55 protein-coding genes, 2 tRNA genes and 2 pseudogenes (1 of these 59 running past the window's edge) are annotated in these 56005 nt (G+C 64.2%); 34 read left to right on the top strand and 25 right to left on the bottom strand.

Annotation, left to right across the window (positions count from 1 at the left end; genetic code table 11):
* The 5 genes from F7D01_RS14795 to F7D01_RS14775 all read left to right on the top strand — a co-directional run.
* Positions 1 to 578 carry the 3' end of a pyruvate dehydrogenase complex dihydrolipoamide acetyltransferase gene (locus tag F7D01_RS14795; RefSeq protein WP_215228197.1) on the top strand. The gene continues 769 nt to the left of window position 1, outside the view, so 578 of the gene's 1347 nt are visible here — the last part of the coding sequence; its start codon lies beyond the left edge, outside the window; the stop codon is at positions 576 to 578.
* Positions 575 to 1018, top strand: a complete 444-nt coding sequence (locus tag F7D01_RS14790; RefSeq protein ID WP_215228196.1) for a hypothetical protein — start codon at positions 575 to 577, stop codon at positions 1016 to 1018. Before F7D01_RS14795 ends, F7D01_RS14790 begins: the two co-directional genes overlap by 4 nt.
* The gene (locus F7D01_RS14785; protein ID WP_215228195.1) at positions 1011 to 1412 is read left to right on the top strand and encodes an acyl-CoA thioesterase; all 402 of its coding nucleotides are present in this window, start codon (positions 1011 to 1013) and stop codon (positions 1410 to 1412) included. The genes F7D01_RS14790 and F7D01_RS14785 overlap by 8 nt, the downstream gene beginning before the upstream one ends.
* Before the next feature lie 315 nt (positions 1413 to 1727).
* Entirely contained in the window at positions 1728 to 3140 is a 1413-nt protein-coding gene (gene lpdA / locus F7D01_RS14780; protein WP_215228194.1) for a dihydrolipoyl dehydrogenase, read from the top strand.
* 77 nt (positions 3141 to 3217) lie between these two features.
* Positions 3218 to 3409 carry a hypothetical protein gene (locus F7D01_RS14775; protein ID WP_215228193.1) on the top strand — a complete coding sequence of 64 codons (192 nt, stop codon included), beginning with the start codon at positions 3218 to 3220 and terminating at the stop codon, positions 3407 to 3409.
* A 7-nt stretch (positions 3410 to 3416) separates the two neighbouring features.
* On the opposite strand, the gene F7D01_RS14770 is transcribed toward F7D01_RS14775, so the two are convergent.
* Positions 3417 to 3506, bottom strand: a tRNA-Ser gene (locus tag F7D01_RS14770).
* A 103-nt stretch (positions 3507 to 3609) separates the two neighbouring features.
* Between F7D01_RS14770 and F7D01_RS14765 the strand changes: the two genes are divergently transcribed.
* The 10 genes and pseudogenes from F7D01_RS14765 (at position 3610) to mazG (ending at position 11798) form a co-directional block, all read left to right on the top strand.
* On the top strand, positions 3610 to 4626 hold the full coding sequence (locus tag F7D01_RS14765; RefSeq protein ID WP_215228192.1) for a lytic transglycosylase domain-containing protein: 1017 nt from the start codon (positions 3610 to 3612) through the stop codon (positions 4624 to 4626).
* Positions 4627 to 4641: 15 nt separating this feature from the next.
* Positions 4642 to 4863 (top strand): SPOR domain-containing protein, encoded by a 222-nt coding sequence (locus F7D01_RS14760; RefSeq protein ID WP_215228191.1) that lies wholly within the window; start codon positions 4642 to 4644, stop codon positions 4861 to 4863.
* Between the two features lie 32 nt (positions 4864 to 4895).
* Positions 4896 to 6059 carry a D-alanyl-D-alanine carboxypeptidase family protein gene (locus F7D01_RS14755; RefSeq protein WP_215228190.1) on the top strand — a complete coding sequence of 388 codons (1164 nt, stop codon included), beginning with the start codon at positions 4896 to 4898 and terminating at the stop codon, positions 6057 to 6059.
* Positions 6056 to 6694 (top strand): dTMP kinase, encoded by a 639-nt coding sequence (tmk, locus tag F7D01_RS14750; RefSeq protein WP_215228189.1) that lies wholly within the window; start codon positions 6056 to 6058, stop codon positions 6692 to 6694. Before F7D01_RS14755 ends, tmk begins: the two co-directional genes overlap by 4 nt.
* The gene (locus tag F7D01_RS14745; protein WP_251566940.1) at positions 6691 to 7641 is read left to right on the top strand and encodes a DNA polymerase III subunit delta'; all 951 of its coding nucleotides are present in this window, start codon (positions 6691 to 6693) and stop codon (positions 7639 to 7641) included. The genes tmk and F7D01_RS14745 overlap by 4 nt, the downstream gene beginning before the upstream one ends.
* Complete coding sequence (gene metG / locus F7D01_RS14740) at positions 7634 to 9193, top strand: methionine--tRNA ligase (RefSeq protein WP_215228187.1); 1560 nt, start codon at positions 7634 to 7636, stop codon at positions 9191 to 9193. Before F7D01_RS14745 ends, metG begins: the two co-directional genes overlap by 8 nt.
* Positions 9193 to 9969, top strand: coding sequence for a TatD family hydrolase (locus F7D01_RS14735; protein WP_215228186.1), 777 nt, complete (start codon positions 9193 to 9195; stop codon positions 9967 to 9969). Before metG ends, F7D01_RS14735 begins: the two co-directional genes overlap by 1 nt.
* Positions 9966 to 10732: pseudogene (locus F7D01_RS14730) on the top strand (MBL fold metallo-hydrolase). The gene F7D01_RS14735 and the pseudogene F7D01_RS14730 overlap by 4 nt, the downstream one beginning before the upstream one ends.
* Positions 10732 to 10896: a hypothetical protein gene (locus F7D01_RS14725; RefSeq protein ID WP_215228185.1), complete on the top strand. Its 165-nt coding sequence runs from the start codon at positions 10732 to 10734 to the stop codon at positions 10894 to 10896. Before F7D01_RS14730 ends, F7D01_RS14725 begins: the two are co-directional and overlap by 1 nt.
* A 134-nt stretch (positions 10897 to 11030) precedes the next feature.
* Entirely contained in the window at positions 11031 to 11798 is a 768-nt protein-coding gene (gene mazG / locus F7D01_RS14720) for a nucleoside triphosphate pyrophosphohydrolase (protein WP_215228184.1), read from the top strand.
* Between the two features lie 27 nt (positions 11799 to 11825).
* Here mazG and hflX read toward each other — a convergent pair whose 3' ends face one another.
* The 7 genes from hflX to dusB form a co-directional block, all read right to left on the bottom strand.
* Positions 11826 to 13181, bottom strand: a complete 1356-nt coding sequence (gene hflX, locus F7D01_RS14715; RefSeq protein ID WP_215228183.1) for a GTPase HflX — start codon at positions 13179 to 13181, stop codon at positions 11826 to 11828.
* Positions 13168 to 13731: an RNA chaperone Hfq gene (hfq, locus tag F7D01_RS14710; protein ID WP_215228182.1), complete on the bottom strand. Its 564-nt coding sequence runs from the start codon at positions 13729 to 13731 to the stop codon at positions 13168 to 13170. Before hfq ends, hflX begins: the two co-directional genes overlap by 14 nt.
* A gap of 152 nt (positions 13732 to 13883) precedes the next feature.
* The gene (locus F7D01_RS14705; protein WP_215228181.1) at positions 13884 to 15257 is read right to left on the bottom strand and encodes a sigma-54 dependent transcriptional regulator; all 1374 of its coding nucleotides are present in this window, start codon (positions 15255 to 15257) and stop codon (positions 13884 to 13886) included.
* A 31-nt stretch (positions 15258 to 15288) separates the two neighbouring features.
* Positions 15289 to 17451: an ATP-binding protein gene (locus F7D01_RS14700; RefSeq protein WP_215228180.1), complete on the bottom strand. Its 2163-nt coding sequence runs from the start codon at positions 17449 to 17451 to the stop codon at positions 15289 to 15291.
* Positions 17452 to 17574: 123 nt separating this feature from the next.
* A complete protein-coding gene (locus tag F7D01_RS14695) occupies positions 17575 to 18987 on the bottom strand; it encodes a sigma-54 dependent transcriptional regulator (RefSeq protein WP_215228179.1) in 1413 nt (470 codons plus the stop codon).
* On the bottom strand, positions 18984 to 20075 hold the full coding sequence (locus tag F7D01_RS14690; RefSeq protein ID WP_306300148.1) for a nitrogen regulation protein NR(II): 1092 nt from the start codon (positions 20073 to 20075) through the stop codon (positions 18984 to 18986). Before F7D01_RS14690 ends, F7D01_RS14695 begins: the two co-directional genes overlap by 4 nt.
* A complete protein-coding gene (gene dusB / locus F7D01_RS14685; RefSeq protein ID WP_215228178.1) occupies positions 20072 to 21085 on the bottom strand; it encodes a tRNA dihydrouridine synthase DusB in 1014 nt (337 codons plus the stop codon). Before dusB ends, F7D01_RS14690 begins: the two co-directional genes overlap by 4 nt.
* Before the next feature lie 84 nt (positions 21086 to 21169).
* Between dusB and F7D01_RS14680 the strand changes: the two genes are divergently transcribed.
* Genes F7D01_RS14680 through F7D01_RS14670 form a run of 3 tightly spaced genes read left to right on the top strand, consistent with a single transcriptional unit; the run spans position 21170 to position 23401 of the window.
* Positions 21170 to 22318, top strand: coding sequence for a bifunctional 2-C-methyl-D-erythritol 4-phosphate cytidylyltransferase/2-C-methyl-D-erythritol 2,4-cyclodiphosphate synthase (locus F7D01_RS14680; protein ID WP_215228177.1), 1149 nt, complete (start codon positions 21170 to 21172; stop codon positions 22316 to 22318).
* 13 nt (positions 22319 to 22331) lie between these two features.
* Positions 22332 to 22886 (top strand): hypothetical protein, encoded by a 555-nt coding sequence (locus tag F7D01_RS14675; protein ID WP_215228176.1) that lies wholly within the window; start codon positions 22332 to 22334, stop codon positions 22884 to 22886.
* 5 nt (positions 22887 to 22891) lie between these two features.
* Positions 22892 to 23401, top strand: a complete 510-nt coding sequence (locus tag F7D01_RS14670; RefSeq protein ID WP_215228175.1) for a CinA family protein — start codon at positions 22892 to 22894, stop codon at positions 23399 to 23401.
* Here the strand turns inward: F7D01_RS14670 and F7D01_RS14665 are convergent.
* Positions 23362 to 23823 carry a type II toxin-antitoxin system RatA family toxin gene (locus F7D01_RS14665; RefSeq protein ID WP_215228174.1) on the bottom strand — a complete coding sequence of 154 codons (462 nt, stop codon included), beginning with the start codon at positions 23821 to 23823 and terminating at the stop codon, positions 23362 to 23364. The genes F7D01_RS14670 and F7D01_RS14665 overlap by 40 nt on opposite strands.
* Positions 23823 to 24782 (bottom strand): lipoyl synthase, encoded by a 960-nt coding sequence (gene lipA / locus F7D01_RS14660; protein ID WP_215228173.1) that lies wholly within the window; start codon positions 24780 to 24782, stop codon positions 23823 to 23825. The genes F7D01_RS14665 and lipA overlap by 1 nt, the downstream gene beginning before the upstream one ends.
* Before the next feature lie 59 nt (positions 24783 to 24841).
* On the opposite strand from lipA, the gene F7D01_RS14655 reads away from it, so the two are divergent.
* Both F7D01_RS14655 and F7D01_RS14650 read left to right on the top strand, forming a co-directional pair.
* A complete protein-coding gene (locus F7D01_RS14655) occupies positions 24842 to 25495 on the top strand; it encodes a carbonic anhydrase (RefSeq protein WP_215228172.1) in 654 nt (217 codons plus the stop codon).
* 27 nt (positions 25496 to 25522) lie between these two features.
* Positions 25523 to 26242 (top strand): NYN domain-containing protein, encoded by a 720-nt coding sequence (locus F7D01_RS14650; protein WP_215228171.1) that lies wholly within the window; start codon positions 25523 to 25525, stop codon positions 26240 to 26242.
* Between the two features lie 79 nt (positions 26243 to 26321).
* On the opposite strand, the gene F7D01_RS14645 is transcribed toward F7D01_RS14650, so the two are convergent.
* Complete coding sequence (locus F7D01_RS14645) at positions 26322 to 27686, bottom strand: hypothetical protein (protein WP_215228170.1); 1365 nt, start codon at positions 27684 to 27686, stop codon at positions 26322 to 26324.
* 260 nt (positions 27687 to 27946) lie between these two features.
* Here F7D01_RS14645 and gyrA point away from each other — a divergent pair, with 260 nt between their 5' ends.
* Positions 27947 to 30739, top strand: a complete 2793-nt coding sequence (gyrA, locus tag F7D01_RS14640; protein WP_215228169.1) for a DNA gyrase subunit A — start codon at positions 27947 to 27949, stop codon at positions 30737 to 30739.
* Here the strand turns inward: gyrA and F7D01_RS14635 are convergent.
* A complete protein-coding gene (locus F7D01_RS14635) occupies positions 30736 to 31404 on the bottom strand; it encodes a lysoplasmalogenase (protein WP_215228168.1) in 669 nt (222 codons plus the stop codon). The two genes, gyrA and F7D01_RS14635, sit on opposite strands and share 4 nt — an antisense overlap.
* A gap of 65 nt (positions 31405 to 31469) precedes the next feature.
* Between F7D01_RS14635 and trmFO the strand changes: the two genes are divergently transcribed.
* Entirely contained in the window at positions 31470 to 32843 is a 1374-nt protein-coding gene (gene trmFO, locus F7D01_RS14630; protein WP_215228167.1) for a methylenetetrahydrofolate--tRNA-(uracil(54)-C(5))-methyltransferase (FADH(2)-oxidizing) TrmFO, read from the top strand.
* Here trmFO and F7D01_RS14625 read toward each other — a convergent pair.
* The 5 genes from F7D01_RS14625 to F7D01_RS14605 all read right to left on the bottom strand — a co-directional run bounded on the left by F7D01_RS14625 (position 32840) and on the right by F7D01_RS14605 (position 36891).
* Positions 32840 to 33307 (bottom strand): hypothetical protein, encoded by a 468-nt coding sequence (locus F7D01_RS14625; RefSeq protein ID WP_215228166.1) that lies wholly within the window; start codon positions 33305 to 33307, stop codon positions 32840 to 32842. The genes trmFO and F7D01_RS14625 overlap by 4 nt on opposite strands.
* Before the next feature lie 29 nt (positions 33308 to 33336).
* The gene (locus F7D01_RS14620; RefSeq protein ID WP_251566937.1) at positions 33337 to 33846 is read right to left on the bottom strand and encodes a hypothetical protein; all 510 of its coding nucleotides are present in this window, start codon (positions 33844 to 33846) and stop codon (positions 33337 to 33339) included.
* A gap of 124 nt (positions 33847 to 33970) precedes the next feature.
* Positions 33971 to 35368 (bottom strand): pyruvate dehydrogenase complex E1 component subunit beta, encoded by a 1398-nt coding sequence (locus tag F7D01_RS14615; RefSeq protein ID WP_215228165.1) that lies wholly within the window; start codon positions 35366 to 35368, stop codon positions 33971 to 33973.
* Between the two features lie 3 nt (positions 35369 to 35371).
* On the bottom strand, positions 35372 to 36457 hold the full coding sequence (pdhA, locus tag F7D01_RS14610) for a pyruvate dehydrogenase (acetyl-transferring) E1 component subunit alpha (RefSeq protein WP_215228164.1): 1086 nt from the start codon (positions 36455 to 36457) through the stop codon (positions 35372 to 35374).
* 116 nt (positions 36458 to 36573) lie between these two features.
* A complete protein-coding gene (locus F7D01_RS14605; protein WP_215228163.1) occupies positions 36574 to 36891 on the bottom strand; it encodes a septum formation initiator family protein in 318 nt (105 codons plus the stop codon).
* Between the two features lie 202 nt (positions 36892 to 37093).
* On the opposite strand from F7D01_RS14605, the gene hppD reads away from it, so the two are divergent.
* The 4 genes from hppD to F7D01_RS14585 all read left to right on the top strand — a co-directional run bounded on the left by hppD (position 37094) and on the right by F7D01_RS14585 (position 40767).
* The gene (hppD, locus tag F7D01_RS14600; RefSeq protein ID WP_215228162.1) at positions 37094 to 38218 is read left to right on the top strand and encodes a 4-hydroxyphenylpyruvate dioxygenase; all 1125 of its coding nucleotides are present in this window, start codon (positions 37094 to 37096) and stop codon (positions 38216 to 38218) included.
* The gene (locus F7D01_RS14595) at positions 38215 to 38796 is read left to right on the top strand and encodes a VOC family protein (protein ID WP_215228161.1); all 582 of its coding nucleotides are present in this window, start codon (positions 38215 to 38217) and stop codon (positions 38794 to 38796) included. Before hppD ends, F7D01_RS14595 begins: the two co-directional genes overlap by 4 nt.
* Before the next feature lie 71 nt (positions 38797 to 38867).
* Complete coding sequence (locus F7D01_RS14590; protein ID WP_215228160.1) at positions 38868 to 39785, top strand: mechanosensitive ion channel family protein; 918 nt, start codon at positions 38868 to 38870, stop codon at positions 39783 to 39785.
* 103 nt (positions 39786 to 39888) lie between these two features.
* The gene (locus tag F7D01_RS14585) at positions 39889 to 40767 is read left to right on the top strand and encodes a mechanosensitive ion channel family protein (RefSeq protein WP_215228159.1); all 879 of its coding nucleotides are present in this window, start codon (positions 39889 to 39891) and stop codon (positions 40765 to 40767) included.
* A 59-nt stretch (positions 40768 to 40826) separates the two neighbouring features.
* On the opposite strand, the gene F7D01_RS14580 is transcribed toward F7D01_RS14585, so the two are convergent.
* A complete protein-coding gene (locus tag F7D01_RS14580) occupies positions 40827 to 41300 on the bottom strand; it encodes an AtaL-like protein (RefSeq protein ID WP_215228158.1) in 474 nt (157 codons plus the stop codon).
* 35 nt (positions 41301 to 41335) lie between these two features.
* A complete protein-coding gene (locus tag F7D01_RS14575; RefSeq protein WP_215228157.1) occupies positions 41336 to 42199 on the bottom strand; it encodes an SDR family oxidoreductase in 864 nt (287 codons plus the stop codon).
* A 107-nt stretch (positions 42200 to 42306) separates the two neighbouring features.
* Between F7D01_RS14575 and F7D01_RS14570 the strand changes: the two genes are divergently transcribed.
* Positions 42307 to 42675: a LysR family transcriptional regulator gene (locus tag F7D01_RS14570; protein WP_251566935.1), complete on the top strand. Its 369-nt coding sequence runs from the start codon at positions 42307 to 42309 to the stop codon at positions 42673 to 42675.
* A 22-nt stretch (positions 42676 to 42697) separates the two neighbouring features.
* Here the strand turns inward: F7D01_RS14570 and F7D01_RS14565 are convergent.
* Positions 42698 to 43608, bottom strand: a pseudogene (locus F7D01_RS14565) (TorF family putative porin).
* A gap of 232 nt (positions 43609 to 43840) precedes the next feature.
* Between F7D01_RS14565 and kdpF the strand changes: the two are divergent.
* Genes kdpF through F7D01_RS14535 form a run of 6 tightly spaced genes read left to right on the top strand, consistent with a single transcriptional unit; the run spans position 43841 to position 51528 of the window.
* Positions 43841 to 43930, top strand: coding sequence for a K(+)-transporting ATPase subunit F (gene kdpF, locus F7D01_RS14560; protein ID WP_215228156.1), 90 nt, complete (start codon positions 43841 to 43843; stop codon positions 43928 to 43930).
* Positions 43930 to 45939 (top strand): potassium-transporting ATPase subunit KdpB, encoded by a 2010-nt coding sequence (gene kdpB / locus F7D01_RS14555; RefSeq protein ID WP_215228155.1) that lies wholly within the window; start codon positions 43930 to 43932, stop codon positions 45937 to 45939. Before kdpF ends, kdpB begins: the two co-directional genes overlap by 1 nt.
* A gap of 18 nt (positions 45940 to 45957) precedes the next feature.
* A complete protein-coding gene (kdpA, locus tag F7D01_RS14550; RefSeq protein ID WP_215228154.1) occupies positions 45958 to 47616 on the top strand; it encodes a potassium-transporting ATPase subunit KdpA in 1659 nt (552 codons plus the stop codon).
* Positions 47617 to 47642: 26 nt separating this feature from the next.
* A complete protein-coding gene (gene kdpC, locus F7D01_RS14545) occupies positions 47643 to 48197 on the top strand; it encodes a potassium-transporting ATPase subunit KdpC (protein WP_215228153.1) in 555 nt (184 codons plus the stop codon).
* 15 nt (positions 48198 to 48212) lie between these two features.
* A complete protein-coding gene (locus F7D01_RS14540) occupies positions 48213 to 50852 on the top strand; it encodes a sensor histidine kinase KdpD (RefSeq protein ID WP_215228152.1) in 2640 nt (879 codons plus the stop codon).
* Positions 50845 to 51528, top strand: a complete 684-nt coding sequence (locus F7D01_RS14535; RefSeq protein WP_215228151.1) for a response regulator transcription factor — start codon at positions 50845 to 50847, stop codon at positions 51526 to 51528. The genes F7D01_RS14540 and F7D01_RS14535 overlap by 8 nt, the downstream gene beginning before the upstream one ends.
* A 112-nt stretch (positions 51529 to 51640) precedes the next feature.
* Here the strand turns inward: F7D01_RS14535 and F7D01_RS14530 are convergent.
* From F7D01_RS14530 to grxC, 4 genes are all read right to left on the bottom strand, one after another.
* A tRNA-Arg gene (locus tag F7D01_RS14530) sits at positions 51641 to 51717 on the bottom strand.
* A gap of 50 nt (positions 51718 to 51767) precedes the next feature.
* Complete coding sequence (locus F7D01_RS14525) at positions 51768 to 52247, bottom strand: DUF1178 family protein (RefSeq protein WP_215228150.1); 480 nt, start codon at positions 52245 to 52247, stop codon at positions 51768 to 51770.
* The gene (locus tag F7D01_RS14520) at positions 52244 to 53074 is read right to left on the bottom strand and encodes a carbon-nitrogen hydrolase family protein (protein ID WP_215228149.1); all 831 of its coding nucleotides are present in this window, start codon (positions 53072 to 53074) and stop codon (positions 52244 to 52246) included. Before F7D01_RS14520 ends, F7D01_RS14525 begins: the two co-directional genes overlap by 4 nt.
* On the bottom strand, positions 53075 to 53338 hold the full coding sequence (gene grxC, locus F7D01_RS14515; RefSeq protein WP_215228148.1) for a glutaredoxin 3: 264 nt from the start codon (positions 53336 to 53338) through the stop codon (positions 53075 to 53077).
* Positions 53339 to 53505: 167 nt separating this feature from the next.
* Here grxC and F7D01_RS14510 point away from each other — a divergent pair, with 167 nt between their 5' ends.
* Complete coding sequence (locus F7D01_RS14510; protein WP_215228147.1) at positions 53506 to 53982, top strand: Hsp20 family protein; 477 nt, start codon at positions 53506 to 53508, stop codon at positions 53980 to 53982.
* A gap of 373 nt (positions 53983 to 54355) precedes the next feature.
* Here the strand turns inward: F7D01_RS14510 and F7D01_RS14505 are convergent, their stop codons facing one another.
* On the bottom strand, positions 54356 to 55990 hold the full coding sequence (locus F7D01_RS14505; RefSeq protein ID WP_215228146.1) for a CTP synthase: 1635 nt from the start codon (positions 55988 to 55990) through the stop codon (positions 54356 to 54358).
* Positions 55991 to 56005: the final 15 nt, after the last annotated feature.

Raw genomic sequence — 56005 nt, 5'->3', positions numbered from 1 at the left:
ACCCGCTGCTGGACCTCAGGAAGCAGCTCAATGCCGGGCTGGAAGCGGACGGGGTGAAGCTGTCGGTCAATGACCTGCTGATCAAGGCGCTGGCCCGCGCGCTGATGCGCGTGCCCGATTGCAATGTCAGCTATCAGGGCGACACGCTCCACCGCTACAGCCGCGCGGATGTTTCCGTGGCGGTCGCCGCGCCCAGCGGTCTCATCACCCCGATCATCACCGAGGCGGACAGCAAGGGGCTGGCGAAGATCAGCACCCAGATGAAGGAGCTGGCGGGCAAGGCGCGCGACGGGAAGCTGCAACCGCACGAATACCAGGGTGGCACCGCCAGCCTCTCCAATCTCGGCATGTTCGGGATCAAGCAGTTCGACGCGGTAATCAATCCGCCGCAGGCAATGATCATGGCCGTCGGCGCGGGCGAGCAGCGCCCCTATGTGGTCGACGGCGCGCTGGCGGTCGCCACCGTGATGACCGCATCGGGCAGCTTCGACCACCGCGCCATCGACGGCGCCACCGGCGCGCAGCTGATGGAGGCGTTCAAGAGCCTCGTGGAGAACCCGATGGGGCTGGTGGTTTGACTTCCGACCGCGACAAAAGGGCATTTTTGATTGCGATCCCTGTCGCTTCTATTCTTGCGGCTTTTTCTTTTGCCATGTTCGGCATGCTAGGCCGGGACCAGTTCGTAACTCAGAGTGAAATTATCGAACTTGCTGCGATCGTAGGAGCCTACTCGGTCGTCATGCTTCCTTTTGTAGCGTTTGGCGGTGTTCTTGTTGGATTGCCGATAGCGATGCTCCTTCGAAGCTGTGGTATCAAACATGTTGCATTCTGGTCCCTCGTCGGGATGGTAACCGGTGGTGGCGTAAGCCTCGCAATTTTGGGATCGTTCGCGATAACCTTGACGCCTGATGTTGCCACTTGGGCTTTTTCTATCGGCGTGATCCCAGGTTTTGCAGCTGCATTGATTTGGTGGCGAACAACCGAGCGATTTGATGCAGTAGGACGTTCATATGCCTGACCCCAGCCCCCTCATCCGCGTCACCGCGATGCCGACCGACATGAACCCCTATGGCGGGGTGTTCGGCGGGTGGTTGATGAGCCAGATGGCGCTTGGCGCGGGCAGTCTTGCCAGCCGGATCGGCGAGGGCCGGGCAAATGTCGTCGCGGCCACCGATTTCGGCTTTCCCGCCGCGATGGCGCTGGGCGACGAGCTGTCGGTCTATTGCGAGGTCGAGCGCGAGGGCAACACCTCCATCACCATCGCCGCCGAGGGGATCGCGCGCGAGCGCCATGGCGAGGCGACCAAGCTGGTGTGCAAAGGCACCTTCGTGTTCGTCCTGACCCATGACGACGGCACCCCTCGCCCGGTGCGCGCGGCAGGCGCGGCGGCGCTGGACGGGGCGAACGATTGAGTACCTACACCATCCCCCCTTCCGCTCACCCCAAGCTTGTCGGAAGCGAAGCTGATGAGAAGCATCAACGGTCGCACTTGTCTTCGGGTGCCGCACCGGAAGTAAGGACGGTCCTTCGACAGGCTCAGGACCAGCGGAGTGGGGTGATAGACTGTCCTACAGTCGCCATTGCGGGGCATATTCGACGCATGCTTCGCAGCCCGCTTCTTCTCTCAAACCGTATTCCGAAAGCCCCGCGAACCGGTGCTTTTTCTCGACCCAGGACACTGTTCCAGGTGTTCCATCCTGTAGGACTTCAAGAAGGCAATCTCTCCCATGGCTGACCAATACGACGTCATCGTTCTCGGCTCCGGACCCGGTGGCTATGTCGCCGCGATCCGCTGTGCGCAGCTGGGGCTGAAGACCGCGATCGTGGAACGCGAACTGCTTGGCGGGATCTGTCTCAACTGGGGCTGCATCCCGACCAAGGCGCTGCTGCGTTCGGCCGAGATCAAGCACTACATGGATCACGCCAAGGATTACGGCCTGAAGGTCGCAGGCGAGATCGAGGCCGATCTGGAAGCTGTGGTGAAGCGCAGCCGCGGCGTCGCCAAGCAGCTCAACCAGGGTGTCACGCACCTGATGAAGAAGAACAAGATCGCGGTCCACATGGGCGAGGGCACGCTGACCGGCCCGACCTCTCTCACCGTCAAGGGCGAGAAGAGCGAGGAGAAGCTGACCGCCAAGCACATCATCGTCGCCACCGGCGCGCGGGCGCGCGACCTGCCCTTCGCCAAGGCGGACGGCAAGCGCGTGTGGACCTATCGCCACGCGATGACGCCGCCCGAAATGCCCAAGAAGCTGCTGGTGATCGGCAGCGGTGCGATCGGAATCGAGTTCGCGAGCTTCTACAACGACATGGGCGCGGATGTGACCGTGGTCGAGATGCTCGACCGCATCGTCCCGGTGGAGGACAAGGACGTCTCGACCTTCCTCGAAAAGAGCCTGACCAAGCAGGGCATGACGATCATGACCGGCGCGGGCGTGGAGGAGATCAAGGTTTCGGGCAGCGGCGTGAAGGCGAAGATCAAGGCGAAGGACGGCAAGGTTTCGGAAACCGAGTTCTCCCACTGCATCGTCGCCATCGGCATCGTGCCGAATACCGAGAACATCGGGGCCGAAAAGCTGGTCGAGATGGAGCGCGGCTTCATCCAGATCGACGATTACGGGCGCACCAAGTCCAAGGGGTTGTGGGCGATCGGCGACTGCACGCCCGGCCCGTGGCTGGCGCACAAGGCGAGCCATGAAGGTGTCACCACGGCGGAGGCGATCGCGCAGGAGCTGGGCAACAAGGACGTTCATCCGCACCCGCTCGACCGGGCGAACATCCCGGGCTGCACCTATTGCCATCCGCAGATCGCCAGCGTCGGCCTCACTGAGGAAAAGGCGAAGGAAGCGGGTTACGAGGTCAAAGCGGGCACCTTCCCCTTCATCGGCAATGGCAAGGCGATCGCGCTGGGCGAGGCGGAAGGCTTCACCAAGACGGTGTTCGATGCAAAGACCGGCGAGCTGCTGGGCGCGCATATGGTCGGTGCGGAAGTGACCGAGATGATCCAGGGCTTCGTGGTCGGCAAGACGCTGGAGACCACGGAAGCCGAGCTGATGGGCACGATCTTCCCGCACCCGACGATCTCGGAATCGATGCACGAAAGCGTCCTCGCTGCATACGGGCGCGCGCTGCATATCTGACGCGCTACGCGCTTCGTCGCTTTTACTGGCACTCCCTCGCGTCCCGCCCGTTGGGTTCGCGAGAGGAGTTCCAACCGATGGAGTATGAAATCACCGACGATCCGCAAGGCCAGGACGGCGAGCCCGACACCCCCGATTACAACGACGAGAGCGAAGTGATCGACAAGCACCGTGCGCTCGAGAACCAGAGCAGCACGACGCCCGAGCATTACCCGAAGGGGCAACGCGAGGACCAGTCGCTGGTGCAGAAGGACAAGAAACGGAAATAGGGATTGCTGGCGGACAGGGTGGGATTCGAACCCACGAAGGGCTTGCACCCTTGCCGGTTTTCAAGACCGGTGCATTCAACCGCTCTGCCACCTGTCCGCGCTGGCGAGGTCGCTAGGCAAAAGTTTCGCGAATGTCACCCCGGCACGTGGCGTTAGCATTGGGCCATTGGCTGTTAAGGGATGATGTGAGAGTAGGGGCCATGTCACTGTCGCGTCTGATCTTTTCCGCCCTTGTCTTCGCCCTGTCGGTTCCGGTGCCGGCACATGCGCAGGACATGCCGTTCGACGCCTATCTCCAGCTGCTGATCGCGAGGGCGCGGGGCGAGGGGGTGAGCGAGGCGACCATTCGCCGAATGACCGAAGGGCTGACCGCGAACCCACGCGTCATCGAGCTCGACCAGGACCAGCCTGGGAGCTCGCGCGGTTCGGGCTTTCCGGCGCTTGCGCCTTATATCGCGCGGCATGTCGACAATGCACGCATCTCGCGCGGGCGCGAGGTGTCGAGCCAGACGCGCAGCCTCCAGCAGCAGGTCGAGGGTCGCTATGGCGTGCCGGGCGAGATACTCCTCGCGATCTGGGGACACGAGACCAATTACGGCGGCTACAAGGGCGATTTCGACCTCGCGCGTTCGCTCGCGACCCTTGCCTGGGAGGGGCGTCGCCGCGACCTGTTCGCGACCGAATTCGTGGATGTGCTGAAGATCGCGGACAAGGGCTATCCGCGCTCCGAGCTCGTCGGCAGCTGGGCCGGGGCGTTCGGCAATCCGCAATTCCTGCCGAGCGTCTATCTGCGCCTCGCGACCGACGGCGATGGCGATGGGCGCGCGGATATTTTCAACAACCGTGCCGACACGCTGGCGTCGGTCGCGCGCTATTTCGTCGATGCGGGCTGGCGGACCGGCCAGCCCTGGGGCGTGCGCGCCTATGTGCCCGACGGTTTCGACGTCTCGCGCTATGCGACGAAGCTCGACGCGCCGGTCTGCGACCGGGTGCACGGGCGGCATAGCCAGTGGAAGACGGTTCGCGAGTGGCGCGATCTCGGCGTGCAACCGCAGCGCGCGCTGGGCGACGACGTCCTCGCCTCGCTGTTCCAGCCCGACGGAGCGGGTGCGCCGGCCTGGCTCTTGACCTCGAATTACCGGGTTATCCTCGAATATAACTGCTCGAATTACTACGCGATGAGTGTGGGATTGCTTGCAGATGAGATTGCCCGATAATGTCCTGCATGCGGCGTGAGGTGGTTTGCTAACCGCGCTCATGGCCGCCTGCACGAGCGGCGGGTGACGTGGCAAGACGCGCTATCGCCGACCGGATTGACGGCTAAGTGGAAGCAAGCGAGGGGCATCCATCGCGTCCGCACCGGCCCCTACGCAACCCGTGGAAAGGCCGAAGCGGCGCTCGCCAAGGTGCGGGCGGCAGGCTATAGCGACGCCCGCGTGTTTACAGCAGGTTGAACCGCCGGCCCCGCCGGCGGGCGGGAGCTAGGGTGAGTTCGAAACTGAAGAGAGCAATCGTCTCGGTCGTAACGGCTTTTTGCCTGACCGTACCTGCGGTCGCCAAGGACGACGTGCCATCGCTTCCCGATGCAAATGATGCCCCGATAGCGCTGCTGGTCGATGGGGGCAGCGGGCAGGTCCTGTTCTCGCGCAACCCCGACTTGCGCTTCATGCCAGCCTCCATCACCAAGGTGATGACGGTCTACACCGCCTTCCGTCTGGTGAAGCAGGGCAAGCTGTCGCTGGCGCAACATTTTCCCTACACCGATACCGCGTTCGCCGAATGGGATCGCAAGGGCTCCAGCCTGTTCCTTCCGCGCGGAGCGAACCCGAGCGTCGATCTGCTGCTGAGGGGCATCACGACCGTTTCGGCCAATGACGGCGCTGTCGTTCTGGCGGAAGGGGCGGGGGGCTCCGTCGCGGGGTGGACCCGGATGATGAATGCGAATGCGCGTCGACTGGGCATGCGCGATAGCCATTTCAACACGCCCAATGGCTGGCCGGACCAAGGCGGGACCTTCGTGACGGCGCACGATCTGGTGATCCTCGGCCGCGCGATGGTGAACGATTATCCGACGCTGTTTCGCCGCTATGTTGGCAAGCCGGGTATGCGGGCCTTCGGCATCGCGCAGGACAATCACGATCCGATCCTGGGCAAGGTCGAGGGCGCGGACGGGATCAAGACCGGCTTCACCAACCAGGCGGGCTATGGCTTCCTGGGCACGGCGGAGCGCGACGGACGCCGCCTGATGCTGGTCGTGGCGACCAGCGACACCTGGCGTCAGCGCAATGCCGCGGCGCGCGATCTGATGGAGTGGGGTTTCGCCCGCTTCGCCAATCAGAACCTGTTCCCGGCGGGCAAGCCGATCGCGATGGCACGGGTCCAGAACGGTTCGGCCAGCGAGCTGCCGCTCATCGCCCCGCGACCGGTGCGGCTCTCCGTACCTCAAGGCAACACCGGACCGGTAAAGGTCGAACTGCTCTACGACGGGCCGCTGGAGGCCCCGATCGCGAAGGGCGAGGAGGTCGCCCGGCTCAAGCTGACGGCACCGGGTCTCGAACCCTCCACCGTTCCACTGGTCGCGGGTGAGGCGGTCGAGCGGGCCGGTCCGCTGCGCCGCATCGTGAACGGCTTTACCGCTTTCCTGCGATGACGCCCGGACGGTTCATCGCCTTAGAAGGGGGAGAGGGGTCGGGTAAATCGACGCAGGCGAGGCTGCTGGCCGATCGGTTGCAGGATGCGGGCGTCGCCGTCGTCATGACCCGCGAGCCCGGTGGTACGCCGGGTGCGGAGGCCATTCGCACGCTGCTCCTCGATCCACCGGGGAAAGGGTGGGGCGCGCGGGCCGAGGCGCTGCTGTTCGCCGCCGCACGGGCAGACCATGTCGAACGGCTGATCCGCCCATCGCTGGCGGCGGGAAAATGGGTCGTATGCGACCGCTTCATCGATTCGAGCCGTGCCTATCAGGGCGGCGCCGGCGGCCTGGGTGACGCGGCGATAGTCAGTCTCCACGGCTTCGGAAGCGAGGGGCTGCGGCCCGATCTCACCCTACTCCTGCAAGTTTCAGCAGCCAGCGCGACGACGCGCCTGGCGCAGCGGGACGGCGGGCGTTCGGATGCCATCGGCGGGCGCGATGCCGCCTACCATGCTGCCGTCGCCTCGTCCTTCGCCGAGATCGCGGAAATTGAGCCGACCACGACCGTGCAGATCGACGCAGAAGCGGACCCCGCGACTGTGGCCGACCGGATATGGACCGTCGTCGCGCCTCTGACAGAGGGCAGCCGGTGACGCAGCCAGGCCACGAAGCCGCCTGGCGCGAATGGAACGCAGCCCGTTCGGGCGCGCGGATGCATCATGCCTGGATACTCGCGGGCAAGCAGGGGCTCGGGAAGCGAGCCTTTGCGAACGCGGCCGCGCGGTCGCTGGTGGGCGCGGAAGAGGGCACGCAGCATCCCGACATCCTTACGCTCACCCACCCGCCGAAGGACGACAAGGAAGACCGCAAGCGCGCGGACGGCAAGCCTTACGAACGCGCGCGCAGCATTCGCATCGCCCAGATCCGCGAGATGCAGCGGCGGCTGGCGACCCGGCCGACCCTGGGCGAGCGCCGCGCGATCGTGATCGATCCCGCCGACGATCTGGAGCGCAACGCGGCGAACGCCCTGCTCAAGAGCCTGGAGGAACCGCCGCAGGGCACGTTTTTCCTGCTGGTGTCGCATCGCCCGGCGCGGCTCCTTCCCACCATCAGGTCGCGATGCCGTATCCTGCGCTTCGCCCCGGTCGGCGAAGACGCCATACTCGCTTTCCTGGCCGAAGCCGCGCCCCAATCCGACGAAGCGGCGCGGCGGGCGGCGGCGGCCGGTGCGGGCGGCTCCCCCGGCGCGGCGCTTACTTTCATCGAGCAGGAGCTGGCTCCGGTCGAGGAGCTGATGCGCTGCCTGGTGCGCGAGGGCGACCGTGATTTCGCGCTGCGCGGCAGGCTGGTGGACGCGATCGGCAATCGGCCCGACCGCACGCGGCTGCAGGCGATATTCGACCTCTCGCGCAACGTCTTGCGGGACGAGGCCGTCGGCGCGCAGGGTCCGACGCTCGCCGCCGTGGCGGATGCGCACGCCGCCATGGTCGCCCTGGCGGCCCAGGCCCCGACCTACAATTTCGACCCCGGCTTCCTGTCGACCGAAATCGGCGGGTTGCTCGCATCGGCCGCCGGGCATAGGAGCACGGCCGATGTCTGATCCTTACTATATCACCACCGCCATCAGCTATCCTAACGGACCGCCGCATATCGGCCATGCGTACGAGGCGATCGCGGCCGATGTCATCGCGCGTTTCCAGCGGTTCCGCGGGCGCGAGGTGCGGTTCCAGACCGGCACCGACGAACACGGGCTGAAGATGGCGCGCAAGGCGGAGGAGCAAGGCAAGACTCCGCGCGAGCTGGCGGACGAGATGTCCGGCCGGTTCCGCCGCATGTGCGATGCGCTCGACATCTCCTACGATCGCTTCATCCGCACAGTCGATGCTGATCACCACCGCGCCAGCCAGGCGATCTGGCGCGCGATGGAAGCCAAGGGCGACCTCTACCTGGATCGCTACGAGGGCTGGTATTCGGTCCGCGACGAGGCGTTCTACGACGAGAAGGAACTGGTCGACGGGGAAGGGGGCGAGCGTCTTTCCCCGCAAGGGACGCCGGTCGAGTGGACCGTGGAGGAAAGCTGGTTCTTCCGCCTGTCGAGCTATCAGGAGAAGCTGCTGGCGCTGCTGCGCACGCCCGGTTTCCTCGAACCGGAAAGCCGGCGGAACGAGATGATCGCGTTCGTCGAAGGCGGCCTGCGCGATCTTTCGATCAGCCGCACCAGCTTCGACTGGGGCGTGAAGGTGCCGGGCAGCGACGACCACGTCATGTATGTCTGGGTCGATGCGCTGACGAATTACATTACAGGGCTCGGCTACCCAGACGATACCGAATTGTGGCGCAAGTTCTGGCCCGCCGACCTGCACCTGATCGGGAAGGACATCGTTCGCTTTCATACGATCTACTGGCCGGCTTTCCTGATGAGCGCCGATCTGCCGACCCCTAAGAAGGTGTTCGGCCACGGCTTCCTGCTCAATCGCGGGCAGAAGGAATCGAAATCGCTCGGCAATGTCACCGATCCGCTGACCCTTGCGGACAGCTTCGGCGTCGATACGCTGCGCTATTTCCTGCTGCGGGAGGTCGCGTTCGGTCAGGACGGCAGCTATTCGCCGGAGGCGATCGTGACGCGCGCCAATGCAGAACTGGCGAACAGCTTCGGAAATCTCGTACAGCGCACATTATCCATGATTCACAAGAACATGGATGGTGTTCTTGAGGATTTCTCTCCGGATGGTGCCGATCGCAGTCTGCTGACCGTGGTGCAGGATGCCTGTCGTGAGGCTTTGCCGGAGGCTTTCGAGAGGCTGGCGTTCTCGACCGGGCTCGAAGAGTGGATGCGCGCGGTCTTCGCCTGCAACCAGTATGTCGACGAGCAGGCTCCATGGGCTCTGCGCAAGACCGATCCCGAGCGGATGAAGGCCGTCTTGCAGACGCTGCTGATCGCGATCCGCGATCTCGCGCTGGCGGTGCAGCCGGTCATCCCGAACAAGGCGAAGGCCGTGCTCGATGCCGTAGGCTGCGAACCGGAGCGGCGCGGCTTCGCCGATCTCTCGAACGAGGGGTGGTTCGGCGCTCTGGTCGCCAGCGGTCATCGCATCGCCAAGCCGGAGCCGATCTTCCCGCGCCTCGAACTGCCGGAAACGGACGCGGCGTGATGCTGATCGATAGCCATTGCCACCTAGAATACGAAGGTCTGGTCGAGGATCAGGCGGCGGTGCTCGATCGCGCGCGTGCGGCCGGGGTCCACGGCTTTCTGAACATCTCCACACGCCAGTCGGAATGGGACCGGGTGGTCGGTACGGCGCAACGCGAGCCGGATGTATGGGCCAGCGTTGGGATCCACCCGCACGAGGCAGACGCGCACGAGGATCTCGGTCGCGAGGCGCTGCTGGCGGCGACGCAGCAGGATCGCGTCATCGGCATTGGTGAAACCGGGCTCGACTATTATTACGACAAGTCCGACCGCCAAGTGCAACAGGCCCTGTTCCGGATGCACATCGGCGTGGCGCGCGAGACCGGCCTGCCCATCGTCATCCACACGCGCGATGCTGAAGAAGATACCGCCGCGATCCTCTCGCAAGAAATGGAGCAGGGCGCGTTCCCTGCGCTGATCCATTGCTTCACCGCATCGGCGGAGTTCGGACAAAAGGTTCTCGATCTGGGGCTGACGATCTCGCTGTCCGGCATCGTCACATTCAAGAATGCCAAGGATTTGCAGGAAGTGGCCAAGGGCGTGCCCGCCGATCGGCTGCTGGTCGAAACCGACAGCCCGTTTCTCGCGCCCGTACCCAATCGAGGCAAAACTTGCGAACCGGCATTCGTGCGGGACACCGCGACATTTGTCGCCGAGCTTCGGGGCGTCCCGCTGGACGGCCTGGCCGAAACAACCACCGCCAATTTCCACCGTCTGTTCACTCGGGCGAAGGCGTGAAGGTCACGCTGCTCGGTTCGGGCACCTCGACCGGGGTTCCCCGCAGCAACGGCGACTGGGGTGCCTGCGACCCGGACGAGCCACGGAATCATCGGATGCGCGTCTCGATCATGGTCGAGAGCGACGAGGGCAAGCGGATCCTGGTGGACACCTCGCCCGATCTTCGGCGCCAACTGCTCGACAACGACATCGCTTCGATCGACGGCGTATTCTGGACCCACGACCATGCCGACCACTGCCACGGGATCGATGATTTACGGTCGCTCCGTTACGGACGTTCAGGGCCGATTCCGGGCTACGGAACAGAAGAAACGGTCAGGCGGCTGCGCGCGCGCTTCAGCTACGTGTTCGCTGGGGAATATGTTACCCGACCATTGTCGAGCTCGATACGCTTGATCGACTTAGAATCTTCGCAGGCTTCGGGATAGGTTGGTGCCGTATGCCGCACGGTCCAGCGAAGAGCACCGGTTTTCGCTTCGAAAAAGACGGAAAGACAATCGGTTACGCCACAGACTTCAGCGAGATTACAGCTGATATGACTGCGCTATTTAGCGGGGTGGACGTGCTTGTGTGCGATTGTTTGCGGCGCGATCCGCATCCCACGCATGCTCATCTCGCGATGGCGCTGAATTTGGCCAAGCGATGCCGGGTTGGAAAACTCGTCCTGACACATTTGGACAAATCGATGGATTACAGAGCGTTGCAGGCTGAAGTTCCCAAGGGTGTTATCGTCGGCCACGATGGACTGGTGGTGGAAGCATAATGGGCAACGAAGTGCTCCAGATCGTGGTGCTACTTGGCTGGCTTATCCTGGCGCTTGGCGCGTTCGCATCCTTTCGGCTCGACTGGCGCTCCGGTTTGCGCTTGGCGCTGGTCTGGGCCGCGATTTTCACAGGGCTCGCGATTGTCATCTCGATGATTGTCTGAAGGGCAAATCAGGCGCCCGCCCACCCTGGACCAATATTATTTAACATAATATATATTATCACTCTCGGTTTGAGGTGGTGAGAGAGTTCCCCGACATGCTGGCGTACGGCTCCCTCACCGATTAGGCAGCGCACATGACCAACCCGATCGAACGACTGCTCGAAATCATGGCCAGGCTCCGCGATCCGGAGACCGGATGCGACTGGGATCGCGCGCAGACTTTCGCGACCATCGCACCGTACACGATCGAGGAAGCGTACGAAGTCGCCGATGCGATCGAACGCAACGCGCTCGGCGATCTGCGCGAGGAACTGGGCGACCTGCTTTTCCAGGTCGTATTCCATGCTCGCATGGCCGAGGAAGCCGGTGTGTTCTCCTTCGAAGATGTCGCTCGGACGATTTGCGAGAAGATGGAGTCGCGCCATCCACATATTTTCGGAACCGCTTCCGACGGCGCGATGACCGATGAACGTTGGGAGACGCTGAAGGCGACAGAACGCGACAGCAAAGGCGCGACCAGCTCGATGGACGGGGTCGCCGGTGCGTTGCCCGCGCTGCTCAGGGCGGAAAAGCTGCAAAAGCGCGCGGCTCGCGACGGGTTCGACTGGCCGGATGTCGACGGCCCGCGCGCAAAGGTCCTCGAGGAGATGGACGAACTCTCCGAAGCAGCGACGGCCGAGGATCGGGTGGAGGAAGCCGGCGATTTGCTGTTTGCCGCGGTCAACCTTGTCCGAGCCTACGGTGTCCCGGCGGAAGAGGCATTGCGCGCCGCCAATAGGAAGTTCGAGCGGCGCTATCGCGTGATGGAAAACCTGGCCGACGGTTCGTTCGCCGAGCTCGATCTGGACCAGCAGGAAGCGCTTTGGAACCGCGTCAAGAAAACCGCCCAGCGCACCTCGTGATAGCACGCAGGCGGCCCCGCCGCATGTTCACGCGGCGTCGGTAGCGGAGAGGGACCGAAACCGCCCGTATTCCCGCGGCGTCAGGCGGACGCTCAATCGCGCTACCAATCCGCCCTCCTCTTCCGCCTGCGACAGGACATGGCCGTGCTGGTGGAGCCACGCCAGGCGCTTGCCATCGGTCGCCGGCAAAGCCAGCTCGTAGCACCGCGCATCGGCTGTCAGTATCGCGTCGATGCGCGTGCGCAGGTCGTCTATGCCCTCTCCTCTGGCTGCGGAAATGGGCACTACGTTCGGATCGTTCGCGGCCGCCTGGCCGAGCTCCTCGCGTGTTTCCGGATCGAGCAAATCCCACTTGTTCCACGCTTCGACGACCGGCGTCGGTTCGTGCCCGTCGTCACCCTCCCCCACCCCGACGCCGAGGTCGGCGAGCACATCGAGCACCTGCTGCTTCTGCGCCGCGTTTGCCGGATTGGCCATGTCGCGCACATGGACGATGACATCGGCAGCAACGACCTCTTCCAGCGTAGCGCGAAATGCCGCGACGAGTTGTGTCGGCAGGTCCGAAATGAAGCCCACCGTGTCGGACAGGATGACCTTCTCCATCCCCGGCAGCTCGATCGCCCGCATGGTCGGATCGAGCGTGGCGAACAGGAGATCTTCCGCCATAACGTCCGATCCGGTCAGCCGGTTGAAAAGCGTCGATTTACCGGCATTGGTGTAACCGACGATCGCGACCAGAGGCCACGGCGCCCGCTCTCGCCGATCGCGATGCAGGGAACGGGTCTTGCGAACCTGTTCGATATCCCGCCGCAATCGCGCCATGCGCTGGCGGATCATTCGCCGGTCGGCCTCGATCTGCGTTTCGCCCGGCCCGCCCAGGAAGCCGAAGCCACCTCTCTGCCGCTCGAGGTGGGTCCAGCTGCGCACGAGGCGACTGCTCTGGTAATCGAGGTGCGCCAGCTCGACCTGCAAGCGGCCCTCCGCCGTCGCGGCCCGTTCGCCGAAGATTTCCAGGATCAGGCCGGTCCGGTCGATCACCTTGCGCTTGAGCGCGTCTTCCAGATTGCGCTGCTGAATCGCGCTCAACGCGCCATCGATAATGACGAGTTCGATTTCGTGCTGCTCGCACTCGGTGCCGATCCGTTCGACCTGACCGGCGCCAAACAGCGTGTTCGGCCGGACGTCGCGTACCGGAAGCACGTAACTATGGGCGATCTCGATGCCGATGGCGAGCGCGAGCCCGCACGCCTCTTCCAGCCGCTCCTGCGCGCCCAGTTCGTAATCGGCTCCGCGAATATCGGGGCACACGACTAACGCTCGCGCGCCCGAGGTCACCTCTCCCAGCAGGTCGTCGTCCAGGTTCAGCGGCTCAGCCCTCTTCATCGGGGCTGCCGTCGTCGGCGTCCCCTTCCCATTCGGTCAAGTCCACCGGGCTGGCCGGCTGAATGGTCGACACCGCATGCTTGTATGCCAGCTGGACGTAGCCATCGCGCTCCAAAAGCGTGCAGAACAGGTCATAGGCAGCGATCCGGCCCTGGAGCATGACGCCATTCACCAAGAACATGGTCACTTGCACCTCGGCCTCGCGCACCCGGCTCAGGAACACGTCCTGCAATAGGCGCTGCTTCGCGCTGCCGTCCTTACTCCCGAACTGTTCGGCCTCCATCGGTTGGCCCGGCATGATGGTGCTGATCGCGTGTTTGTAGACCAGCTGAGATTGGCCATCCCGACGCAGGAGCAGCGAGAAATTGTCGAACCAGGTGACGATGCCCTGCAGCTTCACGCCCTTGACCAGAAAGACAGTGACCGGCGTCTTTTGACGACGCAGCAGATTGAGGAATGCATCCTGCAGGTTGCCCGGCGCTGGCACGGGTTTGGGCGGCTCCTTCTTCGGCGCTCGCGGCTTGACGGTCAGGGTCTTTCCTTCGGCCACTTGTTCGGCTCCTGTTATGGGCGACCCGTAAGCCGGGCCGCGATCTGGAAGGTTACCGATCAGGTACCTACCGGGAAAATAAGGCGCTGGTGATAAAGAGAACGCCCTTCGTCAAATGTGGATGATGGACGCGGGTTCCGCAAGCCGGCACATCATTCTTCCTTGCGATCGGACATGCCGAGTATTTTCAACTTTCGGTGCAGGGCCGATCGTTCCATCCCGATGAAGGTAGCGGTCTTCGAGATGTTGCCGGAGAAGCGACGGATCTGGATCGTCAGATACTCGCGTTCGAAGGTTTCCCGCGCCTCACGCAAGGGAACGCCCATCAGCGAAGCGAGCCCGGGAGCGCCCCCGATCTTTCCGCTCGTTACCTCGCTGGGGAGCATGTCGGGCTCGATCTTTTCCAGCCGTTCGCGCGGCGACAGGATGATGGTGCGCTCGACCACATTGCGCAGCTGTCGCACATTGCCCGGCCAGTCGTATGCCTGAAGCGCGGCCATCGCTTCTTCGCTGATGGAGGGAGGCGCGATGCCCTGCTCGGCGGCGTACCGGGTGAAGAAATGGTCGGCCAGCGCGGGTATATCGTCCCGGCGTTCGGTCAGCGATGGAACGGTGACCGGCACGACGTTGAGGCGGTAGAACAAATCCTCGCGAAACCGCTTCTCGTCGATCTCCGCCTGGAGATCGCGCGAGGTCGACGAGACGACCCGCATGTCGACGCCGATCTGCCGGGTTCCGCCGACCCTGACGAAGCTCTGTTCCGTCAGAACGCGGAGGATCCGCGCCTGGGTCGACAGCGGCATGTCCGCAACTTCGTCAAGGAACAGGGTTCCACCGTCCGCCAGTTCGAGCAATCCGGCACGAACCAGTTTTCCGTCGGCTTCCTCTCCAAACAATTCCTGCTCGAACCGTTCCGGCGTTATCCGGGCGGAGTTCACTACGACAAAGGCACTTTCGGCCCGCGGGCTCCAATTGTGCAGAAGGCGCGCCGCCACTTCTTTACCTGCTCCCGCCGGGCCGGTGATCAGCACCCGGCTGCCAGTGCCTGCCACGCGCTTCAGGGTAGCGCGAAGCTGGTTCACCACCGCCGAATTGCCGGTAAATTCCTCCCCGCCGGGAGTGTCCTGACGCAGTCGTTCGTTTTCACGGCGAAGCCGATCTGTCTCGGTCGCACGCGCGACGAGGAGCAGCAGGCGCTCCGCCTCGAACGGCTTTTCGATGAAATCCATCGCCCCGCGCGAAACCGCGGATACCGCAGTATCGATATTGCCGTGCCCTGAGAAGACGATCACCGGCAGGTTGGGCTCGCGCAGCTTGATCGCGTCGAGCACTTCGAGACCGTCGAGCTTGCTGCCGTGCAGCCACACATCCAGCAGAACGAGGCTGGGGCGCTTCTCGTCCACCATGTCGAGCGCGGTTTGCCCGTCGGCGGCGGTCCGGCACTCGTACCCCTCGTCACTGAGTACACCCGACACGAGATCGCGAATATCGCGTTCGTCATCCACGACAAGTATTTCGAGCGCCATCAGAGCGTCCTCATTTCAGTTCTCTTGTTGATCATTCGGCGGCTTCCGTTGCCAGGGCGTTCGGGTCCCGCGCGAAGCTGAGCACCACCCGGGTTCCGCCCCCTTCGACCCGGCGGAAAGCCATGTCGCCCCCATGTTCCTCGACGATCTTGTTCACGATCGCGAGGCCCAGCCCGGTGCCCTTCTCGCGCATCGTCACATACGGCTCGACGATCCTTTCCGGTTCGTTGGGCAGGCCGACGCCATTGTCCTCGACAGTAATCGATAGCAGCGTCTCTCCCGCATCGACCGTCACGCCGACTCTGCCCCGATAGTCGGGCTCTGCCCCCCTCGCCCGCGCCTCGACCGCCTCGACCGCGTTCTTGAGCACGTTCGTCATCGCCTGGCCGAACTGGTGGCGATCGCACTCGATCCGCAGATCGTCATCGATCGCCAGCGCCAGGGCGAAATCGACTGCCGGGTGCGCGACCTCCTGCAGGAACAGCGACTGCCGAACCAGGTCGGCCGGATCCTCGCGCCGGAAGACCGGCTTGGGCAGACGCGCGAAGGAGGAAAACTCGTCCACCATGTTCCGCAACGTGCCGACTTGCCGAACGATCGTACTGGTAAGCTCATCGAACAGATCGCCGTCATTGGCGATCTGCTTGCGATAGCGGCGCTTCAGCCGTTCGGTGGCGAGCTGGATCGGGGTCAGCGGATTCTTGATCTCGTGCGCGATCCGGCGGGCGACGTCGGACCAGGCGGCCTGACGCTGGTCGAGCAGCTGGCGCGTGATGTCCTCGAAAGTCACTACATGCCCGGTACTGGAACTGGTCACCCGAACGGCCAGCGTCATGATTTCCTTGTCGCGTTCGTGGGAGACGACCCCACCCTTCGCCCCGCTTTCGACCATCGCGGCGATGGCGGGGCTGATATCCTCCAGCGGCTTGCCCGCAGCCTCGATCTCTTCCTTGCCCAGCAACACCGCGCGGGCTGAGGGATTCATCAACAATATCTCGCCGCTGCCATCGGTGGAGATGATCCCCGACGTGATCGATTCGAGCACCGCTTCGATGAACCCTCGTCGTTCGTCGAGTTGCCGGTTGGCCGACACCAGAGCGTCGGTCTGCTTCTCCAGTTGCGCGGTCATCCGGTTGAACGCACGGTTGAGCAGACCGACTTCGTCGCCGCCGCGGCGTTCCTCGACGCGCATGGCGAAGTTGCCCGCCCCCACCTTGCGGGCCGCGGCGACCAGATCGGTCAACGGCTCCACCTGCCGGTCGGCGAAGCGAAGCGCGAACCACACCGCGAGGCCCACCAGCAGAAGGCTGACGAAGAACAGCGCCAGGTTGAACTGCAATTGTAGGGCGCGCGCCCGCGCGGTCAGCGCGTCGTAGGATGCGACGACCGAGCTCGCCTGCTTCCACTGACTGAAGGACAGCGCCTCAGTATTGCGCGCGTTGTAGAGGTATATTCCGGCTTCGCGATCGATGGGCGTGATCGCCTCGATCCGCGTTGGATCGGCGAAAACGGCCTCCGTCTCTCCGCGCTCGAACAGCGGCAAAGCGCGCTCGCCCGCCTTGGCCGGTTCGTTCCCCTCGGTAAGCCCGATCGCGAGCGCGGTCGTCATTCGGCCGTCGGGAAAAGCCTGCAGAATCGCGGATTCGTTGATATCGCGACCCTGCATCTGGTCGCTGTAACGGCTGAGGAATTCGCGGTCCCCGAGGTCCGGCGACTCCTGCCGTTGCAACAGAAACAGGATGTCGCCCGCCATCGAATAGGTTTCGTTCTTCACCTCGAGCTGGTTCTGCTCGAAATAGCCGCGCGCCAGACGATTGGCCTGTTCCATGACTCCGCGCGACTCTCCCGACATCCAGAAATCGACGCCCGACTGGAACAGGAATGCGGCGAAAGCGGAAACCAGCAAGGTGGGGACCGCAGCGATGATGGAGAACAGGAACACCAGGCGGGTGTGCAACCGCGCCGTACTGCCGGCAGCGCGCCGACGGGCAAGGCGCCGTCCGCCCAGCACCAGCAGCACCATAGTGGGCAGCAGGGTGCCGACCAGCAGGGCCGCCACCTGGCTCGCCATCAGGATATGGTCCGAATCCGACCGACCGCTGAACGCGAGCCAGGTCGTGCCGACCATGATCACGAACGCCACCGACGCCCCGATCTCGAGTACGGTAAAAATGTCCGCCCGACGCATCGACATCAGCTTGCGCTTGGCGAAGGAAGCGCTCGCTGAATTGCGTGGGGGGGTGACGCTTGCCATCGTTGCGCATTAACAACGCGCATGTTGCCTAAATGCAAGCAGCATTTGCGGCGTAGCCGGGCGTCAGGCGCTCGCGGAGAACGCCTCGGCGGAAATTTCCAGATCGCTCAACCGTTTGCGCAACGTGTTGCGATTGATCCCGAGCATTTCGGCAGCGCGGAGCTGATTTCCCCCCGTCTTTCGCAGCGCATATTCGAACAGGGGCCGTTCGAAGGCCGCGAGCGCGGCGCGATACAACGTCCCGTCGGCGGGCGTGGTTCGAGCCATCCAGTCGTCGAGCGCGCGCGCGATGGGCAATCCGTCCGCCCTTTCGTCGGCGGGCCGTTCTGTTCCCAAAACTTCGTCGATTACCGAAACGTCGATCGTCTCGTCGCGCGCCATCAGAGCCAGGCGATAGACCACGTTGCGCAGTTCGCGCACATTGCCGCGCCAACGGCGCTGGGCGAGCCGCTCGATCGCCTCATCTTTCATGCGCCGGTTCGGCAGGCCCTCCTCCGCCGCCCGACCGAGGAAATGACGGACGAGCAGCGGAACGTCGTCCCGGCGCGTCCGCAGCGGAGGCAATTCGATCGGCACGACATTAAGCCTGTAGTACAGGTCCTCGCGAAACGATCCTTCCGCGATCATCGGTGCCAGGTCACGGTTCGTGGCGGCGACGATACGCACGTCGACTGCGATATCGTGACGACCGCCCACGCGTCGGATACGCCCGGACTGAAGCGCTCGCAGCAACCGGGTCTGCGCCTCGGCCGGCATGTCGCCGATCTCGTCCAGGAACAGGGTGCCACCATTGGCTTGTTCGAACTTGCCGATCGCCCTGGTGACGGCACCGGTGAAGGCGCCTTTCTCGTGCCCGAACAGCTCGCTTTCGATCAGGTCGCGCGGAATCGCCGCGGCATTGACGGCGATGAAGGGCCCCGATTTGCGATGACCCAGCTGGTGGATTGCTTCCGCGACCAGCTCCTTGCCGGTCCCGCTTTCACCCAGGACAAGGACGGTGAGATCGTTGCGCAGGACCCGCGTGATCATGCGGAAGACGCCCTGCATGGCCTGGCTGCGCCCGACCAGCGGCAAGGCGGTCTCCGCCTCGTCTCCTCGCTCCGTCGAGATGCCCTGGACCTTGACCGCCTGCTCCACCGCACGAACCACGTCGTCGAGGTCGAAGGGCTTCGGAAAATATTCGAACACCTCGTTCTCGCTAGCGCGTACCGCCGTATCCAGGGTGTTTTGTGCCGAAATCACGATCACCGGCAGCGATGGATGCGCCGCCCGTACCGGGGCGAGCGAACCGATCCCGTCGCCATCGCCCAGCATCACGTCGGTCAGCATCACGCCGTAACGGTGGCGTTCCAGCAGCGCGTCGCGCCCTGCCAGCTCGGTACAGTGATCGACCGCGTAGCCTTCCGCTTCCAGCGCGGAGACGATCACCGTGGCGATCGCGCGGTCGTCTTCCACCAGCAGGACGCGGCTGCTCATGCGGTTTTCTCCGGTCGGGGCGCGGCGGCGAGATGGAGCCGGAAATGCGTCAATCCCTCGCGCTCGTCGCGGCTGTGCGCAATGCGCCCTTCCATGTCGCGGACCAGCTTGCGCACCAGCGCCAGACCCAGCCCCTGCCCACCCTGCTTCGTCGTCACGAACGGTTCGAAGATCGTATCGCGCAAGGCCGGATCGATCCCCTGCCCGTTATCGGTGACCGTGATCTCGATCGGCAGCCGCACCGATCGGCCCGGGTGCAGGGCGTTCAGGATCAATCCGCTGGAAAACCGGGTGCGGATGTCGACGCGCCCTGCCCCGCTCGCGGCGGCGGCATCGCGGGCGTTTCCGATGAGATTTATGAGCACCTGCTGCAACGCGTCGCGACTGGCGAGCACGGCCGGCAGCGAGGGATCGAACTCCTCCCGGAACTCGACCTCGTCCAGGTCCCCCTGTTCCTCGGCTGACTGCACGACCGCCAGCGCATTGCGGATGACCTCGTGCAGGTTGACCGGCTCCAGCGGGTCGGAGGTCCGACTGCCCAGCCGCTGCATACGATCCACTAGGCGGGCGATGCGGTCCACCTCGTCCCGTATCAAAGTCAGCAGGCCGACATCGGCCTCCGGCACCTTGCGGACCAGAAGCTGGCTCGCGCCGCGGATTGCCGAGAGCGGGTTCTTTATCTCGTGCGCCAGCACCGAAGGAGCGCTGGGCCGGGCATGCTCGCCCACATCCCCCATGTCGCGCTGTCCGATGTCGGAGAGTGTCATCACCCGCCAGCCCGGATGGCCCCCGACCGGAGACAGGGTGAGATTGACGTGCCGCGCCTCGTCCGCGACCTCGATCGACAGACCTCGGGCGGTCAGGCCCTCTTCCGACAGCTTGAGCCGCCGCAGAACGCGGGGATCGCTGATCTTCACCCAATCGAGCACCGGCTGCCCGCCAAGGCGCCGCATACTCGCGCCCAGCATGTTCTCGGCCGCCGCGTTCGCTTCCGCAATGCGGCTCTCCGGATCGAGCAGCAGCAGCGCGAAAACCAGATGGGCGAGCTGGGCCTGCGGGTCGGGCGGTCCCGCATGCGCCATGGTCATGCCGCGCGACGTCGCAGGAACGGGGCATAGAAACGCTCCAGCTCGTCCAGCACCTGCGCCGGGTCCTCGATCACGTTGACCCGGTTCCGGAACTCGGCCGATCCGTGCATGCCCTTGGTGTACCAGCCAAGGTGCTTGCGCGCGATCTTCACGCCCACGGCGCGCCCGTAATGGTCGAGCATCCGCTCGTAATGTTCGACCAGGGTCGTGTATTGTTCGTCGAAGCTGGGGGTGTCCAGCACTTCCCCGGTTCGCCACCAGTGCATCACCTGCCCCAGCAGCCAGGGTTTGCCGTAGGCTCCCCGTCCGATCATCAATCCATCGGCACCTGACTGTTCCAGCGCGGTGGCCGCGTCCGCAATCGTGCAGATATCGCCGTTGACGATGACGGGGATGGAAACCGCATCCTTCACCCGGCGGATGAACGACCAATCGGCCTGCCCCTTGTACATCTGGTTGCGGGTGCGGCCGTGCACGGTGACCATCTTCACGCCCAAATCCTGGGCAATGCGGGCCAGTTCGGGGGCATTGAGGCTGGCATGGTCCCACCCCATGCGCATCTTGACCGTTACCGGCACGTCGACCGCCTTCACCGTCGCTTCCATGAGTCGCGTCGCCAGGGGGACTTCGCGCATCAGTGCGGACCCGGCAAGCTGGCCCACAACCTTGCGGACCGGGCATCCGAAATTGATGTCGATAATAGCCGCGCCATTGCCCTCCTGCAATTTCGCGGCCTCCGCCATCGAAGCGGGATCGCAGCCGACGAGCTGCATGGACACCGGCTCCTCGGTCCGGTCCCACTCCGCCTTCTGAACGCTCTGGCGCGTTTCGCGGATGGCGGCCTCGCTCGCGATCATCTCCGTCACGTTAAGGCCCGAGCCGTAGCGGCGCACGAGAGTGCGAAACGGCAGGTCGGTGACGCCGGTCATCGGCGCGAGCACGACCGGTGTGTCGATCGTTACGGGGCCGACCGAGAGAGGTGACGGCGGACGGGGCGGAGCAGGGATCATAACGATGGGTCTGGTTGGTGCCTAAAATTTGGGCAGCGCCTATCGCATTGCGGCATCCTTCGCAAGCGGGTAGCGGGCCACCCGATGGACGACGGTTCCGCAGACACCCCATTCGCAGCGATCATCGTCGCGGCCGGTAAAGGCATGCGCGCGGGGCAAACCGTCCCCAAGCAATTCGCCCTATGGCGCGGCGAGCCGGTGTTGCGGCATTCCGCAAGGGCCTTGTCGGCGGCTGGTGCCGATCCCCTCGTCATCGCCATTCCCCCTGGGGAGCATGAGGCCGCGATCGAGGCGCTCGGCCCCGACATCAAAGCGCACCTGGTTGGAGGCGGCGAAACGCGGCAACAATCCGTGGCAAACGCGCTGGAGTTCCTCGCCGATCATCCGCCCGAGCGCGTCCTGATTCACGATGCCGCGAGGCCGCAAGTCGATCCGCAGGTGATCGGCCGGATTCTCGCCGCGCTGGAGGGCCACGACGGGGCGATCCCGGTGCTGCCGGTGGTCGACAGCCTCGTCATCGCGCGCGACGCCTGCATGGAAGCGCCCGCCGATCGCGACGCGATGCGCCGCGTCCAGACACCACAGGGTTTCCGTTTCGCTGCCATTCTCGCCGCCCATCGCGGCTGGCAGGGGGAGCCTGTTGCCGGGGACGATGCGCAAGTCCTCCGCGCGGCCGGACACGAGGTCGCACTGGTCGAAGGGGACGAGCAGCTCGCCAAACTGACATTCGCAGGGGATTTCATGTCGGAAGCACCGCAGGTTCGCACGGGGATGGGGTTCGACGTCCACCGCCTCGAGCAGGGCGAAACGCTTTGGCTCGGCGGGATCGAGATTGCCCATACGCATGGATTGGCAGGCCATAGCGATGCCGATGTCGCCCTCCACGCGCTGGTCGACGCGCTGCTGGGAGCGATCGGGGATGGCGACATCGGGAGCCACTTTCCCCCCTCCGACCCGCAATGGAAGGGTGCGCCCTCCTCTCGCTTCGTCGAACATGCCGCCAGCCGGGTGCGAGAAGCGGCCTATAGTGTCGCGAATGTCGATCTCACCATCATCTGCGAGGCGCCGAAAATAGGCCCGCATCGCGAGGCGATGCGCACCCGGATCGCGCAGCTTCTATCCGTTGACACCGGCGCGATTAGCGTGAAGGCAACGACCACGGAACGGCTTGGTATGACGGGGCGTGGCGAAGGGATCGCGGCGCAGGCCATCGCCACGCTTATCCGCAGGTAGGAGGGTTTTCGTGATGAAGATTTCAGGTCTTCTTTTCGCCGGTATCCTGGCGGTCGCCGGTACGGGTCCAGCCCAGGCGCAGGACGCGGGCGACGCGCCGGTGGAACTCGATCCGGCACAGGTCAGCAGCGCGGTGCGTTACGCGATGCCGCTGGCGCTCGACGGGCTCTACGCAAGCTGCGCCAGCTCGCTCCCGCCCAAGGCCTACCTCCTTTCGCACCGGGACGGTCTCAGGACCCGGTTCACAAAGGCTTCCGAAGGTACGTGGAGCCAGGCGCGCAGTCTGATCATGCAATTGATGGACAAAAAAGGCGGCGAAGACCTGTCGTTCATGAAGAACATGCCCGACGATGCCATGAAGCCCTTCGTGGACGCGATGGTGACGCAGCTCGTCGCGGAGGAGATCGAGCCGGCCCAGTGTGTTGATATCGACAGGGTCTTGGAACAGCTCGATCCTTTGCCTGTGGAAAACCTCGCCAATCTGGTCGGCGTCGTGGTCGATCTGGCGATGAAGGAAGAAAAGGGTCCGAAGCCGCTCGCAATCCCGATGGCACCGGCCCCCGAGTGACCGTAATGCCCGCAGAACATCTCCTTCCCGACGACATCTGCCTCCTCGCGCAGCAGGTGGTGACGGCCAATACCGAAGCCGGTCGCAAGGTCACCGTGGCGGAAAGCTGCACCGGTGGTCTGGTATCAGCCGCCCTTACCGAAGTCCCCGGCTCGTCAGCCGTGTTCGAGCGCGGCTACGTCACCTATGCCAATTCGTCGAAGGAGGAGATGCTCAACGTCTCGTCCGACATCATCGAAACCTTCGGCGCGGTGTCGATTGCGTGTGTCTGGGCGATGGCGCAGGGCGCGCTCGAACGCAGCGGGGCGGACGTTGCGGTTGCGATCAGCGGAATCGCGGGACCTGGCGGCGGCACCGATACGAAGCCGGTCGGAACAGTAGTATTCGCGCGGGCGAAGAAGAGCTCCTCAGACGGCGGTCAGCCGGAGGGTGAGATGCGCAAGTTCGACGGCTCGACCCGCGCCGAGATTCGCCGTCAGGCGACGCTGTGCGCGCTGGAACTGCTGCTGCCGTAAAGCGCCTGGGCGCGTTTTTCGAACGCCTCCACCATGCGGCGGAACGCGCGGTCGAAATACTGGCCCGCCAGCGCTTCGAAGACCCTGTTCTTGAAGGTGAACTGGACGCAGAAATTGATGCGACAGCCACCATCGGCAGTGGGTTCGAAGCGCCATTCGTTTTCGAGATCGCGCAGCGGCCCGTCGACGTAGTTTACCTTCAGGAAATGCGGTCGGTCCTTCTCGACCCGCGACGTGAACCGCTCCCGGATCGCTTTGAAGCCCACGACCATGTCGGCGACCATCTCGGTTTCTTTGTCGGAGCGCACGCGCGTCGCGATCACCCACGGCAGGAATTCCTGGTACCGCCCCACATCGGCGACCAGATCGAACATCTGCTCGCAGGTGAAGGGCAATTCGCGCGTCTCGCGAATCCCGGGCATCAGACGGCCTCCTCGCGCCGGCCCTCCGCCTTCGCCAGCTTCGCTTCGCGCGCGGCCTTCATCTGGGCGAAGTCGTCGCCTGCGTGATAGCTCGACCGGGTCAGCGGGCTGGACGCGACCTGCAGGAACCCCTTGGCCCGGGCGATCGCACCGAAGGCATCGAACGCCTTCGGGGTCACGAAATCCTCCACCTTCGCATGACGCGGGGTGGGCTGTAGATACTGGCCCAGGGTGATGAAATCGATTCCGGCGCTGCGCATGTCGTCCATCACCTGATGGACCTCCAGCCGCTGCTCGCCCAGCCCCATCATCATGCCGGACTTGGTGAAGATCAGCGGATCGTGAGCTTTCACCTCCTCCAGCAGGCGGAGCGAGGCGTAATAGCGCGCGCCCGGGCGGATCGTCGGGTAGAGGCGCGGAACGGTTTCCAGATTATGGTTGAACACGTCGGGTCCGGCCGCACAGATCGCCTCGATCGCCGGGCGCATCTTGCCGCGGAAGTCGGGGGTCAGGATTTCGATGGTCGTGCCGGGCGTTTCGCGCCGCAGCGCCTCGATCACCTTCACGAACTGCCCCGCCCCGCCATCGGGCAGGTCGTCGCGATCGACGCTGGTGATGACGATATGCTCCAGCCCCATCTTGCCCGCCGCGACCGCGACGTTCTCCGGCTCCATCGGATCGACCAGACGGGGCATCCCCGTCTTCACGTTGCAGAACGCGCAGGCGCGGGTGCACACGTCGCCCAGGATCATGACAGTGGCGTGCTTCTTCTCCCAGCACTCGCCGATATTGGGGCAGGCGGCCTCTTCGCACACGGTGTTGAGGTTGAGTTCGCGCATCAGCTTGCGCGTCTCGTGATAGCCCTTGCCGACCGGTGCCTTCACCCGGATCCAGTCGGGTTTGCGCGTGCGCTGCGGCCGGTCGGCCGGTGTCGTAGGAGCCGAGGAGAGATCGTTCATGGTCGCCCACTTAGGCATCGCCCTTGCCACTGGCAATGGCGGCAGGCATGGGAACGGGCATGATCCAGACCGACTCACCGGACCTCGATGCCCTGATCAAGGGATACCGCGATTTTCGCGAAAAAGGCTGGGCCCCATATCGCAAGCGCTGGGCCGAACTGCGGCAGGGGCAGAACCCCCAAGTGATGGTCATCGCTTGTTCCGACAGCCGCGTCGATCCCGCGCAGATCTTCGATGTCGATCCGGGGCAGATCTTCGTGGTGCGCAACGTTGCCGCCCTGGTCCCCCCGTTCGAGACGACGCCCGGCCAACACGGCGTTTCCGCCGCGCTGGAATTCGCGGTCCAGGTGCTGAAGGTGAAGGAAATCGTGGTCATGGGCCACGGCATGTGCGGCGGGTGCGAGGCGGCGCTGAGCCGCTCCATGGAAGGCACAGAGCCCGGCAATGGCGGCTTCATCGCCCAATGGATCAAGCTGCTCGACGGTGCCCGCGACAAGGTGACCGAGCAGCAGGGCACGGAAGGCAAGGAAGCTCGCCGTGCGATGGAAATGGAAGCGGTCAAGGTCAGCCTGGAGAACCTGCGCACCTTCCCTTGCGTGCAGGCCAAGGAGGGGCGCGGCGATCTGAGCCTGCGCGGTGCCTATTTCGCGATCAGCGACGGTCTGCTGCATCTGCTCGACGACGAGAGCGGCAAGTTCAGCGCCATCACCTGATCGTCGCGTAACACCGGAGAGATGATAATGTCCGAAATGGACGCGAAGAATATCGCGCTGCTGATCGATGCCGACAATGTCAATCCGTCAGGTATCAACGCCGTGCTGACAGTGCTGGCCGAACTGGGGCAGGTCAATATCCGCCGCGCCTATGGCAACTGGGCGAAGGATGCGCTCAAGAAATGGGGCGACATCACCAACCGGTTCGGCATCCAGCCGCACCAGCAGTTCGACCTGACCCGCGGCAAGAACGCGACCGACATGGCGATGACCATCGACGCGGTCGACCTGCTCTATCAGGGCAAGGTCGACGGGTTCGGGATCATGAGCTCGGACAGCGACTTCACCCCGCTGGTGACCCGGCTGAGGCAGGACGGGCTGCCCGTCTATTGCTTCGGCGACAAGAAGACGCCAGAGGCGCTACAGAGTGCCTGCACCCGGTTCATCGATATCGACAAGCTGATGAAGGGCGAGCAGCGCAACGGGGGCGGCTCGGCCCCCAGCGACGAGGGCGAGCGGGTGGACGAGGACGTCATCACGCTGCTGGGCGACGCATGGAAGGCATCCAGCCGGGACGAGGACGGCTTCGCCCGGTTGCAGGAGGTCGGCCAGATCGCGGGCAACCGGTCAAGCTTCGATGTGCGCAACTTCGGGTTCAAGCGGTTGTCCGAACTGGTCCGCTCGCTCGACCGGTTCGAACTGCGCCGGGGTGAGGACAACCAGCTTTACGTCAAGCGACTGCGCTGACGGTTGATAAGAAAAAGGCGCGGCCCCGTTTTGGGAGCCGCGCCGTCAATCTTAGCCCTTGGATTGCGGGCCGGAGCGATCAGCTGCCGGTCGCCGCAGAGGCGGTTGCCCCGGTCGAACCCGCGGCCTGCTGCGCGGCGTAGATCGACCACAGCTGGGCGATGTTCTTGCGCGACTGGTCGCCATCGACCTTCGCGAAAGTGGCCTGCGCCTCGTCGTACTTACCCTGGTCGATCTGCGCGATGCCCATGCGGGTGAGCGCCTCGGCCTTGTCCACGTCCGGCTTTTGCAGGGCTAGCGCGTAGAGCTCTTCGGCTGTCGCCGCCTTGCCATTGCTGAGCTGCGAGTTCGCGGCGGCGACGATCAGCCTGGTGCTTACACCCGATTTGCGCGCGTCGGTTGCCAGCGAGGAAAGATCGGCCTTTTCGCTCGCGAGCCTGCTGTTCGCCTCGGTCTTGGCTTCCTTGATGAACGAGTCGCCGGTGTTGATCTTGCCGGCCGCGATCCCGCGATCGATCACCCCCGCGACCTCGCTGGGCAGGCGGCGCGCATCGGCCGCGTTGATGTAGTCGTTGTAGTCGCGCTCATTACGCAGCGCATCTGTGCGTGCGAGAAGGCGCAGCGCGTCGAGCAGGGCGGGCTCGGTCGGCGTGTAGTAGTTACGCTGCCCGGCCATCACGTCGCCCCATGCGGTGGGGCTGGGATAGTACTTCACCCACATTTCGCCGAGCTTCGTCACTTCCGGGCCCAGCTCGTTCTGGAACGCTGCGACATAGGCGCTGCGCAGCAGGGTCTCGTCCGGCTTGCCCGTGCTGGCCTGCTTTTCGATCTGCTGCACGGCGTAGTCCACGCCCTGCTGCGCCTGATCGGCATCGATGTAGGTGCGCATGATCGTCGAGCGCATGTCGTTGGGGCCGATCTTGCCGGTCGAACCGTCGGAGAAGGTCGCGTCGAACGAATAGCCGATGTCGATCGCCCGCTGCAGGGCGGTGCGCGCGGCGTCCATGTTGCCGGCGGCGCGCTCTGCCTCGAACAGGGCGTAGCTGATCTGGCCCTGCGTCTTGACGTCGCCCTTGCCGCTTTCGGCCATCATCCGCAGGCCCGCGATCTTCAACTCCGGATCGTTCAGCTTGTTGGCGACCCGATAGGAGAGGCTCCCGGCCTCGAACTTCTCGTCGGCGGACTTGGCCACCGCGTTGACGGCGGGCAGCTTGGCCTTCGCCGCCGCGTAGTCGGCCGTCGCCTCGTCCTTGATGGGTTCGCCGGCGACGTTGTATGCGGTGATGAACTCTTTCGAGTAGTCGGGCTTCGCTGTTTCCCCGTCCTTCTTGTCCTGCGCGGCTGCGGGCTCCGCCACTGCCATCGCGGCGACGGAACCACCCGCGACGAGGGCGAGCGCGAGCGCCAGGCTGGAAGGCGTGCATTTACGGGCGAAGAATCGCATTACGGGTATCTCCCATTGAATTTCACGTTTGATCGAACAGAACCTGACCGGCCCCGCTCTGGCGATAGGCCTCGTCTGTTACCGGACTGAGATATGATTTCCACGCTGAATATGGATTGAATGCCCGGATCGTCGCAATTCTGCCCCGAAATGTGGAAAACCCTGCGCAATTCGCGCTGTAGACGGCGGTAAAAGTGGTGTCGCGCGGCGCGTTCCCCTACCCTCCCCCGATCACAGAACAATTACGGATCTGAACGGCCTTGACCGACGAAACCGATACCATGACCCCGCCCGCGCCGATGGGCGAATACGAACGCATCGACATCGTCGACGAAATGAAGACGAGCTACCTCGATTACGCGATGAGCGTGATCGTGAGCCGCGCGCTGCCCGACGTGCGCGACGGGCTGAAGCCGGTGCATCGCCGCATTCTGTTCGCCAGCAACGAAGGCGGCTTCGTCGCGGGGCGGCCCTATCGCAAGAGTGCCAAGATCGTTGGCGACGTGATGGGCAACTATCACCCGCACGGCGACAGCGCGATCTACGACGCGCTGGCGCGCATGACGCAGGACTGGTCGATGCGCGTCCCGCTGGTCGATGGTCAGGGCAATTTCGGCAGCATGGATCCCGATCCGCCCGCCTCGATGCGTTATACCGAGGCGCGGCTGGCGCGCGTCGCCAACAGCCTGCTCGACGATCTCGACAGGGATACGGTCGATTTCGCCGACAACTACGACGGTTCCCGGCGCGAGCCCACCGTCCTGCCGGCCCGCTTCCCCAACCTGCTGGTCAACGGCGCGGGCGGCATCGCGGTGGGCATGGCGACCAATATCCCGCCGCACAATCTGGGCGAGGTGATCGACGGCTGCCTCGCGCTGATCGAGGATCCGGGCCTCTCCAGCGAAGAGCTGATGGAGTATATCCCCGGGCCCGATTTCCCGACCGCGCCCCTGATCCTGGGGCAATCGGGTGCCCGCTCGGCCTACACCACCGGCCGCGGCAGCGTGCTGATGCGCGCCCGGCACGAGATCGAGGAGAAGCGCGGCGACCGGCGATCGATCGTCTTCACCTCCATCCCGTTCCAGGTCGGCAAGTCCGGCCTGGTCGAGAAGATCGCCGAAGCCGCAAAGGAAAAGCGGATCGAGGGCGTCTCCGACATCCGCGACGAGAGCTCGCGCGAGGGCGTGCGCGTCGTCGTCGACCTGAAGCGCGATGCCAGCCCGGAAGTCGTGCTCAACCAGATCTGGCGCTACAGCCCGGCGCAGGCGAGCTTCCCTGCCAACATGCTGGCGATCCGCGGGGGCAAGCCCGAAACGCTGGACCTGCGCAGCATCCTGCAATCCTTCGTGCAATTTCGCGAGCAGGTCATCACGCGGCGCACGAAGTATGAGCTCAACAAGGCTCGCGACCGGGCGCATATCTTGCTCGGCCTGGTCGTCGCGGTCTCCAACCTCGACGAGGTGGTGCAGATCATCCGCGGTGCGCCCAATCCCGCCACCGCACGCGAGCGGTTGCTTGCCAAGGAATGGCCGATCGGCGACATCGCGCAATATATCCGGCTGGTCGAGGCGATCGAGCCGACCGCCGATCAGGAAGGCGGCACCTACTCCCTGTCCGAACGTCAGGTGAAGGCGATCCTCGACCTGAGGCTCCACCGCCTGACCGCGCTCGGCCGCGACGAGATCGGCGAAGAGCTGAAGGAACTGGCCGACGCGATCGAGGAATATCTCTCGATCCTCGCCGACCGGGCGAAGCTGTATCGCGTGATGCGCGAAGAGCTGGAGGAGATCCGCAACACCTATGCCACCCCGCGCGTCAGCGAGATCGCGCCGGCGTGGGACGGGCTTGAGGACGAGGACCTGATCGAGCGCGACGAGATGGTCGTGACGGTCACAATGGACGGCTACATCAAGCGCACCCCGCTCTCGACCTTCCGCGCGCAGGCCCGTGGGGGCAAGGGCCGGTCCGGCATGGCAACGAAGGACGAGGACGCGGTGCGCGAACTGTTCGTCACCAGCACTCACAATCCGGTCCTGTTCTTCTCCACCGCGGGCAAGGTCTATCGGCTCAAGGTGTGGAAGCTGCCCGAGGGTGGCCCGCAGACACGCGGTCGCCCGATCGTGAACCTGCTGCCCGCGCTCGATGCCGAGGAGACTATCGCGACCGTGCTGCCGCTGCCGGAGGACGAGGACAGCTGGGGCGCGCTCAACGTCGTTTTCGCCACGGCCAGGGGCAATGTGCGGCGCAACGCGATGGATGCCTTCGCCAACATCCCCTCCAACGGCAAGTTCGCGATGCGCTTCGACGACGACAGCGACGACCGCCTGATCGGCGTGCGCCTGCTCGAAAGCGGCGACGACGTGCTGCTGGCGAGCCGCATGGGCAAGGCGATCCGCTTCGATGGCGAGGACGTGCGCGAATTCCAGAGCCGAACCTCCACCGGCGTGCGCGGCATGCGGTTGAAGGATGGCGACGAGGTCGTCTCGCTCGCCGTGCTGAAGGGCGGCACCTGGTCGCCGGAGGATCGCGACGCCTATCTGCGCGTCGCTCCGTGGAAAGCCGACGACGACGCCCCCGCTCTGGAAGGCGAGCAGGCGACCATGGCGGAAGACGAGGAATTCATCCTGACCGTCTGCGCCAACGGCTACGGCAAGCTTTCCTCCGCCTACGAGTACCGGCGCAGCGGCCGCGGCGGCCAGGGCGTGACCAATATCGACAACATCGCCCGCAACGGGCCGGTCGTCGCCAGCTTCGTCGCCGACAAGGCCGATCAGTTGATGCTGGTCACCGATCAGGCGAAGCTGATCCGCATCCCGCTCGAAAGCCTGCGGGTGATCGGGCGCGGTTCGGCGGGCGTGCGGCTGTTCAATGTCGGAAAGGGCGAGCATGTCGTCAGCGTCACGCGCATCGACGACGAGGAAGCGCCCGAGAACGAAGCCGAACGGCTGGTGGCCGAGGAAATGCTCGAGAAACGCGGCGGCGACGACGAGACGCAGCCCGACACCACGATGGACCGCGACGACCCGCCGGGCGACGAAGAGGGCGAGGTCTAAGCGGGCGGGATCTCGCGCCGGCGGGCCTTGTCCCGCCGGCGCAGGCTCTGCACCACGCCCGTCGCGATCAGGAACTGACCCGCGGCATAGAGCGGCCAGATCAGCCACGCCGCCACCGTGCCCGGCACCATCCCGCCGCCGCGCCCGAAGATAAGCAGGTCGGACACCACGAACAGGATCGCGCCGATCCCGACGCGGTAGCGGGGAAAGCTGCTGAGCCAGGCGGTCGCCGCCATCGCCCCCAGTGCCAGCCCGTAAAACGCCACCTGCAGCGATCCCGACAAAAGCCACGCAAGCGCGGGCGTGAAAACGAACAGCGCCACCGCGAGCGCAACCTGGCTGCCAGCGGGATTCGCGCGCCGATTGCGCAGGTACAGCACGATGGCCGCCAGATGCCCGGCGAAGAAGGCCGCTCCGCCATAGAGCAGGTCGATCTCCAGTAGCATATCACCCAGCGCGCCAAGGCCCAATACCAGCGTGAGCAACTGCCCGTCGACGCCCAGCCCGCGTTCAGCGGCATAAATCGCAAGCGCGGCGACAGGGGCACCCTTGAGAGCAATGATCCAGTAATCGTCGGTGGTACCACGCAGCACGAAATAGGCGATCGCCGCCACAATGGCCGCAAACAGCCAGGGACGGCGGTCGATCAGCGCTCTTTTCGGCAATCCACCCTCCCCTGCGGCACCCGCGCCGCTTGAAGCTCACCTAGGGCAAGCGATATGGGGCGGCAATGACACATGATATTCACATCATCGGCGGCGGTCTCGCCGGAAGCGAAGCGGCATGGCAGCTGGCCCGGCGCGGCTTCCGCGTCCGCCTGTCCGAAATGCGCGGCAGCGGCGAGACGACCCCGGCGCACCAGACCGACGGCCTAGCCGAGCTGGTCTGCTCCAACTCGTTCCGCTCCGACGATAGCGACAGGAACGCGGTCGGCCTGCTGCATGACGAGATGCGGCGCCTCGATTCGCTGGTGATGCGCGCGGGCGAGAAGGCGCGCGTTCCGGCGGGTAGCGCGATGGCGGTCGACCGCGATGTGTTCTCGGCCGAGGTCGAGCGCACGCTGGCCGAACACCCGAATGTCACCGTGGTGCGCGAGCGCGTCGACGTGCTGCCTGCCGACGGGCCGACGATTGTCGCGACCGGGCCGCTGACCGCGCAGGCCCTCGCCGAAAGCATCGTCGCGGCGACGGGGCAGGAACGGCTCGCCTTCTTCGATGCGATCGCGCCGATCGTCCATCGCGACAGCATCGACATGGACATCTGCTGGATCCAGTCGCGCTGGAACAAGCGCAACGAAGCCTCCAACGAGGATGGCGATTACATCAACTGCCCGATGACGAAGGAGCAATATCTCGCCTTCCATCAGGGGTTGATGGACGGAGAGAAGACCGAATTTCGCGAGTGGGAAGCCGATACGCCCTATTTCGACGGCTGCATGCCGATCGAGGTGATGGCGGCGCGCGGTGTCGATACGCTGCGCTACGGCCCGATGAAGCCGGTCGGGCTGGACAATCCGCGCGATACCACGCCCGAATTTCCGCAAGGGCGCTGGCCCTATGCCGTCGTCCAGCTGCGGCAGGACAACAAGCTCGGCACGCTGTGGAACATGGTCGGTTTCCAGACCAAGCTGAAATACGGCGCGCAGGTCGAGCTGTTTCGCACGATCCCCGGCCTGGAGCGGGCGGAGTTCGCGCGCCTGGGCGGCCTGCACCGCAACACCTTCCTGAATTCGCCGCTGGTGCTCGACCGGCAGCTGCGCCTGCGCGGCGCGGAGCATATCCGCTTCGCGGGCCAGATTACCGGGTGCGAGGGCTATGTCGAAAGTTCCGCGATCGGGCTCGCCACGGGAATGATAGCAGCATGCGAACTGGCGGGCGAGCCGTGGCACGAACCGCCCCGGACGACCGCGCTGGGCGCGCTGCTGTCGCATATCACCGGCGATGCGGAGGCCGATACCTATCAGCCGATGAACGTCAATTTCGGCCTCTTCCCGCCGCTGCACGAGGTGAAGAAGAAGCAGCGCAAGGAAGCCTATACCGGTCGCGCGAAGGCGGACATGGGCGAATGGCTTGCGCACTTGGAGCGCGAGCGGGTCCCCGCCTAGCAGCTACAGGTCGGTTTCTTCGGTTTTCGCTTGGGTGCGGTGGTCGCGAACTCCGCCTGCGTCAGCGACCGGTCGTGGTTCGCATCGGCCCCGTCGAAGCGCTGCGCGGTCGCCACCGCCCACTCCTCGAAGGTCAGCAGATTGTTGCCGTCCTTGTCCAGCCGACGAAAATCGTCGGTTCGCGACGACAGCATCTCGCTGCGGGTGATCTTGAGATCGCGGTTGCGATCGTAGCGGAAGAAGCGGCGTTGCTCGCGCGTCAGTTCGCTCGCCTCTGGCGGTTCGGGACCGCGCATGGCGCCCGGATCGGCCTGCGGCAGGGTCGGCTCCGCATTCGGATCGGCGAGCGTAACGGGCTCCGGCGGCGGCGCACCCTTCTCCACCTCGGCGCGGCCCTGCCACCAGAACAGGCCGATCCCGACCAGCACCAGCGCGCCGAAGAATCCCAGGATCGCCTTGTTCATGCCCGCCCCCCTTTCGCGGCATTTCTACGCTAGCGCCCGAAAATGCCAACCCGCATCGCCGCCGCCATATCGCCCGGACGTGCCAGCATTAAGCGCTGGAGCCGGATCGCTCGGCGGGCAATGGTCGCGAGAACCGCGAACATGCGTAGGGAGCGCGGCAGGGGACGGGCCTCGGGCAATTCATGCGCGAGTGCGAAAGCCACCTTGCGGTCTTCATCCGAACCGCAATGCTGCGCGAGATCGGCGAGCGCCCACCATGTCCCCGCCGATGCGGCCGCAGGTGCTGCCGCTTTCTCGCCCAGCGCCAGTGCCACCGCGGCCCAGCCTTGCCCGCGACCTTCGGCAAAGCTTCGCGCGATGTCCGGCGTCAGCGTATCGGCAACGAGCAGGGCTTCCCAGCCATCGACCATCGCGCCGAGCTGGCTCGTGCCGCCGTTCCACAGTGCGAGGCGGGCCAGCAACGGCTCACCCTCGGGCCACGCGCCCGGCTCCTCGGCGAACCGGTCACGCCACCACGCCAGGCGCAATTGCCCGGTCATCGGCTCGCTCGCCTGCCGCACCGCATTGGCCAGGCGGCGGTCGAGCTCGAACAGGTCGAGCGCGACGGCGCGCGGTGCCGAAGGGGCGTAGGAAAGCGCCAGCCTCTGCTCTGGCGGAAGGTCCTCAGTCCTCGACGTAGCAGACCTTCTTCGCGGCCTTCACGATGGAGGCGGTGTCGACCAGCGCCATCTGCTCGAGGTTCGCGGCATAGGGCAACGGCACGTCCGCATTGGTCACGCGCAGCACCGGCGCATCGAGGTGGTCGAAGCCCTGCTCCATGCAGATCGTCGTGATTTCCGACGCGATCGAGCAGGTCGGCCAGCCCTCTTCCGCCACAATCAGGCGGTTGGTCTTGGCAAGGCTCTCCAGCACCGTCTCGGTGTCGAGCGGGCGCAGGGTGCGCAGGTCGATCACTTCCGCGTCGATCCCGGCCTCGGCCAGCTCCTCCGCCGCTTCCAGCGCCAGACCGACCGCGATCGAGTAGGACACGATCGTCACGTCCGACCCCTCGCGCACAATCCGCGCCTTGCCGATCGGCAGGACATGGTCGTCGAGTTCGGGCAGTTCGAAGGTGCGACCGTAGACCAGCTCGTTTTCCAGGAAAACCACCGGGTCCTCGCTCCGGATCGCCGCCTTGAGCAGACCCTTCGCGTCCGACGCGTCGTAGGGCGCGATCACGATCAGACCGGGAACGCTGGCGTACCACGGCCCGTAGTTCTGGCTATGCTGCGCGCCGACGCGGCTCGCGGCCCCGTTCGGTCCGCGGAACACGACCGGACAGCGCATCTGCCCGCCCGACATGTAATTGGTCTTCGCCGCCGAGTTCACGATGTGGTCGATCGCCTGCATCGCGAAGTTGAAGGTCATGAATTCGACCACCGGCCGCAGCCCGCCCATCGCGGCACCGGTGCCGATCCCGGCAAACCCGTATTCGGTGATCGGCGTGTCGATCACGCGCTTGTCGCCGAATTCCTCCAGCAGTCCCTGCGTGACCTTGTACGCACCCTGATACTCGGCGACTTCCTCGCCCATCACGAAGACGCGCTCGTCGCGGCGCATTTCCTCGGCCATGGCATCGCGCAGCGCCTCGCGCACCGTGATCTTCGCCATGTTTGTCCCGGCGGGAATTTCGGGATCGGTTTTAGCCTTCGCGTCAGATTTCAGACTTTCGGCACCGCCTTCGGAGGTTTCGGCCTTCTCCTTGGACTTCGCCGGCTCGTCGTCGGACTTCTCTTCCGACGGCGTCGGGGCGGATTCGGGCTCCGCATCGGCATCCTCCCCTTCGCCGATCAGCGTGGCGATGGCGGTGCCGACGGCTACGCCCTCGGTGCCTTCCGCGATCAGGATCTTGCCGAGCGTGCCTTCGTCGACCGCCTCGAATTCCATCGTTGCCTTGTCGGTTTCGATCTCGGCGATGATGTCACCCGCCTCGATCGTGTCGCCTTCCTGCTTCAGCCACTTGGCGAGCGTACCCTCCTCCATGGTGGGGGAAAGCGCGGGCATCTTGAGTTCGATCGCCATGGCTCAATACTCCTCCACCAGAACATCGGTGTAGAGTTCGCTCGGCTCCGGCTCTGGCGAATTCTCGGCGAAGTCCGCCGCTTCCGAAACCTGCGCGCGGATGCGCTTGTCGATCGCCTTCAAATCGTCCTCGCTCTTGCCCTTCTCGATCAGCGCCTTCTTCAGTCGCTCGATCGGGTCATGGTGATCCTTCTGGTCCTGCACTTCCTCGCGCGTACGATACTTCGCGGGGTCGGACATCGAGTGGCCGCGATAGCGGTAGGTGTTGCACTCGATCAGCACCGGGCCGTTGCCGCCGCGAACGTATTCCAGCGCGATCTCCGCCGCCTTGCGCACCTGCAGCACGTCCATCCCGTCGACTTCCATGCCCGGAATGCGGAACGCGGTGCCGCGGCGGTGGAAGTGGGTTTCCGCGCTCGACCGCTTGCTGGCAGTGCCCATCGCGTACTGGTTGTCCTCCACGACGAACACGATCGGCAGCTTCCACAGGCTGGCCATGTTGAACGCCTCGTACACCTGGCCCTGGTTCGCAGCGCCGTCGCCGAAATAGGCCAGCGTCACGCCGCCGTCCTCGTTGTACTTGTGCGCGAAGGCGAGTCCTGCGCCGAGCGGCACCTGCGCGCCGACGATGCCGTGCCCGCCGTAGAATTTGTGCTCGGTGCTGAACATGTGCATCGAGCCGCCCTTCCCCTTGGAAATGCCCGCCTCGCGACCGGTCAGTTCGGCCATGATGACCTTCGGATCGAGGCCGTAGGCGAGCATGTGCCCGTGGTCGCGATAGCCGGTGATCACGCTGTCCTTGTCCCCGTCCAGCGCGCTCTGCATGCCGATCGCGACCGCTTCCTGGCCGATGTAGAGATGGCAGAACCCGCCGATGAGGCCGAGGCCGTAAAGCTGGCCTGCGCGTTCCTCGAACCGGCGGATAAGCAGCATCTGCTCGTAGAAATGGAGCATCTGATCATCGTTGGCGTCGAAGGACGGGTCCTTCTCGAGCGTCTCCTGCAAGGAATGCAGGGCGAAATCCTCATCCTGTTCCGGCGTGGCCGCCTTGTTCTTCGGGGCGGACTTCGCGGAAGGGGATTTTGCCAAGGGAGACCTCTCAAACGCTACGGAAGGCTAATCTATGCGTGGCCGACGCTATAATCATCCCACGCGTGCCGGTGCAACGCCCGAAAGGGCCACCCGGGTCCGCATAGCTATGCATGTCAGGGATTGGTGATCGGAAGAATCACTTCGTCGGGACGCACGACATTGAGATTCTTGCGCAGAAGCTCGCTCACCATGTCGGGGTCCGCATGATCGGGATCGAGCGCGGCAACCTGGCTCTGCAGCTCGCTACGCCGTTCCTCCAGGGCTTCGATCCGGGCCTTGCGCTGATCCAGCAGCCGGGCATTTTCGCCCCATGCCAGCACGCCGTCCGGCCCCATCAGGGACAGGCCGGCAAGCGCCAGCAGCACGACAAGAGCCAGCCCCTGCGTAAATTGTTCTCGCGGCAATGCGAGTTTGTGCCCTTCGCGCGTCATCGGAAACGATAGAATCACAACCGGCCTTTCGCATCAAGCGCAAATCGTTGAGGCCGATAGATTTTGCGCCGGATGGAGGGTGCAGCAAAGGAGGCACGCCGCTCACCCTTTGTGGACCTTCGCCTCCTTTCCCTCGTTTGACAAACACTGACGGAAACGGTATTTAGTTTCTATTGAAACCAAATTCGCAGGAGCCCTCCGCATGACTGATCTTTTTGAAAATCCTGCCGGGCTCGACGGCTTCGAATTCGTCGAGTTCTGCGCGCCCGAAAAGGGAGTGCTGGAGCCGGTCTTCGAAGCGATGGGGTTCACCCATGTCGCAAACCACCGGTCGAAGGACGTCCAGCTGTGGCGCCAGGGCGAGATAAACCTGGTCGCGAATTACGAGCCGCGCAGTGCCGCCTGGTATTTCGCCCGCGAACACGGGCCGAGCGCGTGTGGCATGGCCTTTCGCGTAAAGGACGCCGCCGCCGCCTGGGCCCACCTGATGGACCAGGGGGCCGAGCCGGTGCACGTGGAAACCGGACCTATGGAGCTCTCCCTCCCCGCCATTCGCGGTATCGGCGGAGCAATCCTCTATCTAGTCGATCGCTACGAAGGGAAGACGGGCGACAACGACCTGTCGATCTACGACATTGATTTCGAATATCTTCCCGGCATCGAGAAGCACCCGAAAGGTGCCGGCTTCCAGAAGATCGATCACCTGACGCACAACGTCTACGGTGGGCGCATGTCCTTCTGGGCTGATTATTACGAGAAGCTCTTCAACTTCCGCGAGATCCGCTATTTCGACATCAAGGGTGAATACACCGGCCTTACGTCCAAGGCACTCACCGCCCCGGACGGCAAGATCCGCATCCCGCTGAACGAGGAAGCGAAGGGCGGTGGCGGCCAGATCGAGGAATTCCTGCGCGAGTTCAACGGCGAGGGAATCCAGCACATCGCGCTGATCACCGACGATCTCGTTTCCGCATGGGACAAGCTGAAGGAATTCGGGGTGCCGTTCATGACTGCCCCGCCCGAAACCTATTACGAGATGCTGCCAGAGCGCCTGCCGGAGCATGGTGAACCGGTCGATGAGTTGAAGCCGCGCGGGATCCTGCTCGACGGCACCACGGAGGGCGGCAGCCCCCGCCTGCTGCTGCAGATTTTCGCCGAAGCGCAGGTCGGGCCGGTCTTCTTCGAATTCATCCAGCGCAAGGGCGACGAGGGGTTTGGCGAAGGTAACTTCAAGGCGCTGTTCGAAAGCATGGAGCGCGACCAGATCCGCCGCGGTGTTCTGAATGCCGAAGACGCGAAGTCTGTCGAGAAGGAGCCCGCGGAATGACCGATCAGTCCAACCATCCGGTGAAGCTAGGCGGCGTCCATCACGCTGCTTATCGCTGCAAGGACGCCAAAGAGACCGTCGAATGGTACGAGAAGGTGCTCGGCATGGATTATGTCAGCGCCTTCTCCGAAGATCACGTTCCCTCGACAGGGGAGTACGACCCGTACATGCACGTCTTCCTCGATGCGGGTAACGGCAACATCCTCGCCTTTTTCGAGCTACCCAACCAGAAGGGCATGGGCCGCGACGAGAATACGCCCAAATGGGTCCAGCACCTCGCGTTCCGGGTTCATTCCGAGGACGAATTGCTCGCGGCGAAGGACCATGTCGAAAGCCTCGGCATCGACGTGATCGGCCCGACGCATCACGGCATCTTCAAGTCGATCTACTTCTTCGATCCCAACGGCCACCGCGTAGAACTTGCCGCCGATATCGGTACGGATGAACAGTATGCCGAGCTGAAGCGCGTGGCGATGCCGATGCTGGAGGAATGGAGCGAAACCAAGAAGGCTCCTCGTCATGCCGATTGGCTGCACGAAATCGCGCGCGCGGAGCACGAGGCAAAGGCCGAGCATTAGAAAAACCGGCGGAGTTCCGCGGGAACCTGGCCCATCGCTCATGCATATTTCTCCGTAACAAAGGGGAACATATGCTAGCCGCGCCTTCGCCGACGCCTACACCCGACACGGTCGATCCGGTCGGTACGCTCAACCACCAACTGGTCGATATGGGCCAGCAGCTGATAAAGGCGTTGCCAAGCATCGCCATCGCACTGGTGATCCTCGTAATCACTTGGGCAGTTGCGCGAATGGCGGTCAAGATCGCCGACCGGGTGACCGGGCGCACCAAGATGCGCCCCAGCCTGCAGGCGTTGGTCGAAACGGTTGTGAAGCTGGCGATTTGGATCGTCGGCCTGATGATTGCGGCTATCGTTGTCATCCCCAGCCTCACTCCCGCCAGCCTCGTCGCCGGCCTCGGCATCGGTGCAGTCGCGATCGGTTTCGCCTTCCAGGACATTTTCGAGAATTTCCTGGCGGGCGTTCTGATCATGGTGCGCGAGAAGATGCGGATCGGCGACGTGATCCAGTGCGAAGGCATCATCGGTAAGGTCGAACATATAACCTTGCGCGAAACGCATGTGCGCAAGCTGTCGGGAGAGGTGACCCTCGTTCCCAATTCGATACTGTTCAAGAACCCGGTCGAAATCCTGACCGACGAGGTGAAGCGCCGCCATGAAGTGGTGGCTGGCGTGTCCTACGACACCGATCTGGATCATGCGGCGGACGTGATCCGCAAGGCGGTCGAAAGCGTCGAAGGCATCGACGTCGAGAAGGGCGTCGATGTGTTCGCGCAGGAATTCAATTCCAGTTCGATCGACTTCAATGTGCGCTGGTGGGCCGGCTCCACCCCCCGCAATATGTGGGAAAGCAAGGACAAGGTCGTGCGCGCCATCAAACGGGCGCTGGACGATGCGGGTATCGAGATTCCCTTCCCCTACATCACCCACACCTTCAAGGAGCGGGTACCGCTGGGCGAGAAGGTGGGCGAGGCGAACCCTAGCGCCTGATCGCCAGCGCCGGCGTGTGGCAAAGGGCCGGGTTGAGAAGCCTGGCCCCCTTCCCTACGTCACCTTCGATCCCAGACAGAGCTGAAACAGGATAATTGGTTTCGTGAACTATCTGAACGTTCTTCAGAACGAGTTGCAGGGCATGGCCAAAGGTGCCGTCGAACTGCTTCCCAATATCGCCATTGCCGTGATCGTCATCATTTTGACCTCGATCGTCTCGCGTATCATGGTGGGTATCGCACACAAGCTGACCAATAAGGCGCATATTCGCGAGGACTTGCGCCAGCTCGCGCAGACCCTGACCAAAGTGGTCGTCTGGATCGTCGGCATCCTGCTGGTGATGACGATCATCGTTCCCGATTTCACGTTCGGCGGTGCGGTCGCGGGCCTGGGGGTGGGCGCGGTCGCGATCGGCTTTGCCTTTCAGGACATTTTCGAGAATTTCCTCGCCGGCGTCCTCATCATGCTGCGCGACAAGATGCAGCTGGGCGATTACATCGAGGCGGAAGGGGTCGACGGGACGGTCGAGAAGATCACCCTGCGCGAAACCCATATCCGGCAGTTTTCCGGCGAGCTGACGATCGTCCCTAATTCGACGATCTTCAAGAACCCGGTGAAGATCTACAGCGACCGCCCCTTCCGCCGTTTTCAGATCATGGTCGGGGTGTCCTACGATACCGACCTGAGGCAGGCGCGCGAGCTCATTACGCAGGCCGTCGGCGCTGTGTCGGGCATCGACCCCGAACGCGGCTACGATGTCTATATCCGCGAATTCGGCGCCAGCTCGATCGACTTCCTCGTCCGCTGGTGGATCGACACCAAGGAAAACAGTCTGTTCGAGGTTCAGAACGAGGTCGTGCTGCGGATCAAGGACACGCTGGACGAAGCCGGGATCGAAATCCCGTTCCCCTATATCACCCATACCTTCAAGGAAGTGGTCCCGCTTGGGAAGGAACCAGGGACGTCGGTCGAGGACAGCTGATCGTTCGCGAGCAAGTTTGCACGCCGGGAGCGGCTGGTGGTCGCTCCCAGCGCGCTCGATCAAATCAGACCCTCGTCGACAAGTTCGCGCGTCCGCTCCAGAGTCGACAGCAGCGCGGCCTTATATCCTTCCTCGCTGTCGAACTGCGCCTGTTCGGCCTGTTCCTCCAGGCCGCCGGGCGCTTTGCCCCGCAATCCGAGATAGCAGTAGAACCGCAGCTGAAGTGCACCGGCATCGTCCTCGAACAGTTCGTTGACGATCGCACCTTCGCGTGGGCCTGTGGCCTGAAAGAAGGTCACCTTGCGCGCGGGCTCGAGCACGATGATCTCCCGCAAATCCTGCCCGCCGATCGTCGCCTCGCGCACGAAATGGGAGGAGCTTTCCTCGGTGACGTCGCACCGCGTGCAAAGACCGGGCGGCAGGAAAAGCCGGGCATCGCGCGCTTTGGCTTCGAGGCCTTTCCACACCTGCTCGCGGGTAAGCTTGGTCTGTCCTTGCGGATTCACCGGCACGGTCGCGGTAGAATAGATCATGGTGTCGTTCCTTGTTCGAAGAGAGAGTTAGCGGATCAGGCTGCGATCTGCGCGACATGGTCGCGATAGGTGCGTAAGGGGCGGCCCAAAATGTCGGTCAGACGGGCGACATCGCCGGGCTCGGGGATCATGCCGTCGGTCTGGAATCGGTCGGCCATCTGGCGCATGTCGTACGCCATCCAACTGGGCATCGCCTGCCGCATATTCCGCTCGAAACCGGCGGTATCGTTGCCTGGAAAGACGATCGTGCGACCCAGTACATCGGACCAGATCGCAGCGGCTTCGGCACCTGTCAGCGTGTCGGGGCCGACCAGATTCATCCGCGTGGTCGGCAGAGGCTCGGCCGAATTATCACGGCGGATCAGTTCGATCCCCGCGATTTCACCGATGTCGCGCACATCGATCATGGCGAGACCCTTGTCCCCGATCGGCATCGGATAGACGCCATGTTCGCGCACGATGTCGCGGATCGTGATCTTGTTATCCATGTAATATGCCGGGCGCAGGATCGTCGCTTCGAACCCCATCGCGTCGATCATCCGCTCGACCCCGAACTTGCCGGCGAAATGGGGTACGTTGACGTACACATCGCTGTGGATCACAGACAGATAGACCACCCGCTTCACGCCGGTTTCGCGTGCGACGTTCAGGGTGATCAGCGCTTGGGTGAATTCGTCCGCGACCACCCCGTTCAGCAGGAACAGGGTCGATATGCCGGACATTGCTGATCTCAACGAGTCGACGTCGAGCATGTCGCCACGGACGACTTCGACGGCGTCGGGCAGTTCGGCCTTGGACGGATCGCGGACGAGCGCCCGAACGTCTGCGCCGCGCTTTACCAACTGATCGACGACATTGCCGCCCACATTGCCGGTGGCGCCGGTTACGAGAATGGTCATGGTCTTCACTCCTTTGGGTTGAGCCGTTTGGCATTTCCCAAATTAGTGATCCACGAATGTGCAAATAGCCGCTATATCTGCACGCACTGTCTATCTGGTGGAACGATATGGATCTGCTCGCTCTTGCCGATTTCACGCTCGTCGCCCGTTACGGCGGTTTCGGAAGGGCTGCCCGCGCGACCGGGCGACCCAAGGCGACACTGTCCCGCCGCGTGGCCGACCTGGAGGCGAGCCTCGATCTGCGTCTGTTTGAACGTGGACCGCGTGATCTGAAGCTTACCGAAGAGGGCCGTGCGCTGTTCGAGCGCGGCGGCAGGCTGCTCACCGAGTTGGAGGAAACCACTGCCGAGATCGCATCCGGCGGCGATCGTCCGCGCGGGCGGCTGAGTGCCCGTGTGTCGGCGTTTCTCGAGCACCTGAAGCGCACGTTCCCGTCCGGCGCTCCCGAAGAACTGGCCGCTTTTGTCGATCCTTGACCCGGTGCGACCAAGGGTGATCTTACCGCGCCCGGTCGCCGCGATTAAAGGAGGCGGTTATGGACGCCACCACGGCAGAGCCGGCAATCGAACCCGTTCCGTCTTGCCCGCGCGAAAAATAGGGTTGGAGATAGGCGCTGTCCGCAGCCGAGATGTCGGTGTTGACATACGCTAGCGACACCGTCAGCCCCCGGACCGGTATTACGTCCGCGCCGAGCATCCAGTCGAAATAGCTGCCCGTAGGTGTGATGCTGGTGCCATTGGGGCCAAGGCCGGAATTACCATCAGAGTAGCCAATATGAGCCTTCAGGCTAACCGGGGTATCGGCCACGCCATAGACCGCATCGCCCGACAGATAGAGGTTGTTCTCCTTGTCGCCCGGGTCATCCGGCAGGCCGGCGGCGGCTGCCGCGCCGTGAGATAGACCTTGCCGAGCGACTCCTGGCGTGGGGCGTAGGCCACACCTGCAATCAGCGAGAGTGGACCCACATCGCCCGACAATCGTGCGAAGAGCTCGGCGAAGTCGCTCGCCTGTGCGCCGCCCGGATACATGTACCAGACCAGTCCCGTGTCGAGCACCCCCTCGCCGACCGGCACCTTCACCCCGCCGATCAGGTCGAGCTCCATGTTCGGGCCGCCGAACGTGCCCCAGCCGGCCAGGTTGGAGCCCCATGCCCCGACATAGACACCGCTTTGGTGCGAGAGGGTCACGCCGCCCTGCACCGCCATGCCGCGATCGGTCTGGGAGACGCCGCGGAAGCGATAATCGGAAATGAGGGTCGCGCTGCCTGACACAGACAACGGAGCCGGTTCGTCCGTCTGCTCTGCTTCGGATTGCGGGGCGGCGACCACAGCGGCGGGCCCCCCACCGTCCTGCGCATAGGAGGGGGCGGCAATCACGGCGGTAAGCGCGGCCAGGGTCAGGTATCGCATTGGAAACTCCTCGTCGTGCGACGGTGCACATCACCGCCAGACGGGAACCCCGATCCTACCGATCGGCATAAAATCGCCATGTGAATGGCCACACAGCGGCATGAAATTCGTATTAAATCGCGACATCGCAAACCCGATTTTCATGCAAATTTAATGCCCCACCCCCCGAACGCCCCGCGATTTTTCATGGCGCGCCGACGCAAAGAAACTCCTGAATGAAGGAGCTTCACGCATGACATTCGATCTCATCCTTGTTGGCCTGGTTGCCCTCGGACTGCTGGCCTATCTCACTGCGGTCCTGATCCGTCCGGAGCGTTTCTAATGACGCGCGCGACCCTGTTCGAGCGGGCGCTCGTCGTTCCGGCCATCCGGGAATCCTTCACCAAGCTCGATCCGCGAACGCTGGTGCGAAACCCGGTGATGTTTACCACCGCGGTGGTTGCAGCGGCGGCTACGGTCATCCTCGTACGCAGCGTCGTCGCCGGAGAAGTGGATGTCCTGTTCCAAGCGCAACTCGTTTTCTGGCTGTGGCTGACGGTTCTGTTCGGCAACTTTGCCGAAGCGCTGGCCGAAGGACGTGGGAAGGCGCAGGCGCAATCGCTGCGCAATACCAAGGAAAGCCTGGTCGCGCTGCGCGTCGGCAAGAGCGGCGCGACCGAGGAGATACCGGCGTCGCAACTGCGGATGGGCGATGTCGTGCTGGTTTCGGAAGGGAAGCAGATCCCTGCCGACGGCGAAGTCGTGTGGGGCGTGGCCTCGGTCAACGAGGCGGCGATTACCGGCGAGAGCGCCCCGGTCATTCGCGAGGCGGGTGGCGACCGTTCGGCGGTCACTGCCGGGACCACCGTCATCTCCGACCGGATCAAGGTGAAGGTCACGGCCGAACCGGGATCGGGCTTTCTCGACCGGATGATCGCGCTGGTGGAAGGGGCCAGCCGGCAAAAGACGCCGAACGAGCTGGCGCTCACCATTCTGCTGACCGGGTTGACGCTGATCTTCCTGGTCGCGGTCGGCACACTGCCGGCCTTCGCTGCGTTCGCCGACGGAGCCATTGCGGTACCAGTACTGATCGCGCTGTTCGTAGCGTTGATCCCGACCACTATTTCCGCACTGTTGTCCGCCATCGGGATAGCGGGGATGGACCGTCTCATCCGTTTCAACGTGCTGGCGAAGTCGGGTCGCGCGGTCGAAGCTGCCGGCGATATCGGCACCCTGCTACTCGACAAGACGGGCACCATCACCATCGGCGATCGGCAGGCGAGCGAATTCGTCGCGCTGCCGGGGGTCGCGGAGAACGACCTGATCGCGGCGGCGCGTCTTTCCAGCCTGGCCGACACCACGCCAGAGGGGCGCTCCATTGTCACGCTTGCGGGGGGTAGCGAGGAAGCGCCGCCGGATGGCGAGGTGGTCGCGTTCTCCGCCCAGACACGCGTCAGCGGCATCGACCTTCCCGGGCGAACGATCCGAAAAGGCGCCGTGGATGCGGTGCTGAAGCTGCACGATTTCCCAGAAGAAAAGGTCACCGCGCTCAGGACGATAACCGATCGGATCGCGCAGGCCGGAGGCACGCCATTGGCGGTGGTCGAGAACGAGCGTCTGCTCGGCGCGATCCATCTCAAGGACATCATTAAGGCGGGCATTCGCGAGCGGTTCGTCGAACTGCGCCGGATGGGCATCCGAACCGTCATGATCACCGGCGACAATCCGCTGACAGCCGCCGCCATCGCCGCCGAGGCGGGTGTCGACGACTTCCTCGCCGAGGCGACACCGGAGGACAAGCTCGCCTACATCCGCAAGGAGCAGGCCGAGGGCAAGCTGGTCGCTATGTGCGGCGACGGGACCAACGATGCCCCCGCGCTTGCCCAGTCGGACGTCGGCGTGGCTATGAACACCGGTACGCAGGCCGCTCGCGAGGCGGGCAACATGGTCGATCTCGACAGCGACCCGACCAAGCTGATCGAGGTCGTGGGCATCGGCAAGCAGTTGCTGATGACGCGCGGCAGCCTGACAACCTTCTCGATCGCCAACGATGTCGCGAAATATTTCGCCATCCTGCCCGCGATCTTCGTGGTGCTCTATCCTTCGCTCGGTGCGCTCAACGTCATGGGGCTCGCCAGCCCGTCGAGCGCGATCCTGTCGGCGATCATCTTCAACGCCGTGATCATCCCGTTCCTGGTGCCGCTGGCGCTGAAGGGCGTGAAATATCGCCCCATGCCCGCTGCCAGCCAGCTGCTGCGCAACCTTGGCATCTATGGCGGGGGGGGCGTGGTGGCGCCCTTCATCGGCATCAAGCTCATCGATCTGGCCGTGTCCGGCCTCGGCCTCGCGTAAGCCGCGAAAGGATAAATCATGCTCAACGCAATCCTTACCGTCATCCTGATCGTCGGCGGCACCGCGCTGCTTTCCTGGCCGCTCGGGACCTACATGGCGAAGCTGTTCGGCGGGCAATTCGCCCGCGCCGACGGCTTGTTCGCCCGCGCTGTCGGCGGCGCTCCGGCCCAGGACTGGAAGCAGTATTCGATCGCGCTGCTGGCCTTCAACGCGGTGATGTTCGTATTCGTGTTCGGCCTCCTCGCGCTGCAGCATCTCCTCCCGCTCAATCCTGACGGTCAGGGTGCGGCGAGCCTCGATCTTGTCTTCAACACCGCGGTGTCGTTCACCACCAACACCAACCTTCAGCATTATTCGGGCGAAAGCACCTGGAGTTACCTCGCGCAGCTCGGCGGGCTGATGTGGCTGCAATTCGTCTCCGCGGCGACCGGCATCGCCGCTCTTGCGGCGCTGGCGCGCGGGATCGGCGGCCAGCGCGACATGGGGAACTTCTTCGTTGACGTGCAGCGGGCCGCGTTCTGCGTCCTCCTCCCGCTGGCGATCATAGTCGCAGTCGTCATCGCGCTCGCCGGAGTGCCGATGACGCTGCAGGGCGCGGCGCAGGTCACCACGCTGGAAGGTGTGGCCCAGACGATCGCGCGCGGACCGGCCGCGGCCTTCGTCGCGATCAAGCAACTGGGCACCAATGGCGGCGGATTCTTCGGCCCGAACTCGACCCATCCGCTGGAAAACCCCGATTTCTGGTCGAACGGGTTCGAGATGATCGCGCTGATCCTGATCCCGATGGCCTGCGTCTGGATGTTCGGGCGCATCATCGGCCGCATGAAGCACGCCGGCGTGGTCTTCGGCGTGATGGCGGTGCTGCTGCTGGTGAAGGTGACCGCGGCGGTCGGGTTCGAAATGGCTCCGACGCAGGCTTTTGCCGGGCTGCCGGTGCTGCAGGATGTCGGTAATCTGGAAGGCAAGGAACTGCGGCTCGGTGCCACCACGGGGCCGCTTTGGGCTGTCCTGACCACCTCGACCAGCAATGGCTCGGTCGGCGCAATGCACGACAGCCTCAATCCGCTGACCGGTCTGGTGCCGATGGCGGGCATGTGGCTGAACGAAACCTTCGGCGGCGTCGGCGTGGGCATGATCAACATGTTCCTCTACATCGTCGTTGCGGTGTTCGTGGCGGGGATGATGGTGGGCCGAACGCCCGAATATCTCGGCCACCGTGTCGAGGGGCGCGAAATGCGGCTGGCGGTGCTGGCGCTGATCAGCCACCCGGTGCTGATCCTGGGCGGCACGGCGCTGTTCGCGGCGACGGCGTGGGGCGTAGGCACGCTGAACAATGTCGGCGCGCACGGCTTTTCCGAAATCCTCTACGAATTCAGCTCGGCCGCGGCCAACAACGGTTCCGGGTTCGAGGGGCTGGGCGACAACACCGTGCCGTGGAACATCGCCACCGGCCTCGTAATGCTGATCGGGCGCTATCTGCCGATCATCGTCCCGCTCGCCATCGTGGGTTCGCTGATGGCCAAGCGCCGAAGCGCGGAAAGCGCGGGCACGCTCAGCGTGGAGGGCAACACGTTCGGGGTTATGCTGCTGATCACCATCCTGATCTTCGGTGCGCTGACCTTCTTCCCCGCCGCCGCCCTCGGCCCCGTCGCCGAACACCTCACGATGATGCGCTGATCCCTGCCAGACAAGGAACACAACCGATGAACTATCTTCTTCCCTCGCTCCGCCTCTGGCTGGTTACCATTCTCATCTGTGTGGTGGCTTACGCAGGCATGATGCTGGCTTTCGCGCAGACCGTCACACCGTGGCGCGCCGACGGCTCCATCGTGGAGGTCGAAGGGCGCGCGGTGGGCAGTGCGCTGGTTGCGCAGGAATTCACGGCCCCGCGTTATTTCTGGCCACGCCCCTCTGCCGCCGACTACGACGCGATGGGCGCGGCGGGCAGCAATCTCTCGCCGACCAGCGACGATCTGACGGCCCGGTCGCAGGAAACCATCGCGCGATATGGCGCAACGTCCGCAAACCCGCTTCCGGCGGATCTGGTCGCGGCATCGGGTGGCGGGCTCGACCCGCATATCTCGCTCGACGGCGCGCTCTACCAGGTCGACCGGGTCGCGCAGGCACGCGGCCTACCGCAAGCCGAGGTGCGCAATCTCGTTACCTCGCTTGCCTTCGCGCCTGGCGGGGTGTTCGCGCCGGAGCGGATCGTGAATGTGCTCGAACTCAATCTGGCGCTCGATCGTCTTGGGGCATAAACGGGAATCACGCCCATGACCGACCAGCCGCCCGTGAACGATGCCGAACGCTTCCTCCGGCTGGCGAAGCAGGAGCAGCGCGGGCGGCTGACCGTCTATCTCGGTGCGGCACCGGGCGTCGGGAAGACCTACCGCATGCTGCAGGAGGCGGCGCGGCGGCAGGCGGAGGGGGGCGATGTCGTGGTCGGCGTCGCGGAAACCCATGGCCGCAGCGAAACCGCAGCCCTGATCGAACCGCTCGAAGTGCTGCCCCGCCAGACCATCGAGCACCAGGGCCACCGACTGGACGAATTCGCCATCGACGCGGCGCTGGAGCGCCGGCCCGGACTGATCCTGGTAGACGAGCTCGCCCATACCAACGCGCCCGGCTGCCGCCATCCCAAGCGCTGGCAGGACGTGGCCGAACTTCTCGTCGCCGGGATCGACGTGGCGACCACGATCAACATCCAGCATATCGAGAGTCTGAACGATGTCGTCGCTGGTTTCACCCACGTCCGAGTGCGCGAAACGGTGCCCGACAACATCCTCGATCACGCCGAGATCATCGTCGTCGATTTGCCGCCCGAGGCGCTGATCGAGCGGCTTGAAGCAGGGAAGGTCTATCTGCCCGACACCGCCGGTCGGGCGCTGGCCAATTTCTTCACGCCGACGAAGCTTGCGGCGCTACGCGAGATGGCGTTGCGCTTCGCCGCGCGCAATGTCGATCGCCGCCTGACCGAACAGCTGGAGATGAGCGGCGAACGCGACAGCGATGTTGCCGGCGATCGGGTGATGGTCGCCGTCAGTCCGGGCAGGGGTGGCGCGCGTGTCGTGCGGCAGGCGAAGCGGATCGCCGACATGTTCCATGCCCCATGGACGGCAGTCGTGGTCGAAAGCGGCAGTGCGCGCGCCGTGCGCGGCAGCCAGCGCGAACAACTGGCGGACAATCTCGCCCTCGCCTCCTCGCTCGGCGCATCGTTGATGACTGTCGCCGCAACAGACATCGGCCAGGCGCTGATCGATCACGCGAAGGAATTGCGGGCGAGCCAGATCGTGATCGGAAAGAGCCGGCGCGGCCGCTGGTTCGAATGGCGTCACGGCTCCATCGCACAGGACATGATCCGGCGCTCCCATGGCGTGGCCGTGCATGTCGTGCCTCTGGATGAGGCCGACGAACGCCCCCATCGGGTTCGCGACGCCCACCCCTATCGCGATCCGCTGATTGCGCTGGGCCTCGTCGCGGCGACGGTAGGGCTTCTCCAGTTCCTTCCCAGGCAGGTTTCGGCGGGAGCGATCGATCTCGTCCTGCTCGTTCCCGTGATCCTTGCGGCGACGCAACTACGCATGAGCGGGGCGCTGTGGGCTGCCGTTTGGGCCGCCCTCGCCTACAACTTCTTCTTCACCGAACCCTATCACACGCTCGATATCTACGGCACGGAGGATATCATCACCTTCGCGGTGCTGGGATTGGTTGCAGCGGTCATCGGTGCGCTGGCGGGGCGTATACGACGCCAGGCGGAAACCAATGCCGGCGTCGCGCGTCTGAATGCCGCGCTCGCGCGGTTCGCCGGCCTGATGGGCTACCTTTCCACCAAGGAAGAAACCGCGCAGACGGCATGCGATGAGATTTCCGGCCTGCTCGATGTCGAGGCGATCGTCGTAACCGTGGAAGACGGACAAGTGCTCGTGCGCGGCAATGCGAAATACCCCTCGCTCGACATGGTAGAGGAAGCGGCAGCGCATTGGGCGCTGGAAAAGGGCGAGCCGGCGGGGCGCGATACCGGCACGCTCAACGCGTCCGACTGGCAATTCCATCCGCTGAAGACGTCGCTGGGCATCATGGGCGCTCTCGGTATCGCACGCCCCCTCGAAAGCCGGGTCATCCGACCCGACGACGCGACCTTGCTCGCCTCGCTGGTGGACCAGACCGCGCTCGCGCACGAACGGCTCGTACTGGAAGCGCAAGCGCGCCAGGTCGACACGCTGCGCGAGCGTGACCGGCTTCGCGGAGCGTTGCTCGGCAGCATCGCCCACGACCTGCGTACCCCCCTGACCGCGGTCATCGCCGCGACCGAAGCCATCCCGGCGGAAGGCAGCTTCGCCGAGGAAGTGCGAATCGCGCGCACCGAATCGCGCAGGCTCCAGCGGTTCCTCAACGATCTGCTGGAAGCGTCGCGGATCGAACATGGGACGATCGAACCCAGCTGGGAGAGCGTCGATCTTACCGATATCGTGACGGCAGTGCTGCGCGACCTGCGCCAGGATCGCGCCGACGCGCGGGTCCGGACCGCTGTCGATACGGATTGTCCGTTGATCCGCAGCGATCCACTCCTCCTGCGCCACGTGCTGATCAACCTGCTCGACAACGCGCTCAAATTCTCGCCGTCGGACAGCACGGTTACGGTGGAACTCTCCTGCGAGGAAGGAGAAGCGACGTGCCGCGTGCTCGACCGCGGGCCCGGGCTCCCGGCCGAGCACGCGGACTTGTTCGAGCGCTTCCACCGGCTGGAAGGCAGCGACCGGGCGGGCGGATCCGGCCTGGGCCTGTGGATCGCGAAGAACTTCGCCGAGGCCGTTGGCGGCACTATCGCGGCGCATAACCGCGAAGGGGGCGGCGCGATATTCGCCGTCAGCCTGCCGCTTAACGCCAAGAGAGGGGCCGCGGCCGATGCGTAGCGATGTCTTGATCGTCGACGACGAGCCCGCCATCCGACGGCTGTTGACGGGCGCCCTCGACCGGAGTGGCATCAGCCATCTAGAGGCGGGAACGGCGGGCGAGGCGTTGCGCCTTGCCGCTGCGCAGCCGGCGCCATTGGTCGCCCTGCTAGACCTCGGCCTGCCCGACCGCGACGGGCTGGAAATCGTGCCGCAGCTTGCCGGTTACGGACTGGCGGTAGTGGTCCTCACCGCGCGCGATGCGACGCAGGAAAAAGTCGCGGCCCTGGATCTGGGCGCCGACGACTTCGTGACCAAACCGTTCGATAGCGAGGAACTGCTCGCACGAATCCGCTCGGCCTTGCGGCGCAAGGCAGGCCCCCTCGCCGACGCATCGGCGCGCGAGTTTTCGGGCGGACGGATCGATCGGGATCGCCACCGCGTGACGATGGGCGACCGCCAGATCGATCTCACGCCGCGCGAATTCAACCTTCTGTGGGCGCTCGCCGATCGACCGGGCCGGGTAATCACGCACGAAACGCTGCTCGAAACCGTGTGGGGCCCTGCCCACCGTCAGGATCTCGATTATCTGCGCGTCGCGATCCGCGCGCTGCGCCGCAAGATGGAAGTCGATCCCTCCAATCCAAGGCTGATCGTGAACGAGCCCGGCGTCGGCTATCGCCTCGCGGTTGGATAGCGGCCAGCAACCTGCGCTTCGCGGTTGATCTTCGGCAGTTCCTTATCCTGCTCGATCTTCGCCAACTTGCGCTGGCGCTTCGTCGCACCGCGACCCCAAAACCGAACGGAAATGGTGCGCCCGACAGGATTCGAACCTGTGGCCCCCAGATTAGGAATCTGATGCTCTATCCGACTGAGCTACGGGCGCCCCGTCGCGCGGTTTAGAGAGGAGCGGCGCGCGAGGCAACGGCGCTGATATCAGTTCAACTCGTCGGGCTCTGCCACGGGAAACGGCAACGGCGCGACCGAGATGCCCTCGTCGAGCAACTCCTTCGCTTCCTGCAAGGTCGCCTTGCCGTGGATCGTGGCAAGGTCCTTCTCGCCGTAATGCATGGCCCGGCTCTCCTCCGCGAACGACGTTCCGACCCATTTGCTTTGCGACAATGCCTTGGCCTGGGCGGCCGCTAGGGCGCGCATCGCCTTCTCCACCGCAGGTGGTATCGCCCGGTTGCTCATGACCGTTTCGGAGCTACCGGATGCAGGGTCGCGCGGTGCCGGGTCCTGCCGGTTTGCCTTGGCCGGTATCGCGGGGGCCATCGGTGCCTTGCGCACCGCAGCGCTGTCGCATTCCGGGCAGGTGACCAGACCGCGCTCCAGCTGATCCTCGTATTGCGATGTCGAGGCGAACCATCCCTCGAACCGGTGAGAACCGTCGCAAATAAGGTCGAATACGATCATGGTCGCGCGGCTGTAGAGAGATCGCGCCGGTTGGCAAGGCTCGGGACCTGCGCCCGCACGTGATCGATGCGCGCCGGATCGATTTCGGCAAACCCCAGCCCGGGTTCTTCGCCGCCCATGTCGAGCAGAACCTCGCCCCACGGATCGATCACCAGACTATGGCCATAGGTCCGGCGACCGTCGGCATGCTCGCCGACCTGCGCGGCGGCGACCACATAGGCGCTCGCCTCGATCGCCCGAGCCTGTTGCAGGATATGCCAATGCGCCTTCCCTGTCGGGACGGTAAAGGCTGCGGGAATGGCGATGACGTCGCATCGCGCGGAGCCCAGGGCGTCGAACAGCGCTGGAAAGCGAATGTCGTAGCAGATAGCAAGGCCGAGGCGCCCGATCGGCGTCTGCGGCACAGTCACCACGGTATCGCCCGGCCTGTACGCGTTCGACTCGCGCCAGCTTTCGCCATCCGCGAGGTCGACGTCGAACATATGCAGCTTGTCGTAGCGGGCGCCTATTTCACCCGCCGGGTCTAGGACGAAGGACCGATTGACCCAGCGCCCTTCCCCCGTATCGAGAGCGACCGAGCCCAGCGCGATCCAGAGTCCATGTCGCGCGGCGGTCTCGCGCGCGGAGGCCAGCGTGGGATCGTCATCTTCCGATCGGATGGAGGAGGCGGCACGCTTTCGGTCACGATCCAGCATCCCGGTCATTTCGGGCGTGAAGAGCATAGCGGCTCCGTCGTCCGCTGCCTGCGCCGCACGTTCGGTCAGGTCTTGGGCGTTGGCATCAGGATCTATACCGGATGTCGCCTGCCATAGCGCGATGCGGGCCATTCAGCCCGCGAGCATTGCGTCGAGCTTCCCGGCGCTTTCCAGTGCGGCGAGATCGTCGGACCCGCCGACATGCGTATCGCCGATGAAGATTTGCGGCACGGTCGAGGCGTTCGGCGCGCGCTCGCGCATCTCGTCGCGCTTCGGCCCGCCCATGGTGATGTCGAACTCTTCGTATTCGACGCCCTTCTGATCCAGCAAGCGCTTGGCGCGCGAACAGAACCCGCAACCGAACTTGGTATAGATATCGACCTTGGGGGTGGACATAAGGGTATTCTCCTTGGTGTTGCGCGAGTCTTGAACGGTGCTGTCGCGCTTCCTAATTTCAGCCCGGGAACCAGTGCCGTACCGGGCTGTGTTTCCATCAATGCCGGGCAGGTGCCGGACGTTCCGGGCCCGCCCATTAGACGATCGCTCTTTTGGAGGATTTAGACATGGCACGTATCGATTTCACCCCCTACCGCCGCAACACCGTTGGTTTCGACCGGTTGTTCGACTTGCTCGAAACCCAGGTTCGCCAGGGCGGCAATTCCGACAACTATCCCCCGTTCAACATCGAGAAGCGCAGCGAAGACGATTATCGCATCACGCTGGCCCTTGCGGGCTTTCGTCCCGGCGACATCGACATCACTGCGCAGCAGAACCTGCTGGTGGTCGCGGGCCGCAAGCGCGACGAAGAGAACGAGGGCGAAATGCTGCATGTCGGCATCGCCAATCGCGGGTTTGAACGCCGTTTCGAACTGGCCGATTTCGTGCGCGTCGATAGCGCCGACCTCGCCGACGGTCTCCTGACTATCGATCTGGTGCGCGAAGTGCCCGACGCGATGAAGCCGAAGAAGATCGCGGTGAACGGCCAGAAGCCTTTCGACGTCATTGACGGCTCGCGCGACAACGACGCCGACGCCGCCTGATCTTTCTTACCTGGCTTCGATGAAGTCACCGATGCGCCCGCTCCGTTACGACGGGGCGGGCGTTTGACTGTTCGATCAGTAAGAGATTTCGAGGAATTGGGGCGGCTCCCGAAAGAACCGCCCCGCGACCGAAGCCGCCCTGATCGGGCAAGAGTCGTCCGGGTCGCAGAAGACGATTCTTGCCCGGATCAAGCCTTTAAGTCGAAATTGCCGCCCGGGCCCGAAGGGCTCGCGTCTTTCATGACCGGAAATGACAAAAAGATAAAGGGCCCCTTGTGCAGAAACGTCTCTTTACTCGGCAACTGCGCCCAAAAGTTCTTTCAATTCAACTAGTCATATCCAAGAACTGAAATATTGTTGCGGGCGGTCTTGTTCAGACAAGACGCGACTGGCGCAGCGCGGCCGCGATAAATCCCGCGAACAGCGGATGGGGATCGAACGGTTTCGATTTCAGCTCCGGGTGGAACTGCACACCCACGAACCACGGGTGGTCGGGCCGTTCCACGATTTCGGGCAGCAGTCCGTCGGGCGACATGCCCGAAAACACCAGCCCGCCCTTCTCCAATGCATCGCGATAATGGGCGTTCACTTCGTAACGGTGCCGGTGCCGTTCGGAGATGCTCTGCGCACCGCCATAGATGGCGCTGACATGGCTGTTCCCGTCCAGCTTCGCCTCATAGGCTCCCAGCCGCATCGTGCCGCCCAGGTCGCCACCCGCCTCGCGGGTCTGCAGGCCATCCTCGCTCATCCATTCGGTGATGATGCCGACCACCGGCTCGTCGGTCGCGCCGAATTCGGTCGAGGAAGCGGTAGGCAATCCGGCATCCCGGACGCCTTCGATACAGGCCATCTGCATGCCCAGACAGATGCCGAAGAACGGCACCTTGCGCTGCCGGGCGAAACGAACCGAGGCGATCTTTCCTTCGCTGCCCCGCTCGCCGAACCCGCCGGGCACCAGAATCGCGTGCAAGGGTTCGAGCTTGGCCGCGAGTTCCTCGTCGTCGCCTTCGAACAGCTCGGCATCGATCCAGCGGATATTGACCTTCGTCCGATTGGCGAGCCCGCCATGAACGAGCGCCTCGTTCAGCGACTTGTAGGCATCGGGCAGGCCGACATACTTGCCGACTACACCGACCGTCACCTCGCCTTCCGGGTTGAAATAGCGGTCGGTGACGTCTTCCCAAGCCGACAGGTCGGGATCGCGCGCGTCGGTGATCCCGAAGCCGCGCAGCACCTCTGCATCCAGCCCCTCGCGATGGTATTGCAGCGGCACCGAGTAGATGGAAGGCGCGTCGAGGGCGGGAATGACCGCCTCCGCCCGGACGTTGCAGAACTGCGCGATCTTGCGCCGCTCGCTTTCCGGGAGCGGGTGCTCGCACCGGCATAGCAGGATATCGGGCTTGATGCCGAGACTGGCGAGTTCGCGGACCGAATGCTGCGTCGGCTTGGTCTTCAGTTCGCCGGCGGCGGAAATATAGGGCACCAGCGTGACGTGGACCGATAGCGTCTGCATCGGCTCCAGCTCGTTACGCAGCTGGCGTATCGCCTCCATGAACGGCAGCGATTCGATGTCGCCCACCGTGCCGCCGATTTCGCACAGGATGAAATCGTGGTCGCCCTGATCAGCGAGCGCAAATTCCTTGATAGCGTCGGTGACGTGCGGGATCACCTGCACCGTTGCGCCGAGATAATCGCCGCGCCGCTCGCGCGCGATGATGTCCTGATAAACCCGGCCGGAGGTGATATTGTCGCTCTGCCGCGCGGATACGCCGGTGAAGCGCTCGTAATGGCCGAGGTCGAGATCGGTCTCCGCCCCGTCGTCGGTCACGTAGACCTCGCCGTGCTGATAGGGGCTCATGGTGCCCGGATCGACGTTCAGATAGGGGTCGAACTTGCGGATGCGGACCTTGTAGCCGCGCGCCTGCAGCAACGCGCCGAGCGATGCCGCCATGAGACCTTTGCCGAGCGAGGAAACCACGCCGCCGGTGATGAAAATATACCGCGCCATGGGAGTTGGGCCTTA

Origin of the sequence: Erythrobacter sp. 3-20A1M (assembly GCF_018636735.1) — a bacterium.
In the GTDB taxonomy this organism is placed as follows: domain Bacteria; phylum Pseudomonadota; class Alphaproteobacteria; order Sphingomonadales; family Sphingomonadaceae; genus Alteriqipengyuania.
Note: the sequence above shows the minus strand (reverse complement) of the source record. Positions and strands in the feature narration are given on the sequence as shown.

Bases quoted from the DNA above. Each gene is read 5' to 3' on its own strand.
- F7D01_RS14725 (WP_215228185.1), top strand. From the start codon at position 10,732: ATGGGCAACGAAGTGCTCCAGATCGTGGTGCTACTTGGCTGGCTTATC.
- kdpC (WP_215228153.1), top strand. From the start codon at position 47,643: ATGAACTATCTTCTTCCCTCGCTCCGCCTCTGGCTGGTTACCATTCTC.
- grxC (WP_215228148.1), bottom strand. From the start codon at position 53,338: ATGTCCACCCCCAAGGTCGATATCTATACCAAGTTCGGTTGCGGGTTC.
- F7D01_RS14575 (WP_215228157.1), bottom strand. From the start codon at position 42,199: ATGACCATTCTCGTAACCGGCGCCACCGGCAATGTGGGCGGCAATGTC.
- F7D01_RS14735 (WP_215228186.1), top strand. From the start codon at position 9,193: ATGCTGATCGATAGCCATTGCCACCTAGAATACGAAGGTCTGGTCGAG.
- F7D01_RS14650 (WP_215228171.1), top strand. From the start codon at position 25,523: ATGTCCGAAATGGACGCGAAGAATATCGCGCTGCTGATCGATGCCGAC.
- F7D01_RS14505 (WP_215228146.1), bottom strand. From the start codon at position 55,990: ATGGCGCGGTATATTTTCATCACCGGCGGCGTGGTTTCCTCGCTCGGC.
- F7D01_RS14775 (WP_215228193.1), top strand. From the start codon at position 3,218: ATGGAGTATGAAATCACCGACGATCCGCAAGGCCAGGACGGCGAGCCC.
- tmk (WP_215228189.1), top strand. From the start codon at position 6,056: ATGACGCCCGGACGGTTCATCGCCTTAGAAGGGGGAGAGGGGTCGGGT.
- F7D01_RS14665 (WP_215228174.1), bottom strand. From the start codon at position 23,823: ATGCCCGGGATTCGCGAGACGCGCGAATTGCCCTTCACCTGCGAGCAG.
- F7D01_RS14510 (WP_215228147.1), top strand. From the start codon at position 53,506: ATGGCACGTATCGATTTCACCCCCTACCGCCGCAACACCGTTGGTTTC.
- F7D01_RS14695 (WP_215228179.1), bottom strand. From the start codon at position 18,987: ATGAGCAGCCGCGTCCTGCTGGTGGAAGACGACCGCGCGATCGCCACG.
- dusB (WP_215228178.1), bottom strand. From the start codon at position 21,085: ATGATCCCTGCTCCGCCCCGTCCGCCGTCACCTCTCTCGGTCGGCCCC.
- F7D01_RS14520 (WP_215228149.1), bottom strand. From the start codon at position 53,074: ATGGCCCGCATCGCGCTATGGCAGGCGACATCCGGTATAGATCCTGAT.
- F7D01_RS14785 (WP_215228195.1), top strand. From the start codon at position 1,011: ATGCCTGACCCCAGCCCCCTCATCCGCGTCACCGCGATGCCGACCGAC.
- F7D01_RS14690 (WP_306300148.1), bottom strand. From the start codon at position 20,075: ATGACCATGGCGCATGCGGGACCGCCCGACCCGCAGGCCCAGCTCGCC.
- F7D01_RS14595 (WP_215228161.1), top strand. From the start codon at position 38,215: ATGACCGATCAGTCCAACCATCCGGTGAAGCTAGGCGGCGTCCATCAC.
- F7D01_RS14535 (WP_215228151.1), top strand. From the start codon at position 50,845: ATGCGTAGCGATGTCTTGATCGTCGACGACGAGCCCGCCATCCGACGG.
- kdpA (WP_215228154.1), top strand. From the start codon at position 45,958: ATGCTCAACGCAATCCTTACCGTCATCCTGATCGTCGGCGGCACCGCG.
- trmFO (WP_215228167.1), top strand. From the start codon at position 31,470: ATGACACATGATATTCACATCATCGGCGGCGGTCTCGCCGGAAGCGAA.
- F7D01_RS14525 (WP_215228150.1), bottom strand. From the start codon at position 52,247: ATGATCGTATTCGACCTTATTTGCGACGGTTCTCACCGGTTCGAGGGA.
- F7D01_RS14705 (WP_215228181.1), bottom strand. From the start codon at position 15,257: ATGGCGCTCGAAATACTTGTCGTGGATGACGAACGCGATATTCGCGAT.
- F7D01_RS14655 (WP_215228172.1), top strand. From the start codon at position 24,842: ATGATCCAGACCGACTCACCGGACCTCGATGCCCTGATCAAGGGATAC.
- F7D01_RS14540 (WP_215228152.1), top strand. From the start codon at position 48,213: ATGACCGACCAGCCGCCCGTGAACGATGCCGAACGCTTCCTCCGGCTG.
- F7D01_RS14605 (WP_215228163.1), bottom strand. From the start codon at position 36,891: ATGACGCGCGAAGGGCACAAACTCGCATTGCCGCGAGAACAATTTACG.
- hflX (WP_215228183.1), bottom strand. From the start codon at position 13,181: ATGAAGAGGGCTGAGCCGCTGAACCTGGACGACGACCTGCTGGGAGAG.
- F7D01_RS14680 (WP_215228177.1), top strand. From the start codon at position 21,170: ATGGACGACGGTTCCGCAGACACCCCATTCGCAGCGATCATCGTCGCG.
- F7D01_RS14580 (WP_215228158.1), bottom strand. From the start codon at position 41,300: ATGATCTATTCTACCGCGACCGTGCCGGTGAATCCGCAAGGACAGACC.
- lipA (WP_215228173.1), bottom strand. From the start codon at position 24,782: ATGAACGATCTCTCCTCGGCTCCTACGACACCGGCCGACCGGCCGCAG.
- F7D01_RS14700 (WP_215228180.1), bottom strand. From the start codon at position 17,451: ATGTCGATGCGTCGGGCGGACATTTTTACCGTACTCGAGATCGGGGCG.
- F7D01_RS14765 (WP_215228192.1), top strand. From the start codon at position 3,610: ATGTCACTGTCGCGTCTGATCTTTTCCGCCCTTGTCTTCGCCCTGTCG.
- metG (WP_215228187.1), top strand. From the start codon at position 7,634: ATGTCTGATCCTTACTATATCACCACCGCCATCAGCTATCCTAACGGA.
- F7D01_RS14675 (WP_215228176.1), top strand. From the start codon at position 22,332: ATGAAGATTTCAGGTCTTCTTTTCGCCGGTATCCTGGCGGTCGCCGGT.
- F7D01_RS14670 (WP_215228175.1), top strand. From the start codon at position 22,892: ATGCCCGCAGAACATCTCCTTCCCGACGACATCTGCCTCCTCGCGCAG.
- F7D01_RS14570 (WP_251566935.1), top strand. From the start codon at position 42,307: ATGGATCTGCTCGCTCTTGCCGATTTCACGCTCGTCGCCCGTTACGGC.
- kdpB (WP_215228155.1), top strand. From the start codon at position 43,930: ATGACGCGCGCGACCCTGTTCGAGCGGGCGCTCGTCGTTCCGGCCATC.
- mazG (WP_215228184.1), top strand. From the start codon at position 11,031: ATGACCAACCCGATCGAACGACTGCTCGAAATCATGGCCAGGCTCCGC.
- F7D01_RS14590 (WP_215228160.1), top strand. From the start codon at position 38,868: ATGCTAGCCGCGCCTTCGCCGACGCCTACACCCGACACGGTCGATCCG.
- lpdA (WP_215228194.1), top strand. From the start codon at position 1,728: ATGGCTGACCAATACGACGTCATCGTTCTCGGCTCCGGACCCGGTGGC.
- F7D01_RS14645 (WP_215228170.1), bottom strand. From the start codon at position 27,686: ATGCGATTCTTCGCCCGTAAATGCACGCCTTCCAGCCTGGCGCTCGCG.
- kdpF (WP_215228156.1), top strand. From the start codon at position 43,841: ATGACATTCGATCTCATCCTTGTTGGCCTGGTTGCCCTCGGACTGCTG.
- F7D01_RS14615 (WP_215228165.1), bottom strand. From the start codon at position 35,368: ATGGCGATCGAACTCAAGATGCCCGCGCTTTCCCCCACCATGGAGGAG.
- F7D01_RS14620 (WP_251566937.1), bottom strand. From the start codon at position 33,846: ATGACCGGGCAATTGCGCCTGGCGTGGTGGCGTGACCGGTTCGCCGAG.
- F7D01_RS14625 (WP_215228166.1), bottom strand. From the start codon at position 33,307: ATGAACAAGGCGATCCTGGGATTCTTCGGCGCGCTGGTGCTGGTCGGG.
- hppD (WP_215228162.1), top strand. From the start codon at position 37,094: ATGACTGATCTTTTTGAAAATCCTGCCGGGCTCGACGGCTTCGAATTC.